The sequence below is a fragment of the Segatella copri genome (assembly GCF_019249655.2).
In the GTDB taxonomy this organism is placed as follows: Bacteria; Bacteroidota; Bacteroidia; order Bacteroidales; family Bacteroidaceae; genus Prevotella.
The window spans coordinates 2,185,687-2,243,357 of sequence record NZ_CP137557.1 but is presented as its reverse complement, the minus strand read 5'-3'; the positions used below and the strand labels follow the sequence as shown (position 1 = coordinate 2,243,357).

At 41.7% G+C, this 57,671-nt stretch carries 50 protein-coding genes and 1 pseudogene (2 of these 51 only partly in view); 26 read left to right on the top strand and 25 right to left on the bottom strand.

All coding sequences use genetic code 11. The annotated features are described in order from the left end of the window. The 7 genes from KUA49_RS08940 to KUA49_RS08910 form a co-directional block, all read right to left on the bottom strand. A protein-coding gene (locus KUA49_RS08940) for a hypothetical protein (RefSeq protein ID WP_218413441.1) crosses the window boundary here: on the bottom strand, positions 1 to 276 show its 5' portion. Its footprint begins 231 nt before the window's first position; the window shows 276 of its 507 coding nt (coding positions 1-276); it begins with the start codon at positions 274 to 276; its stop codon lies off the left edge, out of view. Positions 277 to 416: 140 nt separating this feature from the next. Then, entirely contained in the window at positions 417 to 761 is a 345-nt protein-coding gene (locus tag KUA49_RS08935) for a hypothetical protein (protein ID WP_094881899.1), read from the bottom strand. A gap of 5 nt (positions 762 to 766) precedes the next feature. Continuing rightward, positions 767 to 1,519, bottom strand: a complete 753-nt coding sequence (locus tag KUA49_RS08930) for a ParA family protein (protein WP_181992445.1) — start codon at positions 1,517 to 1,519, stop codon at positions 767 to 769. 172 nt (positions 1,520 to 1,691) lie between these two features. Continuing rightward, positions 1,692 to 2,273, bottom strand: coding sequence for a hypothetical protein (locus tag KUA49_RS08925; RefSeq protein ID WP_218413442.1), 582 nt, complete (start codon positions 2,271 to 2,273; stop codon positions 1,692 to 1,694). 20 nt (positions 2,274 to 2,293) lie between these two features. Next, positions 2,294 to 2,644 carry a hypothetical protein gene (locus KUA49_RS08920; RefSeq protein WP_181992446.1) on the bottom strand — a complete coding sequence of 117 codons (351 nt, stop codon included), beginning with the start codon at positions 2,642 to 2,644 and terminating at the stop codon, positions 2,294 to 2,296. Positions 2,645 to 3,076: 432 nt separating this feature from the next. Then, entirely contained in the window at positions 3,077 to 3,454 is a 378-nt protein-coding gene (locus KUA49_RS08915) for a single-stranded DNA-binding protein (RefSeq protein WP_006846538.1), read from the bottom strand. Positions 3,455 to 4,263: 809 nt separating this feature from the next. Beyond that, positions 4,264 to 5,487, bottom strand: a complete 1,224-nt coding sequence (locus KUA49_RS08910) for a transposase (RefSeq protein ID WP_153093847.1) — start codon at positions 5,485 to 5,487, stop codon at positions 4,264 to 4,266. A 548-nt stretch (positions 5,488 to 6,035) separates the two neighbouring features. On the opposite strand from KUA49_RS08910, the gene KUA49_RS08905 reads away from it, so the two are divergent. The 12 genes from KUA49_RS08905 to KUA49_RS08850 all read left to right on the top strand — a co-directional run bounded on the left by KUA49_RS08905 (position 6,036) and on the right by KUA49_RS08850 (position 18,378). After that, complete coding sequence (locus KUA49_RS08905) at positions 6,036 to 7,361, top strand: AAA family ATPase (RefSeq protein ID WP_218413606.1); 1,326 nt, start codon at positions 6,036 to 6,038, stop codon at positions 7,359 to 7,361. A 5-nt stretch (positions 7,362 to 7,366) separates the two neighbouring features. Beyond that, positions 7,367 to 8,008: an RloB family protein gene (locus KUA49_RS08900; protein ID WP_218413605.1), complete on the top strand. Its 642-nt coding sequence runs from the start codon at positions 7,367 to 7,369 to the stop codon at positions 8,006 to 8,008. A gap of 1,019 nt (positions 8,009 to 9,027) precedes the next feature. After that, positions 9,028 to 9,960, top strand: a complete 933-nt coding sequence (locus KUA49_RS08895) for a helix-turn-helix domain-containing protein (RefSeq protein WP_318331599.1) — start codon at positions 9,028 to 9,030, stop codon at positions 9,958 to 9,960. A gap of 124 nt (positions 9,961 to 10,084) precedes the next feature. Next, entirely contained in the window at positions 10,085 to 11,059 is a 975-nt protein-coding gene (locus KUA49_RS08890) for a phage integrase SAM-like domain-containing protein (RefSeq protein WP_217746349.1), read from the top strand. 436 nt (positions 11,060 to 11,495) lie between these two features. After that, a complete protein-coding gene (locus KUA49_RS08885) occupies positions 11,496 to 11,705 on the top strand; it encodes a helix-turn-helix domain-containing protein (protein ID WP_044072484.1) in 210 nt (69 codons plus the stop codon). 441 nt (positions 11,706 to 12,146) lie between these two features. Beyond that, positions 12,147 to 12,629, top strand: a complete 483-nt coding sequence (locus KUA49_RS08880) for an immunoglobulin-like domain-containing protein (protein WP_270318327.1) — start codon at positions 12,147 to 12,149, stop codon at positions 12,627 to 12,629. Between the two features lie 158 nt (positions 12,630 to 12,787). After that, the gene (locus tag KUA49_RS08875; RefSeq protein ID WP_118141872.1) at positions 12,788 to 13,225 is read left to right on the top strand and encodes a hypothetical protein; all 438 of its coding nucleotides are present in this window, start codon (positions 12,788 to 12,790) and stop codon (positions 13,223 to 13,225) included. Between the two features lie 25 nt (positions 13,226 to 13,250). Beyond that, positions 13,251 to 13,499, top strand: coding sequence for a hypothetical protein (locus tag KUA49_RS08870; protein WP_194256776.1), 249 nt, complete (start codon positions 13,251 to 13,253; stop codon positions 13,497 to 13,499). A 23-nt stretch (positions 13,500 to 13,522) separates the two neighbouring features. Next, a complete protein-coding gene (locus tag KUA49_RS08865; RefSeq protein ID WP_167639566.1) occupies positions 13,523 to 14,572 on the top strand; it encodes a DUF4253 domain-containing protein in 1,050 nt (349 codons plus the stop codon). 569 nt (positions 14,573 to 15,141) lie between these two features. Next, positions 15,142 to 15,618: a hypothetical protein gene (locus KUA49_RS08860; RefSeq protein ID WP_218413608.1), complete on the top strand. Its 477-nt coding sequence runs from the start codon at positions 15,142 to 15,144 to the stop codon at positions 15,616 to 15,618. Between the two features lie 398 nt (positions 15,619 to 16,016). Further along, positions 16,017 to 17,303 (top strand): IS1380-like element IS942 family transposase, encoded by a 1,287-nt coding sequence (locus KUA49_RS08855; RefSeq protein WP_055235773.1) that lies wholly within the window; start codon positions 16,017 to 16,019, stop codon positions 17,301 to 17,303. A 523-nt stretch (positions 17,304 to 17,826) separates the two neighbouring features. Next, complete coding sequence (locus KUA49_RS08850) at positions 17,827 to 18,378, top strand: hypothetical protein (protein ID WP_218413600.1); 552 nt, start codon at positions 17,827 to 17,829, stop codon at positions 18,376 to 18,378. A gap of 260 nt (positions 18,379 to 18,638) precedes the next feature. Here KUA49_RS08850 and KUA49_RS08845 read toward each other — a convergent pair whose 3' ends face one another. The 4 genes from KUA49_RS08845 to KUA49_RS08830 form a co-directional block, all read right to left on the bottom strand. Beyond that, a complete protein-coding gene (locus tag KUA49_RS08845; RefSeq protein ID WP_218413601.1) occupies positions 18,639 to 19,391 on the bottom strand; it encodes a hypothetical protein in 753 nt (250 codons plus the stop codon). A 35-nt stretch (positions 19,392 to 19,426) separates the two neighbouring features. Next, positions 19,427 to 20,377, bottom strand: coding sequence for a relaxase/mobilization nuclease domain-containing protein (locus KUA49_RS08840; protein WP_218413602.1), 951 nt, complete (start codon positions 20,375 to 20,377; stop codon positions 19,427 to 19,429). Then, positions 20,374 to 20,787 (bottom strand): plasmid mobilization protein, encoded by a 414-nt coding sequence (locus KUA49_RS08835; protein WP_218413603.1) that lies wholly within the window; start codon positions 20,785 to 20,787, stop codon positions 20,374 to 20,376. The genes KUA49_RS08840 and KUA49_RS08835 overlap by 4 nt, the downstream gene beginning before the upstream one ends. Positions 20,788 to 20,971: 184 nt before the next feature. Continuing rightward, entirely contained in the window at positions 20,972 to 21,454 is a 483-nt protein-coding gene (locus KUA49_RS08830; protein WP_172770187.1) for a DUF3408 domain-containing protein, read from the bottom strand. A 397-nt stretch (positions 21,455 to 21,851) separates the two neighbouring features. Here KUA49_RS08830 and KUA49_RS08825 point away from each other — a divergent pair, with 397 nt between their 5' ends. Beyond that, positions 21,852 to 22,163 carry a helix-turn-helix domain-containing protein gene (locus KUA49_RS08825; protein WP_008656559.1) on the top strand — a complete coding sequence of 104 codons (312 nt, stop codon included), beginning with the start codon at positions 21,852 to 21,854 and terminating at the stop codon, positions 22,161 to 22,163. Between the two features lie 82 nt (positions 22,164 to 22,245). Further along, positions 22,246 to 22,554: a helix-turn-helix domain-containing protein gene (locus tag KUA49_RS08820; protein WP_008145366.1), complete on the top strand. Its 309-nt coding sequence runs from the start codon at positions 22,246 to 22,248 to the stop codon at positions 22,552 to 22,554. A gap of 240 nt (positions 22,555 to 22,794) precedes the next feature. Here KUA49_RS08820 and KUA49_RS08815 read toward each other — a convergent pair whose 3' ends face one another. The 3 genes from KUA49_RS08815 to KUA49_RS08805 are packed head-to-tail and all read right to left on the bottom strand — an operon-like array spanning position 22,795 to position 25,638. Beyond that, the gene (locus KUA49_RS08815) at positions 22,795 to 23,157 is read right to left on the bottom strand and encodes a hypothetical protein (RefSeq protein ID WP_077154748.1); all 363 of its coding nucleotides are present in this window, start codon (positions 23,155 to 23,157) and stop codon (positions 22,795 to 22,797) included. Next, positions 23,154 to 24,377: a site-specific integrase gene (locus KUA49_RS08810; RefSeq protein ID WP_318331598.1), complete on the bottom strand. Its 1,224-nt coding sequence runs from the start codon at positions 24,375 to 24,377 to the stop codon at positions 23,154 to 23,156. The genes KUA49_RS08815 and KUA49_RS08810 overlap by 4 nt, the downstream gene beginning before the upstream one ends. 31 nt (positions 24,378 to 24,408) lie before the next feature. After that, positions 24,409 to 25,638 carry a site-specific integrase gene (locus tag KUA49_RS08805; protein ID WP_218413639.1) on the bottom strand — a complete coding sequence of 410 codons (1,230 nt, stop codon included), beginning with the start codon at positions 25,636 to 25,638 and terminating at the stop codon, positions 24,409 to 24,411. 300 nt (positions 25,639 to 25,938) lie between these two features. On the opposite strand from KUA49_RS08805, the pseudogene KUA49_RS08800 reads away from it, so the two are divergent. The 5 genes and pseudogenes from KUA49_RS08800 to KUA49_RS08780 form a co-directional block, all read left to right on the top strand. Then, a pseudogene (locus KUA49_RS08800) lies at positions 25,939 to 26,094 on the top strand (tyrosine-type recombinase/integrase); the annotation flags it as partial. Between the two features lie 163 nt (positions 26,095 to 26,257). After that, complete coding sequence (locus tag KUA49_RS08795) at positions 26,258 to 27,052, top strand: hypothetical protein (RefSeq protein WP_147347193.1); 795 nt, start codon at positions 26,258 to 26,260, stop codon at positions 27,050 to 27,052. Between the two features lie 99 nt (positions 27,053 to 27,151). Continuing rightward, complete coding sequence (locus tag KUA49_RS08790) at positions 27,152 to 27,520, top strand: helix-turn-helix domain-containing protein (RefSeq protein ID WP_218413618.1); 369 nt, start codon at positions 27,152 to 27,154, stop codon at positions 27,518 to 27,520. 11 nt (positions 27,521 to 27,531) lie between these two features. Beyond that, on the top strand, positions 27,532 to 28,926 hold the full coding sequence (locus KUA49_RS08785; RefSeq protein WP_256624958.1) for a YfjI family protein: 1,395 nt from the start codon (positions 27,532 to 27,534) through the stop codon (positions 28,924 to 28,926). Between the two features lie 85 nt (positions 28,927 to 29,011). After that, positions 29,012 to 30,082 carry a DUF6371 domain-containing protein gene (locus tag KUA49_RS08780; protein WP_318331597.1) on the top strand — a complete coding sequence of 357 codons (1,071 nt, stop codon included), beginning with the start codon at positions 29,012 to 29,014 and terminating at the stop codon, positions 30,080 to 30,082. Between the two features lie 292 nt (positions 30,083 to 30,374). On the opposite strand, the gene KUA49_RS08775 is transcribed toward KUA49_RS08780, so the two are convergent. Genes KUA49_RS08775 through KUA49_RS08750 form a run of 6 tightly spaced genes read right to left on the bottom strand, consistent with a single transcriptional unit; the run spans position 30,375 to position 37,271 of the window. Beyond that, positions 30,375 to 33,542, bottom strand: a complete 3,168-nt coding sequence (locus KUA49_RS08775; protein ID WP_218413573.1) for a P-loop NTPase fold protein — start codon at positions 33,540 to 33,542, stop codon at positions 30,375 to 30,377. 45 nt (positions 33,543 to 33,587) lie between these two features. Then, positions 33,588 to 34,460 carry a DNA-methyltransferase gene (locus KUA49_RS08770; RefSeq protein WP_218413572.1) on the bottom strand — a complete coding sequence of 291 codons (873 nt, stop codon included), beginning with the start codon at positions 34,458 to 34,460 and terminating at the stop codon, positions 33,588 to 33,590. A gap of 2 nt (positions 34,461 to 34,462) precedes the next feature. Continuing rightward, complete coding sequence (locus KUA49_RS08765; protein ID WP_218413571.1) at positions 34,463 to 35,242, bottom strand: type II restriction enzyme; 780 nt, start codon at positions 35,240 to 35,242, stop codon at positions 34,463 to 34,465. A 1-nt stretch (position 35,243) separates the two neighbouring features. Then, entirely contained in the window at positions 35,244 to 36,062 is an 819-nt protein-coding gene (locus KUA49_RS08760) for a type II restriction endonuclease (protein ID WP_218413570.1), read from the bottom strand. Next, positions 36,055 to 37,026, bottom strand: coding sequence for a DNA adenine methylase (locus tag KUA49_RS08755; RefSeq protein ID WP_218413569.1), 972 nt, complete (start codon positions 37,024 to 37,026; stop codon positions 36,055 to 36,057). The genes KUA49_RS08760 and KUA49_RS08755 overlap by 8 nt, the downstream gene beginning before the upstream one ends. Before the next feature lie 26 nt (positions 37,027 to 37,052). Further along, positions 37,053 to 37,271 (bottom strand): helix-turn-helix transcriptional regulator, encoded by a 219-nt coding sequence (locus tag KUA49_RS08750; protein WP_118081980.1) that lies wholly within the window; start codon positions 37,269 to 37,271, stop codon positions 37,053 to 37,055. 683 nt (positions 37,272 to 37,954) lie between these two features. Between KUA49_RS08750 and KUA49_RS08745 the strand changes: the two genes are divergently transcribed. From KUA49_RS08745 to KUA49_RS08720, 6 genes are all read left to right on the top strand, one after another. After that, complete coding sequence (locus KUA49_RS08745; RefSeq protein ID WP_318331596.1) at positions 37,955 to 38,887, top strand: helix-turn-helix domain-containing protein; 933 nt, start codon at positions 37,955 to 37,957, stop codon at positions 38,885 to 38,887. A gap of 124 nt (positions 38,888 to 39,011) precedes the next feature. Further along, entirely contained in the window at positions 39,012 to 39,986 is a 975-nt protein-coding gene (locus KUA49_RS08740) for a site-specific integrase (RefSeq protein ID WP_318331595.1), read from the top strand. Positions 39,987 to 40,718: 732 nt separating this feature from the next. Further along, positions 40,719 to 43,688, top strand: coding sequence for a T9SS type A sorting domain-containing protein (locus KUA49_RS08735; RefSeq protein WP_218413429.1), 2,970 nt, complete (start codon positions 40,719 to 40,721; stop codon positions 43,686 to 43,688). 17 nt (positions 43,689 to 43,705) lie between these two features. Beyond that, the gene (locus tag KUA49_RS08730; protein ID WP_256624920.1) at positions 43,706 to 52,804 is read left to right on the top strand and encodes a SpvB/TcaC N-terminal domain-containing protein; all 9,099 of its coding nucleotides are present in this window, start codon (positions 43,706 to 43,708) and stop codon (positions 52,802 to 52,804) included. A gap of 60 nt (positions 52,805 to 52,864) precedes the next feature. Beyond that, positions 52,865 to 53,425: a hypothetical protein gene (locus KUA49_RS08725; protein ID WP_256624919.1), complete on the top strand. Its 561-nt coding sequence runs from the start codon at positions 52,865 to 52,867 to the stop codon at positions 53,423 to 53,425. Between the two features lie 3 nt (positions 53,426 to 53,428). Continuing rightward, on the top strand, positions 53,429 to 53,728 hold the full coding sequence (locus tag KUA49_RS08720; RefSeq protein WP_119230276.1) for an RHS repeat protein: 300 nt from the start codon (positions 53,429 to 53,431) through the stop codon (positions 53,726 to 53,728). A 62-nt stretch (positions 53,729 to 53,790) separates the two neighbouring features. Here KUA49_RS08720 and KUA49_RS08715 read toward each other — a convergent pair whose 3' ends face one another. The 5 genes from KUA49_RS08715 to KUA49_RS08695 all read right to left on the bottom strand — a co-directional run bounded on the left by KUA49_RS08715 (position 53,791) and on the right by KUA49_RS08695 (position 57,249). Next, a complete protein-coding gene (locus tag KUA49_RS08715; protein ID WP_256624918.1) occupies positions 53,791 to 54,237 on the bottom strand; it encodes a copper resistance protein NlpE N-terminal domain-containing protein in 447 nt (148 codons plus the stop codon). A gap of 196 nt (positions 54,238 to 54,433) precedes the next feature. Further along, positions 54,434 to 55,186 carry a hypothetical protein gene (locus KUA49_RS08710; RefSeq protein ID WP_218413426.1) on the bottom strand — a complete coding sequence of 251 codons (753 nt, stop codon included), beginning with the start codon at positions 55,184 to 55,186 and terminating at the stop codon, positions 54,434 to 54,436. A gap of 35 nt (positions 55,187 to 55,221) precedes the next feature. After that, positions 55,222 to 56,172, bottom strand: coding sequence for a relaxase/mobilization nuclease domain-containing protein (locus KUA49_RS08705; protein ID WP_218413425.1), 951 nt, complete (start codon positions 56,170 to 56,172; stop codon positions 55,222 to 55,224). Continuing rightward, a complete protein-coding gene (locus KUA49_RS08700; RefSeq protein ID WP_318331594.1) occupies positions 56,169 to 56,582 on the bottom strand; it encodes a plasmid mobilization protein in 414 nt (137 codons plus the stop codon). The genes KUA49_RS08705 and KUA49_RS08700 overlap by 4 nt, the downstream gene beginning before the upstream one ends. Before the next feature lie 184 nt (positions 56,583 to 56,766). Next, positions 56,767 to 57,249, bottom strand: coding sequence for a DUF3408 domain-containing protein (locus KUA49_RS08695; RefSeq protein ID WP_318331593.1), 483 nt, complete (start codon positions 57,247 to 57,249; stop codon positions 56,767 to 56,769). Between the two features lie 397 nt (positions 57,250 to 57,646). Here KUA49_RS08695 and KUA49_RS08690 point away from each other — a divergent pair, with 397 nt between their 5' ends. Then, on the top strand, positions 57,647 to 57,671 hold the beginning of the coding sequence (locus KUA49_RS08690) for a helix-turn-helix domain-containing protein (RefSeq protein WP_008656559.1). The gene runs 287 nt beyond the window's last position; only the first 25 of its 312 coding nucleotides appear in the window; the start codon lies at positions 57,647 to 57,649; its stop codon lies off the right edge, out of view.

Here is a 57,671-nt window from a genome sequence, read left to right as displayed (position 1 = left end):
GCCTTCACTACCCTGCCCTGTCATATAGGTCAACGGGATGTTGTCGCCGGAAGTCTCAGCCACCTGGCGGTAACACTTCATGGATTGAGCCATATAGCTCTTGACCTCATCCACATTCGCACCCATGATGTGGAATGGCTCTGTCCAAACGTCCAGTTTTGTTTCCGGATTTCCGATGTCCTCCGTCGGGTCATCATTGCCGCAAGAGGTGAATACTACTGGTGAAGCCATCATCATCAGAAGGATGGCGATTGAAAGATACTTTTTCATTTTCATGACTTTTCGTTTTTGATGTTATTTAATTTCATTATATTCATATCCACATGTGGACATGTATTAACGTCTATATGTATATAAGTATCAACGTACACGTGTATCAATGTATTCATGTGTACATGGCTACACGTCCACACTTTCTACATAACTTCTCGGATGGTTTTAGTCCTGATTTTCTTGACCTTACCATATTTCGACTCATACGCTTCAACGCCTTGTTTCATGACGTATTCCATAAAGGAGCGGATGGTGAAACCTTCCTTTCGGGCGATGGTCTGAACCTTGTCAACGAGTTCCTTTGAGCAGATAAAGGAGAAATGTCGCCAGGGTTCATCATTGGGCGAATCGCTCTCTGTCTGAGAGTTGGGAGCAGAAATCTGTTGCTCCTGAGGATTCCCAGGAGACCTGTCAAATCTGTCCTGCGGATGAATGGCAGCCTTACCGAGAATGTTGCCAAGCAGGATGTCCATATTCTTCTTTGCCATAGTCTTTACTGATTACGTGAAATAATTTCTTCTGTCAATGCCTGATAGTCCTTCGCTCCGTTCGACTGAGGGTCGTACTCGAAGATGCTCTGACCGCTGCCTGCCGATTCTGCCAGGGCGATGTTTTCTCGGATGCGAGTCTTCATGGTGATAGTCTCATAACGGGACTTCACGGCTTGCTCAACCACCTTGTTCAATTTGCGATGGTTGAATCTGGCGATAAAGACTCCTCCAAGTCTGAGGTTCGGCTTCACTCGCTGCAAGGTCGAGACAAAGGAATCGAGCATTCGCATTCCTTTCAGAGGAAGAAGCTCTGGAGTCATCGGAACGATGATTTCATCTGCAGCAAGGAAAGCGTTTGTGGTAACAATTCCCAAAGATGGAGGACAGTCTATGAGAATGTAGTCATAGTTCTGCTTCACGGGTTCGAGCAGTCGGCTCAGCAGCTGTTCTCTTGCCAGGAGATTGGTCAAGGCAATCTCTGCGCTTGCCATTTCGAGGGAGGAAGGAACGAGGTCGAGGTTCTCCCTGACGTGCTTCACTGGCAGGGGTGCGCCATCAACCAGAGAGTCAAAGATACTTGCCTGCACCTCATCTTCATTTGGGATGAAATACAGGGTAAGATTTGCCTGACCGTCAAGGTCTATGAGCAGGACTTTCTTGCCCATACGTGCCATACAAGCCCCGATGGAGGCTGTAGAGGTGGTCTTCGAAACGCCACCTTTATGATTGGCGAATGTAATGATTTTCAATGACATAATATAAAATCTTTTGTATATATGTATTAACGTATTCATGTGTACATGGCTCCACGTGTACGTGGCTACATGTATTAACGTGTACAAAGGTACGGGTATCTGGCGAAAGTTCCTTCACGCTTCCCCTAACAACCCAAAGTGTCAGGGGAAACGTCAGGATTTGAGGTATCATTTATTCAAAAGTGAAGGTGCGGATGTAGAAATAGGTGTCATCGTCCTCATACTCATATTCATTGATGAAGTCCATCATCTGCTCATCGGTTCGCTCTCCCTGCTCAATGCCGGTCTTGGAAGTCCATTCCCTGATGGCTTCTCCGATAGTGCCGTAAACATCATCACAACAATCCTCGAATGGTTCGCCGGATGCGCTGACACAACATTCTTCGGGAAAATAATCGCCTTCATCGTGGGTGTAATAGACCTCACATCCACACTCGCAGCATCTGTAGGAAATGCTCAGTTCATCATCCAGGAGTCGGTTTATCTCAAAGAAGAGGTCATTGCAAGCATCCCAGGCAGTTTCGGTCTCGAAGGAAAGCAGACTGGTGTCTTCATCCTCCTCATACTCTGCCCAGTAGATGTGACCACGCACACAGATGTGCTTCTTCTGATAGTCGATTCCATAGTGCTTTGCAAGGTCATCCAGCCAGATGTTCCTGCTGTTCACCTCCATGCGCTGAAGGGTGTTCCAAAGGTTGCTTACTGCCTTTTGGGTTCCTGTAACCTTATAGGTTGTTGTTGCCTGATTAGCCATTGTCTTGTATATTTATTTGATTACCATTCTGTATAATAACTCTGGTCGTTGGATTCACATTCCTCTGCCCATTCCTCATCTGTGAAGTCGCTATGCAGACAGTCCTTGCTGCAATAGTAGGCTACTCCCATGTCTGCACAATAACCCTCACGCATCAGCTTGCCGCATTCAGAGCATCGTCTGCAAGCCCTGTCGGTGTTCCACCAATAGTCCACGAAAGACTCTGCCACCACGTCCTCGCTTGTGTTCTCATCCCATTTGTCAAGATAGAATGAAGCAAACTGGTTCAACTCCTGCTCACTGAAGAGTTCCTTGTCTGTGCCGTTCACCGCCTGGGTTAGTCGGCTGAGAATTGATTTCATTGTTGTCATAATGCCATCTGATTTTATCTCCCTTTCGTAGATCAACTACTTCGGGGATGGTTAAAAATTATGTTGCATCCAGAAGGTGTTATGGCTATCCATACAAGGTTTTGTCTGCAAAATACTACCCGAATGGTGTGGAGATTTTTCAGCAAAGCAGCGCCCTGACCTTGTAAAGATAAGACAGAACCGTTACCTTCGCAACAGAATTATTACCTATTCCCAGAAGTCGATGAATGAAATCCTCCTATAACTGGCTATCCTTTCAGCAAGGAAAAGTATAAGCATAAAATAGAAAAACCTGTTGTATATCTATTGGTTATTGACGGTTTTGCATCGTTTTAATAGGGTATTAAAATGAAGCAGAATGATTAAAATGACAAGAAGTATAAGCACAAAAAAAGCGACCCGAAGGCCGCTCTTTTATCTGGAGAGAAGGATTTACTTATCCTTCTGGGTCTTGCCCTGCTGAGAATCAGGAGCATTCTCCTTCTCAACAGCTTCGTAGAACTTGGTGGCTACGAGAATCACTCGGTTGTGCTTGACTCCCTCGGCATCCTGCCATTCCTCAGGCTTGAAGTAGCCCTCTACAGTGAGGAGTGCTCCCTTGACCAGGCGGTCGAATGAAGAGGTATTCTCGTTCTTGCGCCAAGCCTCTACATTCATGAAGGCAGAAGTGCGAGAGTTTTCATCGCCATTCTTCTCATTGCGGCTGATGGCCAGTGAGAAGCGAGCTACGCTTGCTGTTGTAAACTGATGGATGCTTGCATCCTTACCTACGAAACCAGTTACTGCGAAAGAATTTTCCATCTTTTTCATAATTCAATATTTTTAGAAGTGAAACATTTATTTTTTACGATGCTATCAGAGTTGGCAAGGAAAACATAGGAAGCAAGGAATTATCGAATTATTTCACCCTTGGGCAGGAAAAGTTTTTTGGATGAGCAGCAGACGGAAAAGTTTTTGAAAAAATTCTGAGAATAAGGCACCTGGTACTTGCAGAAATGTGGCTTGCACTAACTTTGCAGCGGAAAAAGTAAGTGTGGATGCTTCGTCCAAAAATATGAATGAAAAGGATAAGTAGAAAATATCTGCAGTTGGTTGGGTAAAAGAAAGCTGCATCCTCCTCGATGTTGTTCAATCAAACTGGTTGCGCAATACGGCTTATAAGTTTCAAGAGACTAGCAGGAAAACTCAAACTTCATCATGAATATGGCTAAGCAAAGAAAAGAACGATCAGACCTCTGACTGCCAAGGGTAAGCATCTGCATGTAGAGGGAAGCTGAGCAGAGAAGCATGATGCCTGAGGCAAGTGGCAAACTAATGATTTTGTCACAAAAACGCCATTCTTTTGTGACATGAAGCTATTGTAAAACTAAAAGGGAAACGGAATTTCAGTAAGGAGAAGAAGGCAAAGCCCTGAACCAGCTAAAGAGCAGCTGCCAAGGCAAAGCTTACGGCGCATACAGCATACAAGTTTAAGGTTTAAGTTTACCCATGTATATATACATGTTCTTTCAAACTCAAATAGTAAACCTCTACCCTCTTACAACCACTCAAACCAGGAAGTTTACAAGTTTAAGAAAACCATATATGTATCAATAGTTCGTTAATAATTCAATAATGTGCTAAGCAGCTATACGCTGTAAGCACGAGAGATCTTTGAAAATCTTGCTAATTAAAGTTCGGTTCGGGGTGTACCCGCTTGCTTTAAAAATTCGTTTCACCAGATAAATATTGGTCATCAGTGACTTGAATGAAGACATAGAATATTCCATTCCCATCTCCTTCATAGTTACCTTGGCAACATTTAGTGATGTGAACGAAGCATTGAAAGCAAAATCGAGTTTCCACTTATCGCGAGCCTGGCAGTCCATAAGACCAGTATAGCCTTTGGCGTCACGAAAGCAAAATTCGATCTGGAACCTGGTTCTATAATAAAGAAGTACTTCTTCACCCGAAAGTGAGGTGTCTGTAGAGAAGAATAGTTTCTTCTTGCCATTCGGCATCTGCCAGATGACAAGTCTAACTTTACACCTGAGTGCCTTGGAATAGGCTATCAAAGTATAAGCTGTTCCTTCTATATCTTTCATCTCCATCTTCTCCATTCGAGTGAGGTCAAGATTCTTCATATCAATCTTGCCATCCTTGGTCTTGGGGCGACCACGTTTTCCAGTACGTGGACCAGCATAGACATAAAAGAGACAAGCATTGTCACGAAAGCGGCTTATCAAAGAGAACCCTTCTTTCTTTATCCCATTAACAAATGTACTTGTAGAGAAGTAAGCATCTGCAACTATGAGGGTTGAGAGTTTAAGAAGTTCCTTGCGGTAACGCTTAATGACGCTGATATAGAAATCTACCATAGTCTTGTTTCTAAGACTCAGTTCTTTATTACTTAGCGACTGGTGTGCTTTTAACATCATGCAGTCTTTGGCATCAATATCAATGAGGCCAATACCCATGATTTCGAGACCATGTTTAACAGACTGTGCACATCCCGACCAAAAACGACCGATATGTGGAGTCTTCTTGCCAGCTTTGCTGATGTAGCTGGGATCAATGGCAATAGCCCATCTTCCCTGTTTACCAAAGAAGCGCTTGGCAAGTGAGACATTAAGTTTGAGCCAGTCAATGCTTTTCGACTTTTTTAAGCCGAATGCGTTGCGATAGGTTTGCTCAACATGCGAGCCATACCTCCCCATTTGGGTGAAATTTATCTTTCTTGGTATTACCATGAACAAAATTATCACCTCGATGAGTATTTTCTCGAAACTTTTTGTTAACTTTGCAGCCGAATCTTCAACTGCATCTTTAAAGATATCCATATATTGGTCAAGTCCTGTATTCATATAATTTTGCGTTTGTCGTGATTTGCAAAGTTACTGAAAATCAGCGACTTGACCAACTTTCTATAGTTAAGTTTTCATAAGCATTTCTTAATATAAGTTATTGATTTACAGACGATTAAATATTAATTTAACGCAGTATTGATGTATATATGCCGAAATAAACTTGTTTATAACATATAGTCAAGGATTTTGGGAGAATCTATTTTTCCTTGCTGAAATGCAAGAATTGTTATTCGAAATGGAGAGGAAAACTCATCCATATTAGGATAAAAATCGCAAAAACATGCCGATAAGTCGTGGAAATCTATCGTTTTTCAATAGATTTCCACGTCTTATCGATACATTTTGGAGGTTTTTGCAGGATAAATGTATTTTTATACAACCAGTAACTTCCATAAATAGTGACAGCTTTTGACAAACAAAAGGTCTTAAATCAGCTAATTTGTGTTAATTATACGGTATTTTTGCAAGTATTCGACATTAAACTATACATTTTTCGAAGAAAAAGCTTATCTTTGCATCAGTATTAATAAGAAAATGACATTGTTATGATACTTAGAGCTACATTTGAAAATATATATTCCATCAAGGATGAGACTCAAATCAGCTTTGTGGCAGGTAAGAGTAACGCACATCCGTCTCATGTTTCCCGTGCAGAGAAGCGTGATGATATTTCTGTGCTGAAGGCTGGTATCGTGTATGGTGCTAATGCTTCAGGAAAAAGCAACGTCATCAAGGCCATTGCCCTGCTCCAGCAGATAGCCAATGGAAGCTTTCCGCAAAGCAAGGTTGAACCTTTCAAGCTTGCTGATACCGAAGAGAAAAACTCCAAGGTAGAAATCGAGTTCAAGACCAAGGGTAAGTGCTTTGCCTATGGCATGGAGTTCACCATCGGAGGCATCAAGGAGGAATGGCTGTTTGAAATCAACAGCCGTACCGACAAGGAAGTTTTCACCAGAAAGATTACAGCTGCCAGCAACGAGTTCACGTTTGGCAAGGTGGATGGAAACGAAGAAACATTCATGCTCCTGAAGTTCATCGCCCACAGTACTCCTTCTGATTCCAGCTTCCTGTCAGAGTATGTGCGCAGAAACGGCAAGGGACTTGAAACCATACGCATGGCCAAGAACTGGTTTGCTGACGGCTTGAAGATCATCTTCCCAAGCACACGACTTCAGGGAATTTCTTTCCTTACTGAAAACAATGAAGAACTGCAGGAAACGACACGCTCACTTCTTGCCTATTTCAACACGGGCATTTCAGACGTGCGCCTGTATAAAATCAAGAAGGAAGATGTGAACTTGTCTTCCGATTTGCTTGACAACATACTCAGTAAGGCCAAGAACGGCAAGGCGTACAGCATGGCTGCCACAGTTGGAGGCGAAATGCTTCTATTCGAGGTAAATACCAACGGAGGATATGAGATTTACAAGCAGAAGGCTGTCCACCGGAATCTTACTTCCGGCACAGAGGTTGTATTTGATCTGAGCGAAGAATCTGATGGCAGCATCCGGTTGCTTGACTTCATCCCAATGCTCATCGATTTGAAGCAAAATGAAGTTGATTATCTCATCGACGAGATTGACCGCAGTATGCACCCGATACTCTCGCAGAAAATTTTAGAGTGCTATTTTTCAGGACTGGAGTCTGGAAGAGACACTCAGCTCATCTTCTCCACTCATGAATGCAACCTGCTCAACCTCGACCTTATCAGAGCTGACGAAGTATGGTTTGTCGAGAAGGGAAAGGACGGAGCGTCTCATCTCACATCCTTGGCTGAATTCAAACCTCGTGAAGATGTTCGCAAGGGTTATCTATTAGGACGCTATGGAGCCATTCCGTTCTTTGCGCCTATAAGTCAATTAAAATGGTAACAGCTATGAGACAAAGAAAAGACTTTCAACGAATAGAAGGAGTTAAATCTTCTCGACTCATCGTCATAGCTGCCGAAGGAAGAGCAACCGAAAACATTTACTTCGAGGCTATGCGCCAGGAACTATGTGCAACTAATGTACAGCTGGTTGTTCTAAACCGAGAAGATGACAATTCTAATCCTGCCAATGTCCATCGCCAGATTAAGGATTTCATGGATGAATACAACATTTTGGACGATGACCAACTGTGGATTGTTATCGATCGTGACGACTGGAAGGAAAAGATGCTTGCCGACATTGCACAGCTATGTCAGCAAAACAGCAATCTCAGATTTTGCATGAGCAATCCATGTTTCGAACTTTGGTTGATATTGCACATTGAAGACATCGAAGATTATTCGGAAGAGGACAAGAAAAACCTCTTTGAAAATCCTCGCTTGTCAACTCATGGTACATGGACGAAATATCATCTTCGAAAACTGATGGGACATTATCAGGAATCAGACTATGATCCATCCATCTTACTTCCACATGTCGAAGAGGCTATATGTAGAGCAGAAAAGCTGGATATAAACCCAAAAGACAGATGGCCACAGACTACTGGAACCAGAGTATATTTACTCGCAAAAAGCATCATGGACAGATAATGACCGTACAGATAAGTCGTGAGATACATTCCAAGACGATGCAATAATCCAGCGCCCCTTACGTTATTACAGAAGAAGAGGACAACCGCATCCGCAACCGAAGGGAGACCTTCATCAGGGAAACAGGCACCGAGAAAACGGTACTCATCACGATGATTACCTCCTATGGACTTGCGCCGGGCGGCTATTCTGATGACATCCAATGCCAGCTGACGATGGCAGATTTATTCAGATAAAAGCCGACCTCTCAAAAATGATAAAAAACCACGTTTTAGCACGAAAATGCAGATTTTGAGTGTTTACAAAGGTTAAATATGTTAAATCTTCAACCCCTAAAAATGGGTGTTTGTAAAGATATATGATATACAAAATGAATGAAATCAAGTGAAACCAAGTGAAAATACGAAAATCGTAAGTAGCTGATAATCAACATTCTTTTCATTTAGAAGGAAAGCGGCTCACAAATAGCGCGTTAACTTTTAACCGATTGAGAATCAATGACATTCATTATTTGCGTGGGAAAGTGAAAGGCGTAGAAAAGGGCTTAAAAAGATACTTGAAAAAAGTAGGAAAGTAGGACTAAAAAGCACTGAATATCAGATAATTAAGGAGATAAAAATCCTTACATTTTAGCCAGGCTTTCATATGGCTCAAACCTATGTTAAATAACTGACATTCAGTTGGTTACGTATGGTGCATCGGAAAGTAAGTCGTGATAAACAACGATTAATATCGACAACAAATGATAGTTAAGGTGCTCAAAATGAGCACCTTTCTTTTTAGCCTTACTATTGGTTATAATCAATGGTAAGGCTTTTTTAGCATCTTTTTGTACCGCTCTTGTACCTCCACTTTTCAAAAGTAATAATATGAGACTCCTTTTTTGGCAAATGAGTGCAAGATTGCCGAGAGTTTTGGACAATGATGGACGATGATATAAGACTATTGAAAATAAACGGAGTAATGACAGACGACTTTTTCTACAATAAATTAAGTATAAAAGTATAAAAAGCGTACAAATGACAGCAAGCAAAGAAAGAATTCTAAAAATTTGCGAGTATTGTGGGAAGAGCTTCTATGCATCAAAATCCACAACTCGTTATTGCTCCAAGCAATGCAACAGTTATGCCTATAAGGCAGCAAGACGTGAGGAGAAAGTAAAGATGGCTGAGACAATGAGCCACCGAAAAGCTTCCGAGAAATCCATGTCTGAAATCCTCGTGAAAGAATACCTCACTATTCAAGAGGTCGCTATACTTTTGGGGCTAAGCAGACAGACCATATATAATATGGTGTATAGTGGTAAGTTGCGAGCATCCAAGATTACTTCTCGTTTATCTTTAATCAGAAAGCGAGATATAGATTATCTTGTTGATAGTTTGCCATACACCACAAGAAAAAGTGCTTCAAAAGAAGCAGTTCATGCAAACCGAGAGCTACCTGTTCCAGAATATTACTCTGCTAAGGAAATTGCAGAAGTCCACAACACTTATGAGACCGCCATCTATGAGATAGTCAAGAAAGTCAAGATTTCAAGAATATCCATACAAGGAAGAGTATATTGGAACAAGAAAGAGGTGGATGATTATTTTGCACACCTGTCTCCAGATCCAACCATCAGTGAATGGATGACTGTTATGGACATTCAACAGAAATATTGTATGACGAAAACAGCCGTATATAGTTTCGTTAGTCACAATGCTATTCCAAGAAAAATGGAAGGTAACAATGTTCTGTATTCCAAGCGTCATGTACAATTGGCAAAAGGTGAATCCGTAGAAGACCAACTTTATTATACAATACCGGAGGCCATGAAGTTGTATGGTTTAAGCCAGGACCAGATTTATAAGCGTATCAAGAAATACGCTATTGAAAAGGTGAAGATTGGCAAGTATATCAAGATTTCCAACCGAGATTTAGAGAAAGCTATCGGCAAGCCTAAGGTTATTTAGCGGTTATCAAAAGGTTAAGTTGTACCCCATTACATAACTCTATTATTTTGCAATCGATTTCAAAGATCTCTTAATACGGGATCATATATGAAACATAAGTATCACATTATAAAAAGTAAACATTATGGTAAATACATGTACAAGAGTTTCTCTTCGCCAAAGAGCGATTAAAAACGACCGTATTTCTCTTTATTTGGATTTCTATCCACCAGTACGCAACCCTGAGACTATGCAAATGAGTCGCAGGGAATATTTAGGTATCTATATCTATGCTCATCCAAAGAATGAGATGGAACGTGAGTTTAATACAGATATGCTCAACAAAGCAGAGGCCATCCGTTGTATCAGAACCCAATCACTCATCAATGAAGAATTTGGTTTTTTGGACAAAACACGACAGAAAGCTGATTTTTTAGCATACTTTGAGAAGATGACACATAAGAAAGATGACAAGTGGACATGTGTCTACAAGCATTTCTTCAAATTTGTTCAAGGTCATTGTACATTTGGGGATGTGACAGTGGAACTTTGCAAAAAGTTCAGAGAGTATCTTCTGAATGCAAATCAGTTGAATCGAACAAAACAAAAGGTATCTCTCAACTCTGCAGCAGGTTACTACTCTACTTTCCGTGGTCTCTTAAAAATCGCCTATCGTGACAAGTGGCTGCGTGAGAACATCAATGACTATCTGGACAAGATTGAGCCACAAGATGTAAAGAAGGAGTTTCTTACCCTCGATGAAGTAAAGCAGTTGGCAGCTACTCCTTGCGATATACCTGTACTGAAGTCAGCCTCCCTCTTTGCTTGCCTCACAGGATTGCGAATCAGCGACATCTTAAAATTGCGTTGGGAAGACTTCGAGATAGCTCCCGACCAAGGATATTGCTTGCGTATTCGTACCCAGAAGACTCAGACCGAGGCAACCTTGCCTATCAGCAACGAGGCATACGAACTATGTGGTGAACCAAGCACGGGTATCGTGTTCAAGGGATTGAAGCGCAGCATGATTAACCATCCCCTTAAAGCATGGTTGAAGAAGGCAGGAATCACCAAGCCATTTTCATTCCATTGCTTGAGTCACAGCAAAATCTTTTATTAATTGAATATCAACGAGTTAAGTGCTTTGAAGAATGTAACTGCTAACGATTTAGAAACGAGCTATATTCTTTTTCTTTCACAACTTTGCAATATACAAAGAACGCTTTGATTTCGAGTGCAAAGTTAAATCTAATTTCTGAAAAACAACATTTTATGCTGTGATTTTACAAAATATTAAGATTAGTCTTTGCAAAGGTAAAAGAGTAGTTACCAACAGTAATTTTCATGTAACGTCATTTTAAGAGTATGGCAAAAAGAACATATTCATAAACGCATATATGTATCTTGCCATATTGGGAAATCAATTGCTTAGTTCCATTTTTGCAGATTATATTTCTATTTTGTCTAAATTACGACGGAATACAGCAGATTTTCAAGGGATTTGGATGGATTATCACGATAAAATATTATTTTTGTAGCGTAAAAACGATAAAAACATGAAGTTAAATCGCATAAGAGCAGTCTTAGAGGACAAAGGGATAAGCCAAACATGGCTTGCAAAGAAGTTAGGAAGGAGTTTCAGTACGGTCAATGCTTACGTATGCAACCGTTCTCAACCCAACCTTACCACACTTCTTGAAATTGCACAGTTCTTGTCTGTAGATATGAAAGAACTTATCACGGACAAAAAGGAACGCAATGATTGAAGAGATTATGAGAGACAAAATAATATCATAACATCATTTTGTGGATAAACTAAAATATTATATTTGCAAAATAAATTGAACTTTTCTCATAAGAAAAGAAATATACTATAAGAGTTCATTTCTCTCTACATGTTAAATTATTAATTGCTGATAACTATGAGACTGAAGCCAAAACTCCTCAATGCAATAATATTAGGATTGACAATGTTCCTTTCAATGCAAACAGCTTTTGCTGCTTGCAAACAGTCATTTGCCGCTCAACAAAAGAAGGTAGCGACCATTAGCAAAAAGAGAGTTGTCAAGAGCAAGAAGAGAACCTATCGCAAGGCTTCGGCGCGTAAATATTCGCATAGGGAACTGAACTCCATTATGCGGATACTTGAGCGGAAGTTCCTGTCGGAAGACAAGACCCCGGCCTTGCGAAATGTTGTTGGATTTGGAATGGGATCCAACTCAATTGATGTTGCGCTCCGTTGGAACACGAAGGAGAAGCAGCTGGAGTTTCGTAGGCAGATTTACAACTCGCCCGCCATCAGGTTTGAGGGCAAGTTGGACCCTATCATCGACAACAGGGAAGGCGTGAGCACCTACCAAGGCATCTCCCTCAAGGCGGAGAAGCCTTCCTATCCATTGGGCACCACGGAAATCAGATTCACGATTACCAACCATAGTGGCGAGGAATTTGTGTATGGCGAAGCATATAGCATCACAGCCCAAGGAGCGGATGGCAATTGGTTTGTTGTGCCCACCGATTGCTCGTTCACGGCCATCGGTCATGTTTTAAGCGATGGTCAAAGCGGCACCATCACGGCCCATCTTTTTCCCGATATTCTGCCAAACAAGCCAGGCGTCTATCGCTTCTTCTACGAAGATAACATAGATGGCAATAAGGTGCTGCTTATGGCAACCTTTGAGTTGAAGTAAATACAATCACAGCAATAATACTATTGATTTTACGTTCTTTTCAAAAAAAGGGTTGTGCAATAGTGGCTTAAAGGCTAAAAGCACTACCTTTGTAAATAATAATAGGTAACAACACGTTTAAGGTCACAATTTGTGATCTTAAAAATAAAGATAGAAATATGGCAGATAATATAGAACATCAAGATAAAGGAGAACTGGTCGCAAATTGTGACCAGTTCAATAGTTTGAAGCACTCAACAGTTCGCTCATATGCTTTTACAGAACAGGGAGTAGCAATGCTCTCTACTGTTCTCAGAAGTGAAACGGTTATTCGTATAAGCATACGTATTATGGATGCATTTGTTGCAATAAGACGTTTCATGGTGACAAATGCAGAAGCTTTCCAACGTCTTTCAACAATGGAGTACCATCAATTGGAAATGCAGCAACACTTGCAAGAATCCGACAAGCGTATAGAAGATCGCTTCCTTTGTATAGACGATGATGTATATCACATAGGTGCATCCATTAAGGACTTAGGCAAAAAGTGGTTTGGTTTCTCCAAAATGGAGATACTTACACCAGACGAATTGGTGGAAAGAATCAACAGGGGATAAGAAAAAATCAGAGTTTCTATTGAATATGGAAGAACTTTTCAGATATTATTTGAGTAATATTATTATTCTTCGTATCGGTACAGGCTTACGTTATCTATGGCTACGCTTTGTTAGGCATCGCAAGATTTCTTACCGAACCCTTTATGAAGGTAGTAAATCGAAAAAAACAACAGAATTATCTAATTTTGAAAATGAAATGTCAAATCGGGCATGGGGATGTGGCTTTATTCTTTTTGTGATATTCTTAATTATATTTTTACGCAGATTTTTATAATAAACATACAGAAAAAAATGATTATGCAACAGACATTATTTATCGTAATACTTGCCGTTGTTATTGTTTTCGCTTTGGCGTACAGATGGAAGAAAAAGGCTGAGAACAAAATGGGCAATGATTTGAACGATCTCATAGATGCTGATGATTGGCGTGGTGTGTGCCGTATTCTAAGCAAGCAACTGATTATATGGGGAGTCTTGCTTGTGCTGTGTATAGCGTTGTTGATTGCTCGAATAATGAGCGGCAGCCAATTCTACACTCCCATAATTGTTTGCGCTTTCTTGGCATGGAGATTCTTTAAGTTGGTTCATATCTATCGAATTTCATATCAAAAAATGAAAACGATAGAACAAGAAAACCAAGAGCCACAGCAAATGCCTATTGAAGAGTTGCTTTATGGTTGCAAAATTACCCAAATAGACAATAAACTTGATAAGATAAAACAGTTGTGGTTGGATGCTTACGAGCGGGGAAAGATGAATGGCTTTTGCCCTATATTATTGGAAATAGATGATTGCTTTTATGACAGTCTTGACGAAAAGTCTGAGTGGTTCGATAAGGCAAAGTTTAGTGTATGGAAATCAAGCGTATTAAGCTCTAATCCTGTTGATGGCCAAACATTCCTTTGCAACCGCTTTGAAGCGGTAAAAGAAGATTGGAATGATGAAGAAGATTGGAATGTTAAAGTAGTCGGAAATGATGAAAACCTCCCACCTATAGATGATTTCGGTATTAGTGATGAAAGCCATGTTTATCTTGTGGAAGTTCCCGTAAAAGAACCTTGGAAAGTTTTCGCTTATATTCCAATGGGTGAATGGAATGAGTGTCCTACTGCAGAGGAGCACATGGCTGTAGCAAAATACTGGTACGAGAAATATGGAGCGGTAGTAGCCCATATCTCAAATGATATGATACAATATTATTTGCCAAAGCCTGTGACAGGTGACACGATGCCTCTTGCAGAGGAGCACATGGGGTATTGTGACGATACCATTTTCCAAGGAGAAAATCTTACATCGCTTGCAGCTGAACTAAAAAAATCGACAGTATGGTGTTTTTGGTGGGATTAGGTAAACTTATAAAACGCATTTGGAAGAAGAAAACATACAGATGGTTGTCATATGCCATTTGTATAATTACATTCTCCACGTTATATGATTATATTCACAGTATTATTACACATACCATCATTTGTATCCCAATGTGGATATGGGGTATTATTCCAGTAGTAACAATCCTCATATTCTTTGCTAAATTTGGGATTAAGAAAAAATCTATATTTCTTCAAGTTGTATTGGGATGTTGCTTTGGAATAGTGGTTACTGGTGTTTTGTGTGTCTTGTTCTATACAACAAATTATTGGTTCACCAGTTCCCATACGTACCATCTTGACGCATACGTTGTTGGTAAGAGATATATTCAAAGACGTGGTGGTTATCGTAGTTGGGGACTTTCAAAATACTACGTGAACTTGAAATTTATAGACAACCAAGAAACATTTCGTCTGGATGATTCAAAAGTTTTCAAAAAAATCAATCAAGGTGATTCTGTATGTGTCACTTTTGTTAAAGGTCTTTATGGTATAAACATTATCAAGGATATATCTCCTAAAAACAAATAATTAATGCAATATAAAACAATGAGAGAAAAAGAAGCAGACAATGGAGAAAAGATTTTTAAGGATTTTAATAATTTTATAAATATGAAGATTAAAACATTATTTAAGACAATTTTTTGCGCAGGATTAGTTTTAACTCTTGTTTTGTATCTATGCCATTTATACGGCAACTATATAGAAAAAACACAGGAGCCTATTACTGGTTATACATATAATGGATTTGAGGAAAAAAGTAACTATAAGAGTTCAAATACAATTCTTATAACCTACAAATCAAAACAATATGTATTACATACGGGAGATCGAGTCTTAGACAAGATAAAGTCTGGGGATTTTCCTAAATTATACTATTCTTCAAAAACTGATTATCTTTTTTTTGAAGGAGATTACTTACCTGTAGGTTATGCCAAAGCTGCTTTATTGTTCACTTTTGTCTTTCCGATTATTGGTACACTAATATGGAAAAAAGAACTTAATAATGATATTCGCACAATGTAAAATGTCAAGGGCAACATGACACCATCAATTTACTATATGGGCAACCGCCGCACGGAAGACATCGTTCACCTACAACTCACTCGACAACGTGCTCAACAAGCTGAAGACGAACATGGCGGATGGAGGCAAGATGATTAACTACCATCGGCTGACGGGTATCAGCAATCCCGACCATCGGGGAAACAACGTGTAGTAGATAGTATCAAATAAACTGTGTCAAGCTATAAAAGTTATAATATGAAACCACAAAAAATATATTCTCCTTAATTCCGCAACACTATAGTTTAACATTATTTATAAGTGCCTGAGCAACAAAAAGTTGCCCAGGATTTTGCCATGTCAGAATTTTCACTTACCTTAGTGTTGCGAAAAGAAGACAAGCAAAACTCTAATATGACATGGCAAAGATACAAATAAAATCTGAGAAACTCACTCCTTTTGGAGGAATTTTTTCTATTATGGAGCAATTTGATGCTCTTTTAGCTCAAACCATAGATTCCACCTTGGGATTGAGATGCACTATGTTTGGTTATCAATATAGCGAAATTCTACGCTCTCTGATGTGCGTATATCTTTGTGGCGGCTCATGTATTGAGGATGTTACAACTCACTTGATGAAACATTTGTCTCTTCATCCAACTCTTCGCACTTGCAGCGCAGACACCATATTGCGTGCTATCGAAGAACTGACTTGTAAGAACATCACCTATAAATCTGCTTCTGGCAACTCCTATGATTTCAATACTGCAGACAAGATGAACTGCTTATTGATCAAAGCCCTGCTTGCTACTGGTCAATTGAAATCCGGTCAAGAGTATGATTTTGACTTTGACCATCAGTTCATTGAAACAGAGAAGCATGATGCAAAACCAACCTACAAGAAGTTCCTGGGCTATAGTCCAGGTGTGGCAGTCATTAACGACATGATTGTCGGTATTGAAAATAGAGACGGCAACACAAACGTGCGCTTCAACCAAAGAGAGACTTTGGAAAGAATCTTCAAGCGACTGGAGGCATCAGAAGTATATATATCCCGTGCCCGCATGGATTGCGGCTCATGCTCGGAGGAAATCGTAGATATGGTAGAGGCTCATTGCAGGCATTTTTATATTCGTGCCAACAGATGCTCTTCCTTCTACGATTCCATGTTTGCCTTGACTGGATGGAAAACTGTTGAAATCAACGGTATTGAATTTGAGCTGAATTCCATCCTTGTTGAGAAATGGAAAGGAAAACCGTATCGTCTTGTCATACAGAGACAAAGGCGAATAGATGGAGACCTTGACATTTGGGAAGGCGAATATACCTACAGATGTATACTGACTAACGATTACAAGTCGAGTGCAAGAGACATCGTGGAATTCTACAATCTTCGTGGTGGCAAGGAACGCATCTTCGATGACATGAACAATGGCTTTGGCTGGAATCGATTGCCAAAATCGTTCATGGCACAGAATACTGTATTCCTGCTTATGACAGCTCTCATCAGAAACTTCTACAAAGCTATTATGCAGAGATTGAAAACCCATGAATTTGGATTGCGTGCCACCAGCAGAATCAAGACCTTTGTTTTCAAGTTCATCTCTGTTCCTGCGAAATGGATTAAGACATCACGTAGGCATGTATTGAATATTTACTCAGACAACAATGCTTATGCCAACCTGTTCAAGACAGACTTTGGTTAAAGACCATGCTTTTCTGGTTAAACCAGCGTATTACCTCAAGTCGCTTTATGGGGTAAGGGGATTTTGTGTCTGCGACATTTCTGTTGTGCAAGAAATATGTACAATAAAATGAATTTTGTCGCTTTGCAAGCAAAATCCCACTAAACCCTATAGGTTGCGGATTTGAGGATTCTATAATAATAGGATTGGTTGCATACATTATTATATCACATATATTCCATGTGCTTTTTAGAGGTAAAACTGATATAGCACTAAGCTTATTGTATATTTATAATGATATGTTATATATTGTAGGTTATATCTTTACATTTATGGTCTATGGTAGTAATAAGTTTAATAGAATCTTGTTTGGTACATTAAGCATCGCATTTCTGTTGTTTTTTGTATATAATTGGTGGGGCGTTTCATCTATGCCTTATGAGAGATTCTTATATATAGGCTTAGGATTGCTTGTATATATATGTGAGTACATGTATTTAAAATCTATACAAAACGATTTGTAAAATAATTTAAAATAACAGGTATGAAATATTTAATGCAAATATTACTTGGTTTAATACTTTTACAACTGCTGCAATCATGTGATTACAGTAAGAGTCGCGATGTGTTGTGGATGAAAAAAAATTTTGAAAATAATGCAGAGCTTTTTTATGATGTTACTAATTTATTTAATAACTCTATTCCAATAAATTTAAAAAAAGAGAATTATGTTAATTTTAATATTAATGATAAAAATAATAGTGTTGATATTATTATAATAAGCAAAAAAGTAATTAATGGAGAAAGAGTCACTCAAAAAGCTAACTCACAAAGGTTAGATAACAAGAATTTTAATCTATTATTGAAAAACTTAGGATGGAACTATTCAAAAGTTGATTCAATACGAAATATGTTACAGAGGATAAAATGCAATACCATTAGAACCGTTGATTATAAATATTTTGATATTGAAATTTATAATAGCTCTAATTTATCGTATTCATATTTACATCTCAAACATAGTATAGAGTACCATAATATTAAAACAATATCAAATAACTCTAAATATGGTAATCTGTTTTCCATTTCTCTGTAACTAATAGCTTGTAGCCGAACAGTAAAAGAAAGCAATTGCAAGCGTGTAAAACAAACTGTATTAAACTATAATAATTATTGTTTAACACAGTTTATTGTACGCTCGGCATGAGCTTATTCTAATGGGTGCAAGTCCCTAATAAGCCTGGTGTGGGAGGTCGGTAAATGTGAAAATAGGAAGCAACTGCCTTTTATGATTAGCATTTACCTCCTACCCGATTCGAAGCGAAGAATGCGCTTGTACCAGATGGTCGTTGTCTATTATTTCTGATTAATTTTCTTTTTAATTTCATTCGCCTCTTTAAATAGGCTATTAGCAATGCTATCTTTAATTGCTGCCATCTGTCTCATTTCGTTATGGTAGCAAATTGAGTCCTCGTAAATATTTACACGAGTTCTCACTTTCTCAATAACTTCTTTATTTGGGCATACAGAAAAATTCTTTTCGATGTATCGAACATTGGGGTCGTCAGATGGAAGAACCATCTTCAATGCCCGATATTTCAAGTCTGCTACCTCCCAAGCTTGATGCTCTCTCCATTGGGTTAGGTTGCCCCAAATAGAGATGACAAGAGATAGAACCAAGCCTCCAATGAAAAGAAGAACATACTTTGAAGTTGGCTCGAAGCGATGAGTCACAACTTTCTTCAGAGGTATATTATCCATTGCGTGAAGCTTGTCCTGCACAATTTTTGATGTGGCATTCAGCTCTTGTTTCACCTGATTAACAGTATCAAACAAGAGTTTACTTCGCTGTTCTCCGTTACTTGCTTCTTTCTTGGTAAGGTCGGTAAAGATGCAGATAGCTTCTCTTAATCTTGCCAATTTGTCAATAGACTCCCCTTCTTTTACAGCCATAGCAAGGATAGCTTTTTCAAGTTTGCTAGTATCAACACTTACAGGGACAGGAATGCTTCCAGCCTCTGCATTCTTTGGTGAAGCAGAAAGTTCATCGACTTTCTGCTCCAATCTCTCAACTGTGCCGTAGATGGCTTCCAATAGTTCTTCTTTCATATTTCTTTTGTTGTTTGAATGGTTTGTAACTTGCATCAAAGGCTAAAGCCATTTCTGCGTTTCTTCTTTTTCTTCTTGGCTGATTCATCCTCTGGGAAAGACTCAAAGGTCTGAGCGTTGGCAGGAGCAAAAAGTCCAATGGAAGAAATACCGTCCCAAGGGTCTTGACTGCTCTCCGATATAGATGGCTCCTGGTTGTTCTTGTGATTGCCCTGCTCGTATTGCTGAGCAGATTTGGCTCTTGCTGATAAAAGGTTCTCCGTTCCCTCTAATCTCGCATTCAGTTTGCCAAAGCTATAGTCTCGGCTAATCTGCGTACCCTTGAAGCTATATCCATCCTTGCAGAAACGGATGCCTTGAACCTTGGTTCGCTCCTTATCCTTATAGACAAACTCTAAGTGAACACCTCGCTTTGCAAGTTCACTTTTGAACTCGTCCCAACTATCTGCCATTCTCAATGCGCTCTTTACAGCATTGTGAATCTCATATTTGGCTCGCTCAGCATTGCGTAACTTACGAGTATTAGTATTGCTCTTGTCCGTTCCGTAGGTAAATCCATACTTGGATTTAAGAGCCTTGGTCACTTGCTCATTACGCCTGTAATCATTCCTGTCTGATATGAGCTTGCCATCGTTATTGATGCGGTTGTACACGATATGACAATGTGGATTGTCGGTGTTGTGATGCCTCACGATTATGAATTGGGTATCGGTGATGCCCAACATCTGCATGTATTCAAGGGCTATCTTAGCCATGAACTCATCCGTCAAACGTGGCTTATCCTCGGGCTTGAAGCTCAAAGCTATGTGCCCCACAGGCTTCTTAATCCTTGGGTTTAGCTGCCTTTGTAGCTCGAAACTTTGCGTTATCTCGGCATTCGTGCCGAGTAACACACCATCCGAGGCGATGATTTTCGCCTCATCCTTGCCTGTAACATAGCGGATGCAACCACCAAATGAGCTGCCTTTCTTAAGCTTGCCTATCATGTGGTATCCTCCTTTCTGCCCATACTGCTTGGCTTCGGTTTATAACTTGCTTGGCGATACTCGCCAAGGATTGCTTTCAATCTTCTCAACAAGTCCACCACAAATACATGGGTTTCGTGGAAGCCTCTCTGATGCGACAGCTTGGTAAGTTGGTTGAGGTTGTTCGCCATGCCTATGAGACTCTTAGCGATGACTACCGTCTCTGCGTTGTGTCCGCTGACCACCACGCCGTTCAAGGCGGACTCACGGATGTACTCCGCCAACTTGCGGTTGGCTTTTCTCGCCCTCAGTCTCAATGCCTCGTAGCTTGGCTTCGAGAACTTCACCGTGACAGACTTCGACAGCTTGCGAACCCTGCCTGTGGGCGGTCTTCCGCCCTTTCTCTTGTCTTGTTCCTGTACGTTTGTCATTCGATACACTGTTAACAGTTGGTACACTTATTTTCTGCGACCGTTGGGAGCAAAAAATCTCCGCCCTCATGGTGGAGCGAGGCGTTTTGGGGTTCCCAAAACATAACCTCGCTCCCTCTCAGAACACGTTAGTTGGAACTACAGCCTTTCATCTATCCACGTCCAAGGTCGCAGACCTTAATTCTCACAATTTGCGCCAAGCCTCGAAGTCCTCTTCATAAAGGCTTAGGTGGTGGCGCACGATGTTCTCGATGATGCCCGATACGCTCATGCGTCTCCCTCCGAGGATGCGGACGACACGATCAAGACGGTCTCGTACATCGGAACTGACGAAGACTGGCTTGCGGTCGTCAATCCTTGGAACCTGGAGGAAGGTCTGCTGATACTCCTCCAATGTCGCCTTGCGCTGCTTGCCACTGATGCGCTTCTGCGGATTCGGTGGCGATTGAGCCTCGTTCGTTGATGTTTCCTCTCTATAGGGAGTTGTTGCAGCAACTTTCTCTACAATTGCTCTCAACTCTGGGTTCTCTACATCATCATAGAGAGAATTACAACTACTTGGATTGGCTTTGTTGCCATACGTAGATGGGTTAACAAAATCCAAATACTCTTTTTCCATCAGCTCCTTTTGCCCAGGAGCCAAGACTACATCTTTTGTTCTTGCCATAGCTTATGCTGTTTTATTTGTTAGTATAGTGGTCACGGTATGCACCATTGACCGATTGTCGGGAGCAAAGTAAGTGTACTGAGTGCAGCCATGCAACTGATTGGGTATAACGTGGCAATTTAGTTGTGGCTTGCTTATTTGCATACCGAGATAGTTGTGAGAACTTCAACGTATTTCTCAACTCATCATTGTTCATGTATCCGTTGCAGTCGTGCAAGTTTTTCTTGTTGCTTTTGGCGTTGATGTCGGCAAACCCCGGCAACATACTGCCACAGAAATTGAAAACGCTTGTTTTTAGATTGCCGTGCCTTATCTTTGCACTCACAAGCGTGGAGCACAGCATATGCGTGGAGCTTTGCGACATATAACATAGTATTAACTTAGAAAAAAGAAAAGTATGGGATTCATCGTATTCGAGGAAGAGGCATTCAACTATCTTGATGCCCAGTTGGAGAACTTCGTGAAGCGCATGGACAGAATCCGTGAGCGCAGTGAGGACAAGACCATGAACAAGTGGCTCGACACGCAGGACGTGTGTCAGACGCTCAACATCTGCCCACGGACAGTGCAGACGCTTCGGGACAACGGAACTTTGGCTTATACGCAAATCAGCCACAAGACCTACTACAAGCCGGAGGACGTGATGGCTATCGTAGCAGTAGTGGAGGACAAGAAAAAGGACATGCGTTTTCGCAAGCGCACAGGTTAGGCTGTCAATATACAACAGCCACTTTATCCAATGCAGCAAGTAAACCGAGTAACGTAAGTATCAACAATAAAACGAGACAACTATGAGCAATGAAGTAATGACAAGAAACAGCGAGTGGATGAACCACATCGTGAACCACCTCAACCGAATGGTTGACAATTTTGAACGTGCCGTGATGAACTACCGCCCCATGCTTGGCGGTGAGCGCTTCATGACGGACAAGGAGCTTTGTGCCAGGCTGCAACTGAGCCGAAGAACCCTGCAGGACTACCGAAACAACGGTGTCATCCCGTATATCCAGCTTGGCGGAAAGATACTCTACCGCGAGTCCGACATTCAGAAGATTCTGATGGCTAACTATCGTGAGGCGTACAGAATGAAGGGCTTGTAGGAGAAATACATGTCCTTGATGAGTGGGGTGAAATGAACAAGGCGACAACGTATAACTTACCGAGCGTGGCTGTTATAGGTTGTCGCCTCGTTTTATTGGCTATACCGAGTTGGTCGTGTTTGCCGGGTATCATTTGTGTTACCTGTATAAATCTAATACCATGCTAAAACACACTGCGGAGGTTCGCCCAAGTGGCTGGAGGCGCAAAGCCTCCAAGGAACGTTGCTTTATATGGCTGTTCTATGCCATTGCGTTCTCTGTAAAGATACAGACCAGTTTAGTGCGGCTTGTCTGCTTGCCGATGACGGACTGCATGATGAACTCCCGAAAGGCTCTGCTCTCAATGCTGTCAATACGGAAGGCTACCGCAATGACGAGTTCAAGGCTATATACATCATAGCTGATGCGGTCGTTCTTTCTGACATGACGACGCACACCCTGCTCTTTCAGAATGCCGTCCTTGAATACAGCCTTGACAGCCTTGCGCACATAGCAGCCGAACACATTATACATGTCGGCAATCTCCTGCATAGTCATCCATACCGTATCGGTCGGCATGGATACCGTTCCGCTCTCACTGATAGTTATAACTCCTCTGTTCATTTTTCGTCCTCCTTATTTCTCTTTTGGTCAGTTTCTTTTGTTTTTCTGCGTTGCATCAGTTTGTCCATGTCTATGGAAATCTTGTTATCGGTGATAACGGCATAGATTTGGGTGCTTCGCAGGTTGGAATGCCCCATCATCTTGGCGATGCTTTCCATTGATATGCCCGAAGTAACCATGTTTACTCCGAATGTATGTCTTGCAACGTGTGCGGTAAGGTTCTCATTGATACCCAAAGCCACACCGAGTGAATGAAATTCAAACCACATGGAATCACGTGAAGAAAGAGGGAAAACAGGTTTGCTATCATCCGCTGTATTGTATAGCGACATTATTTGTTCAGCTATCGGATGCAAGGGAATGAACGCTTCGTTGTTGGTCTTTGCTCTTTTCTCACGGATGTATTTTCTACCGTCTGCCGTCATCCCGATATGGTGTGGATACAGGTTACGTAAATCGACATAAGCCAAACCTGTAAGGCTGGAGAAAACAAACATTCTGCGTGCCAACTCCAAAGCCTTATCCTCCATAGGAGTCTCCATAATGAGCAGCAAGTCATTTCTGGATATATGTCTACGCTTTGGTGAGCCTTTCTTTTCATATCCGACATCTTCCAATGGATTGAATTTCAGCAGACCTCTGTCAACAGCGATATAAACCAAGCGTTGCAACCAACAAAGATTATGGTTCGTATTGGATGCACTATACCCTTTGCCAATCAAGAACAACTTATAAGATTTGCCAAATTCCTCAGTCAAATCTTCAAATGCAATGTCATTCATTCCTCGTAACCCGATGAACTCTCGCAAGTTGAGCTGCGATGTCTTAGATTGGCGATAAGAAGATGTTGAGTTAATACGGATGGAGCGCAGCCTAAGGCGTTCACGCTCCTCCTCGCCAGTGGCAAGCAATGTCATCGGGATAGTATTTGCATCAACAATAACATTCTTCAGAATCTCGGCGGTAACGATGCCCTTTTCCTTTGTTGCCTGCTCGTAGGCTTCGTCAATTCTTAGTCTGAACGCTTGCAGTTGTCCGTTCACTCTTGCATTCTTGGCTTCACCTTTTTTCGTGTCCCATTCTTCGGGAGCACAGTAAAGACCTGTTGCTATGGCTGACACTTTGCCGCCAATCGTGATACGGCAAAATATAGATGTGGTTCCGTCTGCCTTTACTCTGCCACGGTTGATATAATAAAACTGCTTGTATGTACTTCTCATTTTTATGTTCCTTTCTTATTTTGTGATAATATTACAGGACAAACTTGAAGTCCTTGTTGGCTTCGATGAACTTATCCATATCCTCAAATAGCTTTTTCGGGGTGACACGTGCATAGATTTGCGTGGTCTGAATGTTGTTGTGACCAAGCATTCTGCTGATAGTCTCTATTGGAACACCTTCTTCGAGCGTAACGAGCGATGCGAAACTGTGCCGTCCAACATGATAGACCAAATCCATACTTATGCCAGATAGTACTCGGAGACTTTTCATGTTACCTCTCAACACTCGAAATTCCTGTGGCGGTAAAAGAGTAGGTCTTGTCGGGTCTTTGTATTTCTCCAACATGGCAAGCGCCTCTGGCAGCAGCTTCACACGTGCAAGCATCTTGTTCTTCTTTCTGTGGTATTTCAGCCAAAGGCTGCCCTCCTCATCACGAAAGAGGTTTTCTTCCGTGATAGAAACAGTATCGGCATAAGCCGTGCCTGTATAGCAAGCGAAAAGAAAAAGGTCACGGGTCAAAGCCAACGATTTTCTTCGCTCTGGTATTTCGAGGTCACGAATTTTCAGGAAGTCCTCACGTGTCAATGCCTTTGGTGGATTCTCTTTCTTTTGAGGTAGCTTGAAGTGCATGAAATGATAACGCTCGGAGTGTCCTGCCTTGAAAGCTATTCGGCAGGTCTTCTTCAAGATGGCGAGATAGTGGCGGACTGTATCAAGTGCAAGACCTCTCTCGTCCAAGCAAAAGTCCATGTACTCACGGATAAACTGCTCGTCAAGCTCACCGAATGCCACATCGTCAGTTCCATAACGCTTCTTGACGAACAATACCAATGTCAGGCGAGTGTACTGGTAGTTTGGCAGCGTGCCTTTCTTGTAGTCGATGCCGATTCTTGACTCAATGTCCGCAATGATGGCGTCAAGCTGCTTCAACAAGGTCATCTGAGTGTCTGCACTGCATTGAAACAGATCCTTTATCGCCTTTGCGTCAAAATCCGTCTTGCGCTCCACAAGTGACTCGTAGGCTGAGTTTATTGCCAGCAACAGCTTGTCAATCTTGGCGTTCACTTCCACAGCCTCCTTGCTCTTGCCGTCAAGTCTGCTCTCACGTGGATTCCATAACTTTGGCGTACATGACAACTTGCAACCGAACTGCGCCATTGTTCGGTTGAGGGTGATGCGTCCCATGATGGGAGCCTTACCGTTCTTGTCCAATCCGCTCTTTTTGAGGTAGAGCAGCACCTTGAATTTTTCAACTTTCATCTGCTTACTTTTTTAGTTTGCAAAAATAATCAATCAGTAAGCATTCTCCGTTATTGAAAGTTGTGCAGAACAGTGCAACAAACACTGGTGACAAACTATTTGTTTTTCACCTCGTTAGCAGTGTTGGTTTCGGTAACTGACCGCTAACGGTTTGGTAACTGAAATAACTCAATATCCTGCTCGGCTTTGCTTTGCAGCCAATTGGCAGGATTATGAAATATTGCTCATTCTCAACCACTTGCAGTTCATTCCTCTCATATTCACTTTCCGTTGCTTTTGCTTAAATTGTGCATGATAAGCCGGCACTCGTATGCAACAATCCAAATCGCCTTAGGCACAGATATTTACACGGTTTCGAAGATGCTTACACATAAGAATGTAAGCACAACACAGATATATGCCGACCTCGTGAACGCAAAGAAAAGAGAGACAGCAAATAAGATTTCTCTTAAATAAATCCATTGCATTCATTTCATGGTGCCCGATATTGAAAAAATGTTCAATATCGGGCTTTTTAGTTAAAGGCTCCTAAAAGTTTTACGTGAGTCACGCGTGACTCACGTGTCTGTTTCTGCAGTTTTTCCTATTTTTGCACCACAAATGATTAATAATACGCAATATGAAACAGTTTAAAAAAGAATTTTTGACACAGCATTTATTGGTTTTGTGTGCAATGTCTATCATTGGTGCACTTGTTCGCAACGAAGCTATGCAATATGGTGTAGACACCTTTAGCTGCAACTTGACGTTCGTTATCTCAACCACCATACTGATGGTTGTTTATCTCCATGCATTAGATAGTATCGTACGATTGCTTGCCCCATGGTTTAAGCATATCTTTTGTAATACAGTAAACAATACAGAAAGAAAGCGTCTGTCTTCTATTGCCATCAATGAAACAAATACATATGACGAGGGGGAAGAGCTAAACCTGGAAGATGTAACTTTCGTCTATGCAGATGAAGCCTCTTCTTGTATTACAAGCTATGAACAGTTGAGACAGGAAGCATTGGAAGACAAAGCCAAAAAGGAAAAGGTCTTGTTAAACTCAGCTATCGATTATACCAGAAGAACTTTTGCTGCCTACATGAAAGAGGAGCATTTGAACCAACTTTGTGACAACATCGCTATTTTCCAGTGTTGTGCCTCTACACACATGAGACATCATTCATTGATTGTTGACAAGGCTATTCGTACTATTGACTTAATGCATTATGCTTGGAATATAGGAAACCTTTTCAAGAAGAAAGGCATTGATACAGCAACCTTTATAAAACAAGTTTTTGCAGATGCATTGGTTGATGTGGAAATATCCACTATTATAAGGAAGTTAAGAATGGAAGGTACCTGCATCATAGAATTACTACCAAGCTTAGATGTTCAAGGCGGAATCAAGACACATTATTGTTGCTGATAAGCATTGAGCAGTTATTCAGAGGTTATATCTCAGTGATATTTATCTCCATCACATAACTCATTTACTTTGTACCCGAATAATAAAAAATGAACAGATATGATAAATGAAAGTATCACCTTTGATAAGTTACCACAAGCGGTATCTTATTTAACAGAACAAGTTATCGAGTTGAAGCAAATGGTATCAGCACTTCAACCTACATCATCAGCAAATAACCATATATTGGTTGAGATTGATGAGGCTGCTATTATTATAATGAAGTCGAAGCCAACCATTTATCGATTGGTTAACCATGGCATTCTGCCATCCTATAAAAAAGGTAAGAAGCTATACTTCTATAAGGATGAGCTGCTTGCATGGATTGAGAATGGTCGAAAAGCTACCAAGGAGCAGAACCATTCTGAAATGCTAAAAGCCATGCAAGGAGGAATGAAGCGCAAACCCAAGTCAATGTATAATTTTTAACTCTATGCCAAATGACAGCTTTAAATAACAATAAGGAAACTTCCATCAATTCAATGATTATCATGGATAAGGCTATTGATATGAGTACTCGCCTATCAGGTAGCCAGTTTCCCGTAAGCATCTTTCCTGCCAAGATTCAGAGAATCATCAAGGAGGTACACGAATGCCACAGTTTTCCTACCGACTATATATCAGCAGCCATACTAACTGCATTGGCTGTTGGTATCGGCAACACGCACTTGGCACAGATGAAACAAGGTTGGCTTGAAAGTCCTATCTTATACATGGCTCTTATCGGAAGACCTGGAGCCAACAAGAGCCACCCACTTAGCTTCGCTATGAAGCCATTCCTCGATTACGACTATGAGCAAAACAAGTTGTTCGAGGAGCAATACAGTAAGTTTGAGGAAAAGATGTGCATGTCTCGCAAGGAACGCATTGAAAATGGAGAGGATGGATTCCCGCAAGAACCTGTACGCAAACGTTTCTTGGTCTCTGATGTCACACCAGAAGGCTTGAGCTATATTCATGCGCAGAACAAGAGGGGTTTGTGCCTATGGACAGACGAGCTATCTGCATGGTTCAAGAACTTCAACCGCTATAACAATGGTTCAGAGGAACAGTTCTGGCTATCTGTCTTTAGCGCCAAGACAACCATATCAGACAGAAGAAGTTCCAAGAGTTCCATTTTCATTAAACGCCCCTATATCTCAGTAATCGGAACCATCCAAAAGAAGATACTTAGTGAGTTGGCGAAAGGCGAACGCTCCAGCAACGGCTTTATCGATCGCATTTTGTTCGTCATGCCTAACCTTCAGCAGAAAGCGAGATGGAGTGACCGAGAGTTGCCCGATAATATAGAGCGAGATTGGCAAGCCATCATTCAACACCTTATTGATATGGAGTGTCCAATAAATGAGCAACAGGAAATCGAGCCTCATGTCTTATCATTCACTGAAGAAGCTAAGGCAAGGCTCTATGAATGGCAGCATCATTTCTCCGAGCAATGCGACAATGAAACAAATGATACCATTGTCAGCATCTATTGCAAGTTGGAGATATACATCATCCGTTTCTGTCTGATTATTCAATTGGCACGATGGACGTGTGGAGAATGTGATAAGGAAGCCATCGACCTGCTGAGTGTAGAGCGAGCCATCCGATTGACAGATTATTTCAAGAACTCTGCCATATCAGTACAAAATATCCTCAACGAGAATATGCTTACAGCTCAACAACAAGCAATCGTCAACCATCTTCCTGCAACATTCACTACTGCCCAAGCTCATGATGTCGCCAAAGAGAACGACATGAAGTCAAGGACATTGGAAAGATTTCTGAATGATAACATCGGAGTCCTATTTCGCAAAGAGAAGCATGGGGAATATTCAAAGATTAACTCGTGACGGTATTGTCGGAATTGTCGCTTTTGACGGTTTCAATACCAAAAGCGACAAAACCGACAGAACCGCCACATAAAAAAGAAATGAAATGAGTACACATAGATTCATATTAGAGCCATACAAAGGCATCGCTACCCGACATACATGTCCAGAATGCCATAAGAAACGTAGCTTCGCTCGATATATTGACACAGAAGGGAAGATTGAGTTTCCTCCTTACGTGGGGCGCTGCAACCATGAGCAAAGTTGTGGTTATCACTTCACTCCCAAGGATTTTTTTGTGAAGAATCCCGAGAAGAATGAGACATTCACAAAGGATGATACTATTTCATATAAGAAGAGAGAAATGCCGAAGCCATTACCCACTTCTTATATAGACGAGAACATCATGCGAAGTTCTCTGAAATGTTATGAGGCGAACAACCTTTTCTTGTTTCTATCTTCTCAATTCGGTGAAACAGCTACTCTTTCTTTGATGGAGAAATATCATGTCGGAACTTCCAAACACTGGACTGGTGCCACGGTATTTTGGCAAGTTGACAATCAAGGCAAGGTGAGAACTGGTAAGGTAATGCTCTATTATCCCGAGACAGGTAAGCGAGTAAAAGAACCATACAACCATATTTCATGGGTACACTCGCTTATCCCCCACAAGGATTTCAATCTCTGTCAATGCTTCTTTGGTGAGCATCTTATCAATGTAGCCAAGACCAAGCCTATAGCATTGGTTGAAAGTGAGAAGACAGCCTTGATAGCCTCCTACTATCTTCCTCAATTCTTATGGATAGCAAGTGGTGGTAAGAATGGTTGCTTTAACACGAAGTCGTTATCTGTTCTGAAAAACAGAGATGTGGTCTTATTCCCTGATTTGGGAGCGACAACAGTTTGGCAAGACAAGCTGCCAATGATGCAAGTTCTCGGCATCCGTGCAACGCTTTTCGACTTTTTAGAGCATCAAGCCTGCGAAGAAGATAAAGCTAAAGGCTTGGACATTGCTGATTATTTGCTCAAAATCAAGCCTGCAGAAGCAAAACTTCAATCCCTCATCAAACAGAATCCTGCCATTCGGAAGTTGATAGATGTCTTCAAACTCGAAATTGTTGACGAGCCTCAGCCACGTTTCCGCTCTCCTAAAAGGCAACGTGGTTTCAGACTCTGAGATGATTTGAAAAATCGAGGTATCTGACGATAGCAAGTTATGTTTTGAGTTACTCAAAACCTTTCGAGTTACTCTCGAAAGCACTTGCCTATCGGTAGATACCTCTCCAAAGTCGAGTATCTGAATCAACCTATCGGTAAGCAGAGAATTGCATATATGATGACTTACTGTCGTATAGATTCATTGATTTACTGTCGTATATATATGCATGTCATATGATAAAACGTTTTACATGAAATGAGTAGAAATAGAGAATATTCATCCTATTCTACTCACTCCATAATCATACTTCTTATTTTTCATCAGTGAAACTTATACCAAGATTCTTACACAAATCTATGAAGGCAGTTTCATTTGTATAGTTCCCTTCTGCCATTAATCTCATTTTTTCTAAGAATTCTGCAGGATCCTCAGAATGAGCAACCATACCCTTAACAACTTCAACTTGCTGACATAGAAGTTCTACAACTAATTCATCATCAAGAATCTCTGTTGGCAAAATCTTTTCAAGACTACCTTTTTTCTTTGTCAAATTACCATATTTAAAGAGCCACTCGCCAAAATACAAAAGTTTTTCCTTTGATATTGATGAATTCAGGAATATATCTCTTACATCTATAAACAATCTTCCTACTTCATGATTTAAATCATTAGAAATACTGAGTATTTTCTCTACCTTCGATTTAGGCAGTTTGGTTTCTGAAGCCCCCATTGCATAATCCTTCATTATTGCCTTAAATGCATCAAAAAACAGTTGCATTTGGACTGGATGGCAAATTTCTAATAAATTTAGAGCAAAATCATCAGAGCCAATTAAATTAGACTTCCAATCTTCTTGATTAATTGATAGCAAATACTTAACCGCAATATCAAGAATATACTCCGCTAACACACATTCACTTTTTTTTGCCGTTTCAAATATCTCCATAGGTAAATTAGGAACATCATCGATACGAATATTCTCTTTGTACTCACTCCAATCGTCCATTCTGGAAAGCAGCTCTTCACTTGAAATTTCAGAATTATTAATAATTTTATCAAATTTAAAAGCAACATTCTTGATTGACATAGTTTGCGTTCCAAAACTATTTGTTGTAATTTTCTTACAAACACCACGTACCAATTCATTATCGAAGCTATCAAGAGAAAGAAGCATTTCTCCATAAGAAACATAATGGTTACTTACTTTTACAACTCCTTTAATTGTATTTTCGTCAGTACTACTTAATGATGATAGAAAATAGTTATAACTGTTAGAAAAATCATTCAAGCGAGATAATCTCATTGCTAGTAAATCATATTTAAAATCATCATTGGCTTCATTAAAAAGATTTTCCAATTTTCTATCATCAAAATAGTCCCGATAATTTATCGTATTATTTTTTCTAAGTTCCTTAAGTCGTGAAAATAAAATTTCTGCATTCTTCGCATTTAAATTATTGTTTTTCAGAGACTCTTCTATCTTCATTTGTAATGAAGATAAAGGCAAACACTTACTATAAAGGTAAGGGATAATTGTCAAATTATTCCATTCATCAAGAGATAAATTGCTTAAATAATGGTCAAGCGTCTTGTTCTCACAAGTTAAGCCATATTGGTCATAGTTAAATTTTTCTTCATCTACAAGTTCAATAAATTGCTTTGGAGAAATATCCTTTTCTATCTCTTCAAGAATAGTATAAATATCAAAATCTTTCACCTTTGCCAACTCATCTATTCCTGTAATATATGCTTTAACATCGGTCTCATTATTAAAAGCATTATGATATCCATCTATCAAATCCTTGGCGTAAGTAGATTTGTCACTTATATGAGCCAACAACACTTTGTGATATGGAGTATACTGCTTTATTTCTCTATGCTGTGACTTGTCTTTCTGATACAGGCATTCCCAGAAATTCTTTATATTTGAATTTGTTTCTTCTCCGAATAGCACCTGAAGTGCCATTGCTGCATTGCCAACATTTGTAACCTCCGCTATAGCATGATTTAGAATCGCCGTAAACTTATCAACACCTGATTTTTTCATTATTGCAACACTATTCAAAGCATTCTCATCCAATTCACGTGTGAATTGACGAGCATACACAACATCCATAGCTTCGTGAACTGGTAACTGATAATACAATGAAGAAATAAATCCTGGCATATCTCTGTCATCTTTGTACAAGAAATCAAGAGATCCTAAGTAGCTTGGAGAAAGAATTTCTTTCATTGGATGTTGAGATATTTTTGAACGACCAAAAATGAATAATGCAATATACTTATTTGGAATAGCTTCATCTGCAATTCTCTTCATTGTAACAAATTCGTTAATAAACGCAACAATCTTCCTTGGAGTATGTTCTTCTGTTAGCATATCATAAACCTGAAGAATTGCATTATCCAAAACATACTCATTTCCAAAAGCTTCTTTCCATTGGTGCACAAAATAATGCTTCCATCCCGATAGAATCGGAGGTGAAACATGGTACACTATATAAAAAGTCTTATTGATGAAGTCATCACCATATATTGTTGCGCATTTAGCATCTTCATTTGATGTGTCTTTTATATCCTCAGTTTGAAATGCATTACGGATATGTAGTCTATCAAAAGGAACTATCACTTTGATATTATCATATTGTATTTCAGAAAAAAAAGAATGTATTGCAGCCCAAAGTTCTTGAACTTTAAGTTTCGGCAAGCGATCCATATTATCAATAACAATTATCAATCGCTTATCCTTTTCGCACAAATCATCATCAATATTATTCATCCATTCCTTAAACTGCTTTGTAGATGGTTCTTTCTCAGAAATTGTTTCAAACTTTACATCCTCTTTTACCTTATCCTTGTATAAAAGGAATAATTCTGAGAAAAAGGTTTCACAAGAAATTTTCTGACCATGTTTTTTCATTGTGGCAATTTGCTTCCATATAACAAAAGCAATAGGACCTGCATATACCAAACTTGTAAACACTATTCTCATAGCTACTAATGGCATAGAGTCTGCTATGGCACTAATTACAGGTGTAAGTGCCACCATTAAAGATATAGTTATAATAGCAAAATTTAGACTAGGAACGATTTTTGTCTTTGTACTTTTTTTCTTAGCCAAAAGATTGTCCAAACGTTCTTTCCATTTTTTATCATTCAACACGTCATTGTCAACAGTCAAAAAAGAAGTTAAATCTTCCAAAATAGAACGCCTCGGAAGATCATTTTGATGTCCCCAGGCATCATAAGTAAAAAAATAATATTTACCTTTAAGTTCAGGATGTTCAGTCTCGTTGGTAAGATACTTTTCTATCATACCAACCAAATTAGACTTTCCGGCTCCCCAACCACCATCAATGCCAAGAATAGTACACTTCTTGTCTGTTTCTATTTCATTAGCAATAACTTCTGCTAATTTCATATGAGCCTGTCCTTCAAATAAATCTGAATTACAAGGCGCTTTGCTTAATATATTTCCCATTCTATTTTATATTTAAAGTCAGAACTACCACGATACGATTTTAAGTTAAAATGGAACTTGTGAATATCCACTTATATCTTCATTTACCATTGAATAGTTTTGTAATTTGTATAAATCTTCAATATGACTTATCAAGTTTTCATAACTTGCAAGATTCTCCATTTCTTCACGCCTTGCCTTACTCAATTTGCAGAACTCTTCCTCTTGTTCAAGTCCAGCAAATCGACGTCCACATAGATTGGCAGCAATACCAGTCGTGGAACTTCCACTGAATGGGTCAAGAATCCAATCTCCTTGATTGGTTGAAGCAAGAATCATCCGAACAAGAAGGCGTAAGGGCTTTTGTGTAGGATGCTTACCGCAGGTCTTTTCCCAACGACCGATAGCTGGCATTCGCCACACATCCGTCATTTGCTTACCTCCATTCAACTCTTTCATCAGATCGTAGTTGAATTTGTGAGGTACTTTCTGCATCTTTCTCGCCCAAATAACGAACTCTGTGGAGTATTTGAAATATCGGCATGAGATATTGACTGGTGGGTTTGTCTTCTCCCATGTGATTACATTCAAGATCTTATAGCCAAGTTCTGTCAGACAATTAGCCACAGAAAAGATATTGTGATAAGTACCGCTTATCCAAATTGTACCATTGTCTTTCAACTTGTCACGGCATAAACGTAGCCATTCCATATTAAATGCCATCATATCCTCTTGAGACTTTCCTTTATCCCATTCGCCTTTATCTACACACACAACTTTCCCACTCTGCAACGATATTCCACCATTGGAGAGGAAATAGGGAGGGTCGGCAAATATCATGTCGAACTTGAATTCAAATTCTTTAAGGAGTTTGAAACAATCTCCATGCGCTATGAGAAAATCATTTCTCTGTGATTTATAATACGCTTTTAATGACATTCTTATATTATTCTAAAACGTCCAGACTTCACCAATTTGATACTATTATAATTATTGCTATCAGTAAAAGCATATTGCCATATATAAAATATGTTTTCACCATCAATAACTCTTTTTTCAAAAAATAGAGGCAATACTTCCTTTGTAGTATTTATCTTCCATTGTCTATATGGATAATACAGTTGGCGAATTATCGTATTAGATGCTGAATAGTTTTTTGCTTCAATTAGAACAATTGATGCTTTCCCTTCATATCCAGCATCAACTTCTGTTTGTACGCTTTCAACTTCCAAACAATAGTTACCCACATTAAACTTGAAACTTGGAGTATATTTTCTACCGCGAATAGTTAAAACCAGTGAAGGGTCGTTCATAAATGTTCTAATCAGTGAGTTAGCATAAGCAAAATCCAAATATTGCATTTCAGAATCACCAATTTGTGAACTTTCTAAGTCAAAGTCTAACTTTCTTTCGTAGTTTTGAATATCGGAAGTTATGTCAGGAATGTCTACATACCCATCACCTTTTAAAATATAGTAAAACTTATTCTTTTGGGGTAAGATAAACAAACCGTTCTTTACAAAAATGTAAGGTCTATCTTCCCTTGTATCTTGTTTGCAAAGTATACGAGGTTCCTTTTGTGAAGTCGTATCAAATTCTTTACATGCCTTTTTTATTTCTTCTGAACTCAGAATAAAAGGACTTGCTTCGAAATCATGACTTAGAATGTCATACTGCTCGAAGATTTTATTCCATGCAATATCTTTTGGGGATAGTTCCATTTTATATTGATTTTATAAAGTTATATATTGAAGTGAGATTATATACACTTGGTATAATTCCATACGCCTCTTGCAACTTGTTCTTTGCAGACTTCCAGCCGATACCATCAGTTATCCAAACAAACTCGAAACCTTTCACGGAGTTAACCTTCGGTGCAATATCAGAATAAGAGCGTGCCACCTCATTAAGTTTTGAGCCACCGCCACTATAGAAGTTGACTTCTATCAGATAGACCTTTGATGGAGTCTCTACAACGAAGTCAAAACGCTTTTCGTCATCTCCCAACACTTCTGTAATAGCAGGCCATTCTCTCGAATATACTTCTTGTCTGAATGGTATGCCTGCGTTGGTAAAAATGTTAGCAACCGTATTTTCCATAACGTGGCCGCTTCTGTTCTTTCTTGCGTTTGTGTCCAATCCTGTTTCAATGCCAAATACATAATCCACAAGATTCTTTACCTGTTGATTTTGAAGAACTGCACCAAGTCCTGTATCTGTTAGGAAAGTCATAACGGAGTCAACAGAAATGAACATGCTTTCAAGTGGAACGCAGTTACCTACTGAATCAAGTATCTTCTTTTTATCACGAGTACGAACTGCAATAAGAATATCCATAACAGAAAAGGCATTCTTATCTCTGTTCCATATTGTTTCTACGCTTTTACGTAAATCAGATGCACCAATGAGGCTATTGAGCATACATAAGCTCAACTTTATATCTTCAACGTTCTCTGAGATTTTATCAAAGTCACAGAAGAAGTCCAATGTTTGGTTTGTCTCTTTGAGTTGAGACATAAATTTATCAAAATCTTTAAGCATAATTTTTTTGTTTTATAGCCACATGCTGTGGTTTGTAATCGTTTATCTTGTTTGGCTGATGGTCCTTTGTGTTGCGATAACTATGAACCAACAGTTCAGAAATTTTTCCTCTTTTCGCTCCGTTTGCATTTACGTTGCGAGAAGCCATAACTCTGTCTATATGGTAGTCTGCATACAAAACATCAAAAAAATTGTCTGCTTCATTTTTTCCTTTGCAATCAGAATTACTAAGCATAAAACTATGTCCCCCAGCAACCACTTGGTCGCAAAACTCCTTTAATCTGACTTGGGAATCATCATTAAATGCTTCTTTCGTATAGTCGTTAAAGCTTGACGTATCACTCAGAGGACGATATGGAGGGTCGAAATAGAACAATGTATTATCTTGCGCATAAAGCAGTGTCTTCTCAAAATCTCCTTCCAATATTTCCACACGTTTCAACAACTCGCTATCTACTCTAAGCGTATCTTCGTCACATATTTGTGGCTGCAAATACTTTCCACAAGGCACATTGAATAGTCCTTTCTTGTTTACACGATACAAGCCATTGAAGCAAGTACGATTCAAAAAGAAGAATTTTGTTGTATTCTCTATCGGATCAAGATTCTTTTCATTGTAACGTTGGCGTACAGTCATAAACATCTCACGTTTGGCTTCCATGTCTGGTAAAGCGTAATATTCAGCTTGTATGTCACGCAACGAAAGAATCAGTCGCTCTACATTGTCACGTACAGTTCGGTAACAAGTAATCAAGTCCGAATTGATGTCGTTGATTACTGCACGTTTGATATTAGGATGCTGTTGCAGCATGTAAAACAACATAGCACCACCGCCAACGAATGGTTCTATGTATGTCGCATTTTCCCAATTATCAAAGTCAGCCGGAAGCTTTTGCTCCAGTTGTTCAATGAGTTGTCCTTTACCACCAACCCATTTGATGAATGGTTTTGCTTTTGAATTCATTATTAGTCATTTTATGCTAATGATTTTCAATCATCAGCGTTATTACCTTTTGTTTTATTGATAAGCTGACGAACATCAACATCCAGTAGAGCTGCTACCTTTGTCAATGTTACTAAATCTGGTTGTGAGGTATTAGTACACCATTTGGATATAGTTGCAGGATCTTTTCCCAACTGTTCCGACAACCATTTACTGGTTCGTTTCTTCTCTACCAACACGACTTTTATTCGATTTATATCTTTCATCGTTTATCTTTTTTATTGCGTTCAGCGCAAAGATAATGATAAATATTTAATAATAGGCAATCTTCATCGCAATTTTATTATTATTTAGCATATCTTTCCATCTATATTCCAACATAAAGTCGTATCTTTGCAACCAGATAAGCGTTCTGTAACACAAGAAACGGAAGAGGCTGAGAAACAATGCATTGCATTTGTTTCCAGAATCTTACAAAAAAGGCTAAAAGGAACGGTACAACTTCATCGCTAACAGACTGAGAATAAGCACATTACATTTGTTGTTCATTTTCTCTGCACTTGTAAAAAGGGTAGTTGTACCGTTTAAAAGATAAAAGCTTAACTATCAGCAACATCCACATGTTGCATCGGAAAATAAGTCGTGATAAACAACGATTAATATCGACAACGAATGATAGTTAAGGTGCTCAAAATGAGCACCTTTCTTTTTAGCCTTACTATTGGTTATAATCAATGATAAGGCTTTTTTAGCACCTTTTTGTACCGCTCTTGTACCTCCACTTTTCAAAAGTAATAATTTGAGACTCCATTTTTGGCAAATGAGTGCAAGATTGCCGAGAGTTTTGGACAATGATGGACGATGATATAAGACTATTGAAAATAAACGGAGTAATGACAGACGACTTTTTCTACAATATATTAAGTAAAAAAGTATAAAAAGCGTACAAATGACAGCAAGCAAAGAAAGAATTCTAAAAATTTGCGAGTATTGTGGGAAGAGCTTTTATGCATTAAAATCCACAACTCGTTATTGCTCCAAGCAATGCAACAGTTATGCCTATAAGGCAGCAAGACGTGAGGAGAAAGTAAAGATGGCTGAGACAATGAGCCACCGAAAAGCTTCCGAGAAATCCATGTCTGAAATCCTTGTGAAAGAATACCTCACTATTCAAGAGGTCGCTATACTTTTGGGACTAAGCAGACAGACCATATATAATATGGTGTATAGTGGTAAGTTGCGAGCATCCAAGATTACTTCTCGTTTATCTTTAATCAGAAAGCGAGATATAGATTATCTTGTTGATAGTTTGCCATACACCACAAATAAAAGTGCTTCAAAAGAAGCAGTTCATGCAAACCGAGAGCTACCAGTTCCAGAATATTACTCTGCCAAGGAAATTGCAGAAGTCCACAACACTTACGAGACCGCCATCTATGAGATAGTCAAGAAAGTCAAGATTTCAAGAATATCCATACAAGGAAGAGTATATTGGAACAAGAAAGAGGTGGATGATTATTTTGCACACCTGTCTCCAGATCCAACCATCAGTGAATGGATGACTGTTATGGACATTCAACAGAAATATTGTATGACGAAAACGGCCGTATATAGTTTCGTTAGTCACAATGCTATTCCAAGAAAAATGGAAGGTAACAATGTTCTGTATTCCAAGCGTCATGTACAATTGGCAAAAGGTGAATCCGTAGAAGACCAACTTTATTATACAATACCGGAGGCCATGAAGTTGTATGGTTTAAGTCAGGACCAGATTTATAAGCGTATCAAGAAATTCGCTATTGAAAAGGTGAAGATTGGCAAGTATATCAAGATTTCCAAGCGAGATTTAGAGAAAGCTATCGGCAAGCCTAAGGTTATTTAGCGGTTTTCAAAAGGTTAAGTTGTACCCCATTACATAACTCTATTATTTTGCAATCGATTTCAAAGATCTCTTAATACGGGATCATATATGAAACATAAGTATCACATTATAATAAGTAAACATCATGGTAAATACATGTACAAGAGTTTCTCTTCGCCAAAGAGCGATTAAAAACGACCGTATTTCTCTTTATTTGGATTTCTATCCACCAGTACGCAACCCTGAGACTATGCAAATGAGTCGCAGGGAATATTTAGGTATCTATATCTATGCTCATCCAAAGAATGAGATGGAACGTGAGTTTAATACAGATATGCTCAACAAAGCAGAGGCCATCCGTTGTATCAGAACCCAATCACTCATCAATGAAGAATTTGGTTTTTTGGACAAAACACGACAGAAAGCTGATTTTTTGGCATACTTTGAGAAGATGACGCATAAGAAAGATGACAAGTGGACATGTGCCTACAAGCATTTCTTCAAATTTGTTCAAGGTCATTGTACATTTGGGGATGTGACAGTGGAACTTTGCAAAAAGTTCAGAGAGTATCTTCTGAATGCAAATCAGTTGAATCGAACAAAACAAAAGGTATCTCTCAACTCTGCAGCAGGTTACTACTCTACTTTCCGTGGTCTCTTAAAAATCGCCTATCGTGACAAGTGGCTGCGTGAGAACATCAATGACTATCTGGACAAGATTGAGCCACAAGATGTAAAGAAGGAGTTTCTTACCCTCGATGAAGTAAAGCAGTTGGCAGCTACTCCTTGCGATATACCTGTACTGAAGTCTGCCTCCCTCTTTGCTTGCCTCACAGGATTGCGAATCAGCGACATCTTAAAATTGCGTTGGGAAGACTTCGAGATAGCTCCCGACCAAGGCTATTGCTTGCGTATTCGTACCCAGAAAACTCAGACCGAGGCAACCTTGCCTATCAGCAACGAGGCATACGAACTATGTGGTGAACCAAGCACGGGTATCGTGTTCAAGGGATTGAAGCGCAGCATGATTAACCATCCCCTTAAAGCATGGTTGAAGAAGGCAGGAATCACCAAGCCATTGTCATTCCATTGCTTGAGTCACAATAAAATTTTTTATTGATTGAATATCAACGAGTTAAGTACTTTAAAGAATGTAACTGCTAACGATTTAGAAACGAGCTATATTCTTTTTCTTTCACAACCTTGCAATATACAAAGAACGCCTCAATTCGGGGGCAAAGATACGATATTTTTCTAAATATCCCATAATTTACAAGAAGAGAAATATGGAAATTAGGACTTTTTTACATGAAATCTCAAATTTGTGAACATAACCCCATCGTAAAATGAATAGCAAGTATTCCTGCTGAGTTTATCAAATCAGAGCCATTGTTGTTGATGATGACTCTACCATCAGATCATATATACTTTTCCGACACAAGCATATAGTGTTTTTATTTGTACCCCGAGTGTGTACAGTTTCAAACCATGATTCACATTCTTATATAAGAAAGTGAAGCCGTGACCATTTGTGTATTTTTGCCAAACTAACTCCAGTACATACAACAGATGTAAAAGATTTCTGCAAAATCGACCGAAATCATAAGAAAAAAACACCAAATCAGCAAATTTCTTAAAGATTATATCTGTTTATTAAGATTATTTTTGTATATTTGCAGCATTATTTTGGTGGTAAAGCCTATTGGCCTGCCACGTGACATTAGGACCTTACGGAGCAAGCCTATATCACAATTCTTCTCCGTAGCAACAGTCCGTTCTCTCTCACTGGTCTCTCCCTGCGCGGCAGAGGCATACGTTTTTATATTTTTCAAACACTCCAAATTGACAGCGCATGAGAAAGTTTACTTCTTTGTTACTGTTAGGCTTCGCTCTCGGCAGTTTCGCACAAACGCCCGGAGGAGTCAGCGGAAGCGAACTGTGGTTCAAGACTGCGCCTTTGAACTCAGACCTGCAAGGTTATTACCGTTGGCAGGATTTCTCTGGGGATTCCATACGGCTGATGCTATTGGACAGCCGTGGCGTCAAGTCTGAACTTACTCTTCCGAACAGTTCAGTCCATTACTTCAACTTCAATCCGAGTCTCTGGCTCGCAGACGGATTTCGTAGTCTGAGTGCCAAACTCAAACACGGCAACCTCTCACAGGCTACCGTCATCGGTGTCTTTGCACCGGAACTGGCAACCATCGGCAAGGATATGGTTGTCTATGCTCTTGACGGCCGCAAGGGCGACGGAGCCATTCTGAGCAAGGACAAAGCCGTAAGGGGTAGAGGTGTTGAACCACTGGACTATGGTTCAGCATCGGGTGAAGACCTGCTTTATCAATCAAGTGATTCTTTGTCCGAGAACGGTTTTAAGGAAAGCGCTCTGCGAGTTGTGTCCTACTTCAAGGTAAGCAATCCTTCAACGACATTGTGGGGAGACAACTCCAACACCACATTATTCATCGGAACCCCTTCCACCTCTGGCAGTTTCGGTACGGATTTCCCGACCTCGCTCTTCGGTAATGCTTCCATCCGGGGATATGTCCCTGAGCTTATTGTTTTCAGCAGGATGCTTACACCCGATGAGCGCAGAAAAGTGGAGAGCTATCTGGCGGTAAAGTACGGCATCACCCTCAAAGGCTCGTATCTTGACAGCGACGGAAACCTGACTTGGGATATGGCGGAGAACCAAGCCTACCACCATAGGGTCACAGCTGTTGGAACCGACATGGCAGGAAGTCTCTCCCAACCGCTTTCCGCAACATCATATGAGGAAAGTCCGGTGTATGCGGCCTTGAAGGAGAACGGAACTTATCATGACGCAAATCCATACAACCCTTCATCCGCTTCCCGTCTGCTTGTCATGGGACGTGAAAACGGCAATCCGATGCCGGACAGAGGCTTTACTTTCTGGGGCGACGATGATGTGGCACTTGCAACATATACCTCACCTACAGATTCCCTGTGGCATGTCATGAAACGTACATGGATGGTCAAGACCAACGTGCCGTCAAAGCCCGACAGTACAGTGGCAAGATGGACTGCGCAAGGACTTGAAGTGTCAAGGAATGGCTTTACTGACAATATCATCCAAGAGAAAGCCGCTTCCGGAGCTTATGCCACGACCCCAGCCCTTGTTGGAGGTGGCGGTGCTTTTGAGTTCACCTGTCCGACAAGTCACCCGACTTTTGACGTTGGCTTCGGAAGCATCGGTGGCAGCACATGCAAGTATGGATTCCGGTTCACCAATGCTGGAGTTGTTTATCCGATCATCAACGGAGCGGTCTCAAATTCATACATCGCCACGGATGTTGACGGAACGGACATCTCTATCCGCAAGGAAGGCAAAAACATCTATCTGCGTGTTGACGGAACAGGAAGTGCGACAAGAACCATATCCCTTTCGGATGCAACTGACACAGACACAAATGTGGGCATTATCCGAACGGAAGGAGCAGAGTCCGCCTTGAACATGGCAGGCTTGAGGACAGGAGGAATAGATGATGTCGGTTATATGGCAGAGTTGAGCTATGCCCTCACGCCGGACAGGGAGTTCTCGGACTATTGCCGCAAGCGTACCGTCATGCTCATAGACCCAAGCGGTGAAGGTGATTTCGACATCAACAGCAATAGCAACATAAGATGCTCCAAGCCTGATATGACGAGGGGCAAGACCATATTCCGCAATATCCTATGGGATGCAGACGGAAGCGGAAGCGATGTGTTCACATTCGCCTATTATGACGGCATTTCCTATGATGCCACTCCTACGCCGTCAAGTTGCGAGAATGGAGTTCCACGCAATGACGGGTATATCGACATCGGCATCAACATCGGTACACCAGTCTATTCCTATGTGCTCAGCGTTGACACCGTTGCAGGAAAAGTAAAAGGAGAAACCATTGCCAGAGGAACATTCTTCGGTGACACGCATAGAATCACGAATCTTGCCCCCGGCGCCTATGCGCTGTCCGTATCACAAGGTGGAGGCAACGAGATTTATGCCACTGGCAACGCACTCTACACCTCATACTCGCATGACACCAGGACCTATCTGTCTGGCGACATCTCATGGACGGTGAACGATACAAAATCAAACTACCGTGTGGGATTGGAGCCAAGCCTCACGGACGAGATCACCCAATATGGCTTCGACGTGCGGGGCGACAAGGCGCATATCATAACCGGTGGATATACAAGCCTAACCAAATATGTCACCATCAAGCCTGGCGATGTGCTCAGTGTTACAGTCCGCAATATGCAGGTCACATACAAGTTGAACGGACAGACCGTGCATCATGAATATGTCTGGTCACTTCGTGCATGGCGGTTCTGCATCAAGTACGGAAAGGGCGAGACACATATCACAGACCTTACCGTAAACGGTACGCCTGTAACCTCATTCACCACAAGGGGCAACGTGCAGATAGAAACACCCAAGAAGTGTACGACAACGATGACCGTCTATGTCGGCAGCGAGTGTGATGCAAGTATGCCTAACGGAACACAGGCAAGGGAGAACCATGTGGGCAGCTCGGACAGACAGGCAGACAACTCCTTCATTTCTGGAGAAGACGAGAATTTCACTGTCAATGGCAACGGTTCTACTACAGGCATCTACGAGGCTAAACTCACACAGGACAAGCCTGCTGCAGCCACATTGATGGTGTTTGACGTATCAGGCAAACTGGTAGTGTCACGCCAAATGACAGGCGAAAGCGTCAAGCAAGCCGACTTCAAGGTTCCCGCATCGGGTGTGTATGTCGTGAAGGCAATCTCCGAGAATGGGGAGCATACAAGGAAAATCTCAGTAAAGTAACTTAAAGGAAGATACGCATGAAGAATTATATACAGAAGGTGGCGTGGGCATTGGTTTTACTGCTTGCCGCCACACTGTCCCTTTCGGCAAAGGACGGGACAGCCGTGAGAAAACTCTTCAAGAAGGGTGTCTCTGACAGTATCTCCGTAGGAGGTAGCAAACTGGTCGTTCTTCAGAAAGACCTCATTCGGAACAGAAGCCTTTCCGTGAACTCTATCGGAGAGGAGAATGTTCCCGAGCTTGACTTCGCCATGACCAATGTCACGGCAGGAGGACATGGCTACCGTTTTCTCCCTCACGGAACACACTTCACAGGCGAGGGCGCGACTGTCAAGATAAAGTATGACCGCACGAGAATACCAAGCGGCTATACCGAGGACGACATCCGTACCTATTACTACGACCCGGCCGAGAAGCATTGGGTTGCGTTGGAGCGTGTGCGTGTGGACAAGAAGGAAGAGTGTGTCGTTTCAAAGACGACCCACTTCACCGACATGATCAACGGTGTGATACAGGCCCCGGAGTCACCGCAGACCGAAGGCTTTGCCCCGACGATGATGAACGACATCAAGGCGGCTGACCCGACGGCGAAGCTCAATGTCATTGCGCCTCCAAGCGCAAACAACCGTGGCTCTGCCAACTTGCAGTATCCGTTCGAGATGCCGCCAGCACGAAACGGTATGCAGCCAAGCCTTGGCTTGCAGTACAGCAGCGAGGGCGGTAGCGGTTGGCTTGGCGAGGGTTGGAACGTCAGCGTGCCAAGCATTACGCTTGACACCCGGTGGGGCGTGCCTCGTTATGACCAGTCAAAAGAGACGGAGACTTATCTCTTGTCCGGTTCAATGCTCTCCACTATGGATGACAACGGACAGATGGGAGTTGCACACCGTGGCGAGAAGATGAACAGAAAGGCTGACCGCCAGTTCTACACCCGCCAAGGCGGTGATTTCAGCCGTATCATCCGCAAGGGTGACAGTCCTGCCAACTATTATTGGGAGGTTACAGACAAGCAGGGTGTCAAGTACATCTATGGTGGTGACGGAGCTGTTGTAAAGGGCAATGTCACCGATGCTTCGGGCAATACCCGTGAGGTGATTGCCGAATGGAAGCTGAAACGTGTCGAGGAACTCCACGGTGACTATATAGAATATGTATATGACATCGTGGATGAGGATGTGCGTGGCGGCTTGAAGGCCAAGGCTGCATATCTGAAGGAGGTTCACGCAGGTAATGCAGGACAGGAACCGCACACCGTTGTACTCTTTGATGGCAACAAGGTAAAGCAGGTAAAGACCAACAATGCCCGCTATGGATTCCTCGCCTCCTCCAACAAGCTGTTGGAGAAAGTGACCGTGAATTTCCAGGGCGAGACATTGCGCAGCTATGCCTTTGACTACAAGGAAGGTGCATTCCACAAGGAAATGCTTACAGGTGTCAGACAGTACGACAACACAGGAAAGGAAGTGGCTTTCCAGAACTTCGACTATTATGATGATGTGCAGGCTGAAAAGGGATATGTTCCGTTCAAGGACGATTCCGAGAAATGGAACACGCACGATGACGGACTTGACGCAGGTTTCGTCAATCCATTGAAGACTGTCAGCAAGCGTTTCAGCGACAAGCCTACGGCACTCGGCGGCACGACAAGCTCCTCTGTCAGTGGTTCTTTCTATGCAGGTGTGGGTGTAAATGATGAAAGTGGTTGGAAAAGCAATACTGCAGGTGGTTCATATAGTTATTCAAGCGATACAAGCAAGGGACTTTCAGCGCTCGTTGACTTGAACGGTGACGGACTTCCTGACAAGGTGTATAAGTCTGGCGGTACGGTATATTACCGACCACAGATTAAGACAGACAACGGAGAGGTTGTATATAGTGAACCTATCAAAGTAAAAGGTATTAGCAGTTTCTCGACATCTAAAAGTTCAACAAACTCTTTCGGTGCGAATGCCGTTGTCGGTTGGAATACTTTAACTGCTGTTGTTGGAACGAATAAGTCCACGACCAAAACAAAGACAACACAATATTTCAGCGACATCAACGGTGACGGTCTTGTTGACCTCGTTTCAAACGGAAAGGTATATTTCAACCACTTGGAGTTTGACCAGGCAGGCAATGCCGTGCCTACATTCACTCTGAGCAGTGCCGATACCCCAAGCCCTATCATCTATGGTGGCAAGGTTGACACTTCTGTCATGGAGATCAGTAAGGATGAGCAGGCGGAAGCCATCAAGAACTCACCGATGGAGGACATCGTGCGTGTATGGCAAGCACCAAAGGATGGAACTGTCAACGTGGCAGGTCAAGTGAGCCTTGTCGCTCCGACTGGTGATTATGACGCTGACGAATACCAAAAAGCGGACGGTGTGAGGGTTGCCATCCAAAAGGGAGGCAATGAACTTTGGAACAAGACGATAGCCAAGGGTGACAACAGTCCATACAGCGCAGCCGTATCATCTGTTGCCGTCAAGCGTGGTGACAGAATCTATTTCCGTGTGCAGTCTGGCACTGAGGAGACAAGCAACGGCTCATTTGATAAGGTGAACTGGTCGCCTACCATTACATACGCTGGCGAGTCAAATATCTTGCCTAACGGGCTTTCTTCAACAGAGTACAAGCCAGAGGATGGTGCCATTTATGACGTGAACACCTCTGCCAATGTTGAGAATGGCGCAAGCGTGGAAGTCCACAGCATATTCCATAAACCTGTAACAACCGACGATGTTGTCCTTTGCATCATTGGAAGCAACGACAAGAAGGACAGTAAGGGCAATGACAATCCAAACTATATCGAGAAGACCGTCTTTGCACGTACATTGAGAGCAAATGAGGTTTCAGATGGCGACTCTCTGAACATCAGCTTGGATAATATCGAGAAGCTGACCAATTTCAGTTTTGAGATTTCATCAACCTCAAATGTTGATTGGAAGAATATAGGTTGGCAAGCGTCCGTAACTTACAAGGATTCCGCCAATGTTGAGCAGATCATGGCAGTTCCTGCACATTACAAGACATTCGCAAATGCCTTGAAGGAGGGCAAGCCGTATCTAACCACTGCTTCAGACACAGCTTTGGTTATATCTCCAGTACTCGCACTTTCTGACAATGCCCTCAATGGTGAGGTGACATTGACTGCAAAGACTGTTGATGTTCTTGTCGGCAAAAAGACATTCAAGATACAGAACGGTATCTTGCAGAGCGATACCTTACGCCTTTCAAACTTAGACGGAAAGGAGATTTGGTTTGAATACAGCTATTCTTCAACCATTTCTGACGGAGCTTTGACCTCTGCGTCTGTCTCCATTCTGAAAGATGCAGCGGGACTTGTAACAGAAAATATTCCTGCTGGATTCTATGCAGAAAGCGATAACAATGGCTTCGGTATGCTCTACCGTGGTTGGGGTGGCTTTGTCTATAATGCGGCAGAGGGCAGATATGCCAAGCCTATTGACGAGTCATTGCTGAAATTGCCGGAGAACGAGGATGATAAGGTTGATCCGCTCACGATGGCATTCACCCCATTGGGTACAGACCAGACTTCCATGGACAAATGGGTCGGTCAGCGACAGGACATCTATCTCACGGCAACGGAGGCAAGTACAGCCCGACTGACCGAGCAGGATGTTCTTCTCTCTAATCCTTTGGAGAACAATACCGAGGTGGCAGGACTTGCAGGAGAACATTTGCAAGGTACTGGTGCTGCGGCAGTAACTCAAGTGGTTTCAAGCAAGAGCACTGTAGTGCAAGGCGGTGCGCTTGGCATCACTCACAACGATGCAAGTGGTAGCGCCAAGACTGAGGTCACCATGATGGACATGAATGGTGACGGCTTCCCTGACATCATCGCTGGCGGTACTATCCAATACACCAATTCTTTGGGTGGACTGAGTGGCGAAATCTACAAGGGCATCGGCTCGAACAACTCAGACAATGCTTCACAAGCATGGGGATATGGCGGTAATCCTATATCATCTGTATCTGATATTGCCAATTTGATTCCAAGTAGCAAGGCTTCTCTGAAAAATCTTAAAAACTCTTGGTTGGCACAATTATCTATATCAGGTAGTGTGCCAAAGAATACAGATGAATCTGTCGAGGCTTTCATAGACATCAATGGTGATGGTCTTCCTGACAAGATTCTTTCCGACAAGAAGGTCAGATTAAATCTTGGCTATGCCTTTACAGAGCCTATTGATTGGGGGCTTGACCGTATTCAGGGAGGAAAGAGCCTTTCTTATAATTTTGGAGCTGGAGGTTGCATAAATATAGCTTCTGGCAGTTTCTCCGCAGGTATAGACATTGTAACATCTGAGAGTGAAGAGGAATACAACCTTATCGACATCAATTCTGACGGTCTTCCTGATAAGGTGTGGAAGAGCGATAACGGTATCACTGTTGCATTAAACACTGGTAACGGCTTTGATGAGCCTATCAGTTGGAAAGGCGTAAATGCTTTGAGTGAGGCTGCGTCCACATCAGAATCTGCAAATGCAGCCTTCACTGTAACAATTCCGTTATTGGTTGTTAAGATTTCAACCAACCCTGGTGCATCAACCTCGCACAGTATCAATCGTCCTACCTACTCTTTGCAGGATGTTGATGGTGACGGTTATCTTGACATCGTTGAATCTGAGAAGGAAAGCGAGTTAAAGGTTACACGCTCTGCCATTGGCAGAACCAACATGTTGAAGTCTGTCACCAATTCCTTGGGCGGAACTTTCACATTGGACTATGCCCACACCACTCCGACCTACAGTCTTCCTGGTGGCAAGTGGGTCATGTCTGCCTTGACGATTGACGACGGAATCCATGACGATGGTCCAGTAATGACAACTGCCTTTGAGTACAAGGACGGAAAACGTGACCGCCATGAACGTGAGTTCCTCGGTTTCGGTGAGGTTATTACCAAGAACCTCGACACGGAGAAAGGCAATTCTGTTTACAGACAGGCTGTTGAGAACTACGATGTAGCCAATTACTACACGCAGGGCAATGTTACCGCCACATCCGTAGAGGATGCCAACGGCAACAAGTACACGGAGACAAAGAACCGTTACGACAGTTATTATATGACTGCTGACGGTGACAAGTACACGTTCGTAAAGCGTGACGTGAACCTTTGGAGTGACCGTGCATCTGCATTCGTACCTCTCCGCTATACGGCAAACTTGCAGTATGAGGGAGCGGCAAACGGTGTGGTTACATCCGAGGCATGGAATGAGTACTACCTCAATGGCTATCATGGTGAGTTGAAGTCCTACAAGTACAGCGACAAGGGTAGTCTTGGCGAGGACGGAAACGGCAAGTTCGATTATGCGACCGTTATCAAATATACCGACAATGCAAGCAAGCACATCTTCGGACTTCCAATAGATGTTACGGTGACTGGCGGTGACGGCTCACTCTATCACCATGTGACGGCGAAGTATAATACCAACTACGCCAACCACATCACGCAGATTACACAGCAGTTGAATGACGGTGCGGCAGTTACTGATTACAAGTACGACTCTTACGGCAACATCATCCAGAAGACCCTCCCTGCCAACGGCAAGGGACAGCGTATGTGGTACAAGTACCGCTATGAGCCGGAAATGAACATGTATGTGGAGCGTATTGACGATGCGTGGGGCTACCGCAGCGAGCAAGGCAATTTTGACTATCGCTATGGTATTGCCAAGGAGCATCGTGACCTCAACAACTTCTACTATGAGACTGATGTTGACGACCTCGGTCGCATCACTGGCGTGCGTGGTCCAAATGAGTTGGCTACGGGCGTGCCTTATGCCATCGCCTTTGAATATCAGCCTTTGGCTACCTTTGGTGAGAGTGGCATTACCGCTCCTGCTTACGCAGTGACCAAGCACTACGACATCCAGCACCCTAACGATGACTTGGAGACCGTTACATTCGTTGACGGTTTCGGAAGAGCCGTGCAGGTGAAGAAGGACGGTGTTGTGACAAGTGCATCCAAGGGAAACTCTGCCAAGGACGAGAACGTGATGATAGTCAGCGGAAGAAACGTGTATGACGCTTTCGGACGTGTGGCAAAGTCTTTCTATCCTACAACGGAAGGAACTGGATCGAAATCAACGTTCAGCAAGTCATTTGACAATGTATCTCCAACGGTTACTGTTTATGACGTGCTCGACCGTGCTACCTCAGTGACATTGCCGGACAACTCTACGACAACTACGGCATATACTGTTGACAACGGCAGTCATGCACTTGTTACAACCGTAACAGACGCACTCCATAATGTGCAGACTACCCATACCAATGGCAGTGGCAAGACCTTGAAGACCATCCAGAAGAGCGGTCCTGACGGCGAGATTACCACCTCGTTTGAGTATGACGGCATACAGCGCCTTGTTCGTGTCACCGACACGGAGGGCAATGTAACGACCTCTACTTACGACATGGGTGACCGCCGTACCGAGGTGAACCATCCTGCAAGCGGCATTACAAGTTTCACTTATGATGCTCTCGGCAATGTGCTTACAAAGCAGACTGCCAACCTTGCGAAGGAAGGCAAGTTCATCACCTACGATTACGACTATCAGCGTCTGACGGGTATCAACTATCCAGATCATCCGGAGAACAACGTGAAGTATTACTATGGTGGTCGCAACGCCTCTCAGAACCGTATCGGTAGATTGATGCTCCGTGAGGACGGAACAGGTGCCATTGAATACTTCTATGGCAAGATGGGTGAAGTCACCAAGACTCGTCGCACGATGATTGTACCAAACCAGGCAATAGCAACCTACGTGACGCAATGGACTTACGACAGCCACAACCGTCTGTTGGAGATGATTTATCCTGATGAGGAGAAAATAACCTATTCTTACAATCTCGGTGGTCAGCTTGAAAAGGTTCATGGCTACAAGTCATACGGCTACGACTATGTGAGCAAGATAGGCTATGACAAGTTTGAGCAGCGCACATACTTGAAGTATTGCAACGGTGCTGAGACCTTCTACACCTACGACCCACAGCGTCGCAGATTGCAGAACCTCACGGTAAACAGTGGTGGCAACACCATTATGGATAACGCTTACACTTATGATGCGGTGAGCAATGTGCTCAGCGTAGTAAACGGTGCGTCAGTGCCTCAGAGTGGTAAGGCTGGCGGACAGATGGCGCATACCTATACATACGATGCTCTTTACCGTCTTGTCAGTGCAACTGGCACTTATACTGGTGCGGACAACAAGACCGCAAGTTATACTCTTGCGATGGGTTACGACAATATGCACCGTATCACATCGAAGCGTCAGATTCTCACGCAGAACAATGTGCAGTTCAACGGCACATTGAATGCTGGCTATGATTTGTCGTACACCTATGGAACTGATACAGGAAAGAAGTTCCAACTCGCCAATGTGAAGGATGTGAACTACCGCACAGAGGAGACGCCTTCGGAGAGCGAGAATGTGAACAACAGCCATGCCTATGAGTATGATGCCAATGGTAATCTTGTCTATGTCAATACAAGCCGCACAAAGAAGGACGGTATTGCTGACGAGAAAGCCGCAGAGCGTAAGCTCAAGTGGGACGAGGAGAATCGTCTTCTTGCTTCTGATGACAATGGCTTTGTAACCAATTATTGGTACGATGCTGATGGTGAGCGCACGGTGAAGACTTCTGGCGAAAGTGACCAGGTGTATGTAAACTCCGAGTTTGCTGGAGGTCGCACGAACACCGCCAAGTTCTCATTGTATGTATCTCCTTACCTCGTTGCCAACCAAGGCGGACGCTACACCAAGCATATCTACATTGGTAGTCAGCGTGTCGTTTCCAAGATTGGTGATTTTGACTCTTACGGTTCTGACCCACGCCGCATCCAGTATGCAGGTAGCGAAACTGACGGCTTGTCTGTTGATTATAAGGGAAAATATACTCAGCAGTTGCAGGTTATCAAGGATAATTATGCAACCTTTGCAGTGCCGTACAATGGCGAGGACAACAACGACTATGTCGATGGCAAGGGCTTCTGTTGCAATGACGGCAGCTTGGAGGCTGCGCAGGCACGTGCTATGGCACGAGCAGCGAAGAACAACTTCCAAGAAGGCGATACATACGAGAAGATGCAGTTCTACTACCATCCTGACCACTTGGGTAGCAGTAGTTACATCACCAATCTTGACGGCGAGGTCGTGCAGCACATCGAGTATGTGCCTTTCGGCGAGGTATTCATAGAGGAACGCAACAATGTATGGAACACGCCTTATCTCTTCAATGCAAAAGAATTTGATGAAGAGACAGGTATGTACTATTATGGTGCGAGATATTATGAACCGAGGCTGAGTATGTGGATGAGTACGGATCCTTTGGAAGAAGAATATCCAAACATTACAACATATGGATTTTGTCATAACAATCCCCTTATTTTAATCGATCCAGATGGGATGGGAGATTATTTTAATGAAAAGGGAATCTGGTTAGGTTCGGATGGAAAGAACGATAATAAGGTTTTTGCAGCTCAGAATGTTAGTAAGTCCAAAAGTGGGTTAGTTAATGATGCAAAAAATGCAAAATTGTTAAACATATCTTACGATAAGTTTGTCCGACAAGCATCTGCCGTTTATGGGGAGAGTAGTGCATATCTCGTTCGAAATAAAAAAGACGAACCAAGTGATGAAATGATGAAAGAGATGTATGCAATTGCAAGTGTACATCAAAGAAACTCCAAAGCTTATGGTGTAAACTCTGAGCCAGCTAAAGACTTTCGTAAAAAAGGTGAAAGTCAAAGAAATGAATTACCTCTCATGCGAACAGCAATAGCGGCAGAAATTAATGCATTGTTTGGTGGCACAGATTACAGCTATGGGGCAACAATGTGGGATGGCGCAGAACAAGCCCAATTTTCTTCAAATGACATGCGTAGAAGCACAGGTAGATTCGAAATTCATATGAACACTATGGGATGGAAAATCTCCGATGGGCATTATGCAAAATGGAAGAAAAATGTTGGAAAATCGTTTAAAGCACCTCAAATTCGCATTGCTCCAACGCATTTTAATGACGGCAAACGTAATATGAATGCTGGAAAAACAAGATTACAATCAACAGCAGTATACGGAAGAACTATCTTTTGGAAAGGAACTAAATAAAAATTAGTAATGAGATTTTGTGCGATATTAATACTTTCTGTGATTTCAATTCTAAACAGTTTGGAATTGAAATCACAGACTGTTGTAAACATTTTAAGTAATGGTTATAAGTTAGAGAGAAGTTTATTTCTACACGGGAAAAAAATCGGGGTATATAATAAAAAGGGTAGATTGATTAAATTGTCCACAGATGACAAAACGCGTCAAAAGATATTTTTAAATCAATCTAATAGCCTAACAGATTATGGAATAAAGCTAAAATATCCCGAGGTCATATATAAGGATGCATGTGTTATTGCTGATATTTTATCAAGTTATGACCCAAGCGAAATCTTGTCATTTACAAAGCCAATAGGGGAACAAAAAAAGATTTCTATACAAAATATCAATAAGTATTACACATATCTTGATGCCAGTGTTGACTATGTGTTAAGTATTGAAATTATAGTCAGGGATTGTCTTATTACTCAATATAGTTATACATATAAGCCAAACATGTCTGACGTCATTATTTCATATACATGTGTCTTTACTTATGATAAGAATAATAGGGTCGTAAAATTAAAAAAAGAATATAGGAAACACTATGAAACAATAGAATTCATATATGAAACCAAATAAGACTTGTTTCTTGCCAAGTCATATTGTGACATAGGTAATTCACAAAGTTCATCCAGCATAGTGGCCCCGGATGGTGAGATTACCACCACATTCGAGTACGACGGTATCCAACGTCTCGTGAGGGTGACGGACACCGAGGGCAACGTGACGCCTCCTTTTACCTATGACCCGCTCGGCAGCGTGCTCACCAAGCAGACGGCGAACATGGCGGAGAAAGGCAAGATGATTGCCTATACCTACGACTACCACCGTCTGACGGGTATCAGCTATCCCGACCATCCAGAAAATAACGTGAAGTATTAATTAGTTACGACAATCAATAAAATCCGTGGAAATAAAATCCACGGATTTTATTATATATATATTTAGATCCTCTTAAGTACATACAATTTCGCTTTCTTCGCACTTGGTTCATTCCCAAACGAGTCTATCAGAATAATGCTGCTGTCATTCTTCACCTTATAAAATATATTGTCACCACTTGACGGATGTTCAAGCATCAGAATACTGCCGTCAAGCACTTTGAAGATTCCGTTCAATACTTCGCAGCTATCCGAATCGTTTGCAGATTTCTGCTTCAAACGATAGGTGCCATCAGCATTTAACGTGAGTATTGTTTCAACATTAGGAGGCAATACACCGCAATATGTTCCTGCAATGGAATCCAAGTCAACACTGTTTTCTAAGTCTGCCGTATATTCTTCGACTTTAACAGGATCAATATCGGCATCATTTTGTTTCGTTTCACATAAGATATAAGATGCAACAAGTGAGATAACCAAAACTGCTATAATTATCAATTTCCTCTTCATAGCTACCATAAAAGAAAAAGAGTCCGCAATGTCAAGCAAGTGGCATCACGGACACGAGAGAGTTAATGAAAAGTCAGTATTCTGCTATGTTGCTGATGCATGGACAAGTTCTTGCACTATCAAACACGATACGGAGACCGTTCGTCTTTACTTTATCAAAGCGAAGAATGCGCTTGTGCCAGATGGTCGTTGTCTATTATTTCTGATTAATTTTCTTTTTAATTTCATTCGCCTCTTTAAATAGGCTATTAGCAATGCTATCTTTAATTGCTGCCATCTGTATCATTTCGTTATGGTAGCGAATTGAGTTCTCGTAAATATTTACACGAGTTCTCACTTTCTCAATAACTTCTTTATTTGGGCATACAGAAAAATTCTTTTCGATGTATCGAACATTGGGGTCGTCGGATGGAAGCACCATCTTCAAAGCCCGATACTTCAAATCTGCCTCCTCCCAATCTTGGCGCTCTCGCCATTGGGTGAGATTGCCCCAAATGGAGAGAACAAGAGATAGAGCCAAGCCACCAATGAAAAGAAGAACATACTTTGAAGTTGGCTCGAAGCGATGAGTCACAACTTTCTTCAGAGGTGTATTACCCATTGCGTGAAGTTTGTCCTGCACATTTTTTGATGTGGCATTCAGCTCTTGTTTCACCTGATTAATTGCATCAAACAAGAGTTTGCTTCGCTGTTCTCCGTTACTTGCTTCTTTCTTGGTAAGGTCGGTAAAGATGCAGATAGCCTCTCTTAATCTTGCCAATTTGTCAATAGACTCCCCTTCTTTTACAGCCATAGCAAGGATTGCTTTTTCAAGCTTGCTTATATTAACACTTACAGAGACTGGAGTGCTTTCCGCCTCTGTATTCTTTGGTGAGGCAGAAAGTTCATCGACTTTCTGCTCCAATCTCTCAACTGTGCCGTAGATGGCTTCCAATAGTTCTTCCTTCATATTTCTTTTGTTGTTTGAATGGTTTGTAACTTGCATCAAAGGCTAAAGCCTCTTCTGCGTTTCTTCTTTTTCTTCTTGACTGATTCATCCTCTGGGAAAGACTCAAAGGTCTGAGCGTTGGCAGGAGCAAAAAGTCCTATGGAAGAAATACCGTCCCAAGGGTCTTGACTGCTCTCCGATATGGATGGCTCCTGGTTGTTCTTGTTATTGCCTTGCTCGTATTGCTGAGCAGATTTGGCTCTTGCTGATAAAAGGTTCTCCGTTCCCTCTAATCTCGCATTCAGTTTGCCAAAGCTGCATTCTCTGCAAATCTGCGTACCCTTGAAACTATATCCGTCCTTGCAGAATCGGATGCCTTGTACCTTGGTTCTCTCCTTGTCCTTATAGACAAGCTCCAAGCGAACACCTCGTTTTGCAAGTTCGCTTCTGAGCTTTTCCCAACTATCTGCCATTTTCAATGCGTCCTTAACAGCATTGTGAATCTCATATTTGGCACGCTCAGCATTGCGTAACTTGCGAGTATTAGTATTGCTCTTGTCCGTTCCGTAGGTAAATCCATACTTGGATTTAAGAGCCTTGGTCACTTGCTCATTACACCTGTAATCATTCCTGTCTGATAAGAGTTTGCTCTCATTGTTGATGCGGTTATACACGATATGACAATGTGGATTGTCTGTGTTGTGATGCCTTACGATGATGAATTGGGTATCGGTGATGCCCATCATCTGCATGTATTCAAGGGCTATCTTAGCCATGAATTCATCCGTCAAACGTGGCTTGTCCCCGGGCTTGAAGCTCAAAGCTATGTGCCCTACAGGCTTCTTAATCATTGGATTTAGTTGCCTTTGTAGCTCGAAACTTTGCGTTATCTCGGCATTCGTGCCGAGTAACACACCATCCGAGGCGATGATTTTCGCCTCGTCCTTGCCTGTAACATAGCGGATGCAACCACCAAATGAGCTGCCTTTCTTTAGCTTGCCTATCATGGTGTATCCTCCTTTCTGCCCATACTGCTTGGCTTCGGTTTATAACTTGCTTGGCGATACTCGCCAAGGATTGCTTTCAATCTTCTCAACAAGTCCACCACATATACATGGGTTTCGTGGAAACCTCTCTGATGCGACAGCTTGGTAAGTTGGTTGAGATTGTTCGCCATGCCAATGAGATTCTTGGCGATGGCTATCGTCTCAGTGTTGTGTCCACTGACCACCTCGCCGTTCAAGGCGGACTCACGGATGTACTCCGCCAACTTGCGGTTGGCTTTTCTCGCCCTCAGCCTCAGTGCCTCGTAGCTTGGCTTCGAGAACTTCACCGTGACAGACTTCGACAGCTTGCGAACCCTGCCTGTGGGCGGTCTTCCGCCCTTTCTCTTGTCTTGTTCCTGTACGTTTGTCATTCGATACACTGTTTATAGTTGGTACACTCACTTTCTGCGACCGTCGGGAGCAAAAAATCTCCGCCCTCATGGTGGAGCGAGGCGTTTTGGGGTTCCCAAAACATAACCTCGCTCCCTCTCAGAACACGTTAGTTGGAACTACAGCCTTTCAGCTATCCACGTCCAAGGTCGCAGACCTTAATTCTCACAATTTGCGCCAAGCCTCGAAGTCCTCTTCATAAAGGCTTAGGTGGTGGCGCACGATGTTCTCGATGATGCCCGATACGCTCATGCGCCTTCCTCCGAGGATGCGGACGACACGGTCAAGACGGTCTCGTACATCGGAACTGACGAAGACTGGCTTGCGGTCGTCAATCCTTGGAACTTGGAGGAAGGTCTGCTGATACTCCTCCAATGTCGCCTTGCGCTGCTTGCCGCTGATGCGCTTCTGCGGATTCGGTGGCGATTGAGCCTCGTTCGTTGATGTTTCCTCACTATAGGGAGTTGTTGCAGCAACTTTCTCTACAATTGCTCTCAACTCTGGGTTCTCTACATCATCATAGAGAGAATTACAACTACTTGGATTGGCTTTGTTGCCATACGTAGATGGTTTAACAAAATCCAAATACTCTTTTTCCATCAGCTCCTTTTGCCCAGGAGTCAAGACTGCATCTTTTGTTTTTGCCATAACTTACATTGTTTAAATTGTTGGTATAGTGGTCACGGTTTGCACCATTGACCGATTGTCGGGTGCAAAGTAAGTGTACTGAGTGCAGCCATGCAACTGATTGGGTGTAACGTGGCAATTTAGTTGTGGCTTGCTTATTTGCATACCGAGATAGTTGTGAGAACTTCAACGTATTTCTCAACTCATCATTGTTCATGTATTCGTTGCAGTCGTGCAAGTTTTTCTTGTTGTTTTTGGCGTTGAAGTCGGCAAACCCCGGCAACATACTGCCACAGAAATTGGAAACGCTTGTTTTTAGATTGCCGTGCCTTATCTTTGCACTCACAAACGTGGAGCACAGCATATGCGTGGAGCTTTGCGACATATAACATAGTATTAACTTAGAAAAAAGAAAAGTATGGGATTCATCGTATTCGAGGAAG

Bases quoted from the DNA above. Each gene is read 5' to 3' on its own strand.
- KUA49_RS08900 (WP_218413605.1), top strand. From the start codon at position 7,367: ATGAGACAAAGAAAAGACTTTCAACGAATAGAAGGAGTTAAATCTTCT.
- KUA49_RS08880 (WP_270318327.1), top strand. From the start codon at position 12,147: ATGGGATCCAACTCAATTGATGTTGCGCTCCGTTGGAACACGAAGGAG.
- KUA49_RS08910 (WP_153093847.1), bottom strand. From the start codon at position 5,487: ATGAATACAGGACTTGACCAATATATGGATATCTTTAAAGATGCAGTT.
- KUA49_RS08805 (WP_218413639.1), bottom strand. From the start codon at position 25,638: ATGAAAGTTGAAAAATTCAAGGTGCTGCTCTACCTCAAAAAGAGCGGA.
- KUA49_RS08930 (WP_181992445.1), bottom strand. From the start codon at position 1,519: ATGTCATTGAAAATCATTACATTCGCCAATCATAAAGGTGGCGTTTCG.
- KUA49_RS08780 (WP_318331597.1), top strand. From the start codon at position 29,012: ATGAGTACACATAGATTCATATTAGAGCCATACAAAGGCATCGCTACC.
- KUA49_RS08740 (WP_318331595.1), top strand. From the start codon at position 39,012: ATGGTAAATACATGTACAAGAGTTTCTCTTCGCCAAAGAGCGATTAAA.
- KUA49_RS08855 (WP_055235773.1), top strand. From the start codon at position 16,017: ATGGCAAAGATACAAATAAAATCTGAGAAACTCACTCCTTTTGGAGGA.
- KUA49_RS08835 (WP_218413603.1), bottom strand. From the start codon at position 20,787: ATGACAAACGTACAGGAACAAGACAAGAGAAAGGGCGGAAGACCGCCC.
- KUA49_RS08745 (WP_318331596.1), top strand. From the start codon at position 37,955: ATGACAGCAAGCAAAGAAAGAATTCTAAAAATTTGCGAGTATTGTGGG.
- KUA49_RS08715 (WP_256624918.1), bottom strand. From the start codon at position 54,237: ATGAAGAGGAAATTGATAATTATAGCAGTTTTGGTTATCTCACTTGTT.
- KUA49_RS08920 (WP_181992446.1), bottom strand. From the start codon at position 2,644: ATGACAACAATGAAATCAATTCTCAGCCGACTAACCCAGGCGGTGAAC.
- KUA49_RS08765 (WP_218413571.1), bottom strand. From the start codon at position 35,242: ATGGAACTATCCCCAAAAGATATTGCATGGAATAAAATCTTCGAGCAG.
- KUA49_RS08890 (WP_217746349.1), top strand. From the start codon at position 10,085: ATGGTAAATACATGTACAAGAGTTTCTCTTCGCCAAAGAGCGATTAAA.
- KUA49_RS08700 (WP_318331594.1), bottom strand. From the start codon at position 56,582: ATGACAAACGTACAGGAACAAGACAAGAGAAAGGGCGGAAGACCGCCC.
- KUA49_RS08730 (WP_256624920.1), top strand. From the start codon at position 43,706: ATGAAGAATTATATACAGAAGGTGGCGTGGGCATTGGTTTTACTGCTT.
- KUA49_RS08820 (WP_008145366.1), top strand. From the start codon at position 22,246: ATGAGCAATGAAGTAATGACAAGAAACAGCGAGTGGATGAACCACATC.
- KUA49_RS08755 (WP_218413569.1), bottom strand. From the start codon at position 37,026: ATGAATTCAAAAGCAAAACCATTCATCAAATGGGTTGGTGGTAAAGGA.
- KUA49_RS08865 (WP_167639566.1), top strand. From the start codon at position 13,523: ATGCAACAGACATTATTTATCGTAATACTTGCCGTTGTTATTGTTTTC.
- KUA49_RS08735 (WP_218413429.1), top strand. From the start codon at position 40,719: ATGAGAAAGTTTACTTCTTTGTTACTGTTAGGCTTCGCTCTCGGCAGT.
- KUA49_RS08760 (WP_218413570.1), bottom strand. From the start codon at position 36,062: ATGCTTAAAGATTTTGATAAATTTATGTCTCAACTCAAAGAGACAAAC.
- KUA49_RS08935 (WP_094881899.1), bottom strand. From the start codon at position 761: ATGGCAAAGAAGAATATGGACATCCTGCTTGGCAACATTCTCGGTAAG.
- KUA49_RS08830 (WP_172770187.1), bottom strand. From the start codon at position 21,454: ATGGCAAGAACAAAAGATGTAGTCTTGGCTCCTGGGCAAAAGGAGCTG.
- KUA49_RS08915 (WP_006846538.1), bottom strand. From the start codon at position 3,454: ATGAAAAAGATGGAAAATTCTTTCGCAGTAACTGGTTTCGTAGGTAAG.
- KUA49_RS08770 (WP_218413572.1), bottom strand. From the start codon at position 34,460: ATGTCATTAAAAGCGTATTATAAATCACAGAGAAATGATTTTCTCATA.
- KUA49_RS08825 (WP_008656559.1), top strand. From the start codon at position 21,852: ATGGGATTCATCGTATTCGAGGAAGAGGCATTCAACTATCTTGATGCC.
- KUA49_RS08750 (WP_118081980.1), bottom strand. From the start codon at position 37,271: ATGAAAGATATAAATCGAATAAAAGTCGTGTTGGTAGAGAAGAAACGA.
- KUA49_RS08785 (WP_256624958.1), top strand. From the start codon at position 27,532: ATGACAGCTTTAAATAACAATAAGGAAACTTCCATCAATTCAATGATT.
- KUA49_RS08790 (WP_218413618.1), top strand. From the start codon at position 27,152: ATGATAAATGAAAGTATCACCTTTGATAAGTTACCACAAGCGGTATCT.
- KUA49_RS08810 (WP_318331598.1), bottom strand. From the start codon at position 24,377: ATGAGAAGTACATACAAGCAGTTTTATTATATCAACCGTGGCAGAGTA.
- KUA49_RS08860 (WP_218413608.1), top strand. From the start codon at position 15,142: ATGAGAGAAAAAGAAGCAGACAATGGAGAAAAGATTTTTAAGGATTTT.
- KUA49_RS08775 (WP_218413573.1), bottom strand. From the start codon at position 33,542: ATGGGAAATATATTAAGCAAAGCGCCTTGTAATTCAGATTTATTTGAA.
- KUA49_RS08695 (WP_318331593.1), bottom strand. From the start codon at position 57,249: ATGGCAAAAACAAAAGATGCAGTCTTGACTCCTGGGCAAAAGGAGCTG.
- KUA49_RS08815 (WP_077154748.1), bottom strand. From the start codon at position 23,157: ATGAACAGAGGAGTTATAACTATCAGTGAGAGCGGAACGGTATCCATG.
- KUA49_RS08895 (WP_318331599.1), top strand. From the start codon at position 9,028: ATGACAGCAAGCAAAGAAAGAATTCTAAAAATTTGCGAGTATTGTGGG.
- KUA49_RS08850 (WP_218413600.1), top strand. From the start codon at position 17,827: ATGAAATATTTAATGCAAATATTACTTGGTTTAATACTTTTACAACTG.
- KUA49_RS08845 (WP_218413601.1), bottom strand. From the start codon at position 19,391: ATGAAAGAAGAACTATTGGAAGCCATCTACGGCACAGTTGAGAGATTG.
- KUA49_RS08875 (WP_118141872.1), top strand. From the start codon at position 12,788: ATGGCAGATAATATAGAACATCAAGATAAAGGAGAACTGGTCGCAAAT.
- KUA49_RS08925 (WP_218413442.1), bottom strand. From the start codon at position 2,273: ATGGCTAATCAGGCAACAACAACCTATAAGGTTACAGGAACCCAAAAG.
- KUA49_RS08840 (WP_218413602.1), bottom strand. From the start codon at position 20,377: ATGATAGGCAAGCTTAAGAAAGGCAGCTCATTTGGTGGTTGCATCCGC.
- KUA49_RS08795 (WP_147347193.1), top strand. From the start codon at position 26,258: ATGAAACAGTTTAAAAAAGAATTTTTGACACAGCATTTATTGGTTTTG.
- KUA49_RS08705 (WP_218413425.1), bottom strand. From the start codon at position 56,172: ATGATAGGCAAGCTAAAGAAAGGCAGCTCATTTGGTGGTTGCATCCGC.
- KUA49_RS08885 (WP_044072484.1), top strand. From the start codon at position 11,496: ATGAAGTTAAATCGCATAAGAGCAGTCTTAGAGGACAAAGGGATAAGC.
- KUA49_RS08905 (WP_218413606.1), top strand. From the start codon at position 6,036: ATGATACTTAGAGCTACATTTGAAAATATATATTCCATCAAGGATGAG.
- KUA49_RS08870 (WP_194256776.1), top strand. From the start codon at position 13,251: ATGGAAGAACTTTTCAGATATTATTTGAGTAATATTATTATTCTTCGT.
- KUA49_RS08710 (WP_218413426.1), bottom strand. From the start codon at position 55,186: ATGAAGGAAGAACTATTGGAAGCCATCTACGGCACAGTTGAGAGATTG.